The sequence below is a fragment of the Pseudomonas linyingensis genome (genome assembly GCF_900109175.1).
GTDB classification, from domain to species: domain Bacteria; phylum Pseudomonadota; class Gammaproteobacteria; order Pseudomonadales; family Pseudomonadaceae; genus Geopseudomonas; species Geopseudomonas linyingensis.
Window position 1 is genome coordinate 1 of record NZ_FNZE01000017.1, and the last position, 56,179, is coordinate 56,179.

Consider the following 56,179-nt stretch of genomic DNA (forward strand, 5'->3'; position numbering starts at 1 on the left):
CGCTTGGCGGTGGCGATCGCCTGCAGGCCGGCGACGCCGGCGCCGAGCACCAGCACGCGGGCGGCCTTCACCGTGCCGGCGGCGGTCATCAGCATCGGCATGAAGCGCGGGTAGTGGTGGGCGGCGAGCAGCACCGCCTTGTAGCCGGCGATGTTGGCCTGCGAGGACAACACGTCGAGGCTCTGCGCGCGCGAGGTGCGCGGCGCCGCCTCGAGGGCGAAGGCGGTGATGCCGTGTTCGGCCATGCGCGCGATGTTGGCGGCGTCGAACGGGTTGAGCATGCCGACCAGCACGGCGCCGGGCTGCATCATGGCCAGTTCGGCGGCGTCGGGGGCGGCGACCTTGAGCACCAGGGCGGCGCCCAGCGCGGCGGCGGCGTCGCCGAGGTGGGCGCCGACGGCGGCATAGGCATCGTCGGGGATGCTGGCGGCAACGCCGGCAACGCTCTGCACGATGACCTGGTGGCCCTGGGCGACGAGTTTCTTCACCGTTTCCGGCGTGGCGGCCACGCGGGTTTCCCCGGCGTGGGTTTCGAGCGGTATGCCGATATGCACGTCAAAGCTCCTGTTTGAGATTCGCAACTCCGCGTGAAGCAATGCGGATAGCTATCGGTGGTTGCAGTGTTGTGGCTGCTGGCGCGGTGTGGCGCCGCTGAGATTCTTGTTTAAAAACAAACACACATGTTTTAATTGGATCATGCCGGTGAAATGTTGCCCTTGGCAACACGCAAGATCGCATACGGCAGCTGCATTTCTGCACAGGAGTCAGGTATGGACTGGGACAATCTGCGTTATTTCCTCGAGCTGTCGAGGGCGGGCAAGTTGACGGCTGCGGCGCGGCATCTGGAGGTCGATCACACTACGGTTGCCCGCCGTGTCCAGGCGTTGGAGAAGAGTTTGGGGCGCCCGCTGTTCATCCGCAGCGGCAGCGGTTACCAGTTGGCTGAGTCGGGGCGGCGCCTGCTGGCTCAGGCAGAAGCGATGGAAAGTGCGTTCCTGGCCATTGAGAAGGACGAGGGTGAGAGCATTGCCGGCGGGGTGTCCGGCAGCGTACGGATCGGCGCCACCGAAGGATACGGCGTCGAGCTGCTGGCCGGTCAGCTGGCGAAGTTGTCCAGGCACCACCCTAGCCTGAGCATTGACCTGCTGGCGGTACCTCGCATGGTGCGTCTGGCACGCCATGAGGCCGACATCGTGATCACCCTGGAGCGCCCGGAGCGCGGTCCCTACATCATCACCAAGTTGACCGACTACACCCTGCGGCTGTACGCGGCGCCGGAGTACCTGGAACGCCAGCCGCCGATCCGCAGTCGCGAGGATCTGCGCGAACACACCTTCGTCAGCTATATCGAGGACCTGCTGTACAGCAAGGAGCTGCATTACCTCGACGAAATCGGCAAGCCGAAGCAGATAGCCTTGCGCAGCACCAGCATCCTGGCCCAGCAGAAAGCGGCGATTGCCGGAGCTGGCATCGCGATCCTGCCGAGCTTTGCCGCGCGCAGTGAGGAGCGCCTGGTGGAGATTCTCGCCGACGAGGTGGAGTTCGTGCGCACGTTCTGGATGCTGATGCCGGTGGAGGGCAAGGATCTTGCCCGCATGCGGGTGACCTGGGATTTCCTGCGCGAGATGGCGCAGGAAAATCAGGATGTGATGATGGGGCGTTAGCAACGCCCCGGTGGGGGAATGACGGTCAGGCGCGCAGACTCTCGCCCAGCGCCGGGACGGCCTCGAACAGGTCGGCGACCAGACCGTAGTCGGCGACCTGGAAGATCGGCGCCTCCTCGTCCTTGTTGATCGCGACGATCACCTTGGAGTCCTTCATGCCGGCCAGGTGCTGGATAGCGCCGGAGATGCCGACGGCGATATACAGCTGCGGCGCGACGATCTTGCCGGTCTGGCCGACCTGCATGTCGTTGGGCACGAAGCCGGCGTCCACCGCCGCGCGCGAGGCGCCGACGGCGGCGCCGAGCTTGTCGGCCATGCTGTAGAGCAGCTGGAAGTTGTCGCCGTTCTGCATGCCGCGACCGCCGGAGACGATGATCTTCGCTGCAGTAAGCTCGGGGCGCTCGGACTTGGCGATTTCCTCGCCGACGAAGCGGGAGATGCCGGCATCGCAGACGCTGGTGATGGTCTCGATGCTGGCCGAACCACCTTCGGTGGCAACGGCGTCGAAGCCGGTGCCGCGCACGCTGATCACCTTGATCGCCGCGCTGGACTGCACGGTGGCGATGGCGTTGCCGGCATAGATCGGCCGCTGGAAAGTGTCGGCGCTGATGACCTTGATGATCTCGGAGATCTGGTCGACGTCGAGCAGGGCGGCCACACGCGGCAGCACGTTCTTGCCGGTGGTGGTGGCGGCAGCCAGCACATGGCTGTAACCCTTGCCGTCTTGCTCCTGAACAAGTTGCGCAACCTGTGGGGCGAGGTTCTCCGGCAACTGGTGGGCATAGGCGGCGTGGTCGGCGACCAGCACCTTGCCCACCCCGGCGACCTGGGCAGCCGCTTCGGCCACGGCGCTGCAGCCGGAGCCGGCGACCAGCAGATGGATATCGCCGCCGATCTGTTGGGCGGCGGCCACGGTATTGAGGGTGGCGGCAGCCAGGGCACTGTTGTTGTGTTCAGCGATTACCAGGATTGCCATCTCAGATCACCTTCGCTTCGTTCTTCAGTTTCTCGACCAGTTCGGCCACCGACTTGACCTTGATCCCGGCGCTGCGCGCGGCTGGGGCTTCAACCTTGAGGGTCTTCACGGTCGAGGCGGTGGACACGCCCAGCGCATTGGGAGTCAGCACGTCGAGCGGCTTCTTCTTGGCCTTCATGATGTTGGGCAGGGAGGCGTAGCGCGGCTCGTTGAGGCGCAGGTCAGTGGTGACGATGGCTGGCAGCTTGAGCGCGACGGTCTGCAGGCCGCCGTCGATCTCGCGGGTAACGTTGGCGCTGTCGCCGGCGACTTCGACCTTGGAGGCGAAGGTGCCCTGGGCGAAGCCGGTCAGCGCGGCGAGCATCTGGCCGGTCTGGTTGTTGTCGCTGTCGATGGCCTGCTTGCCGAGGATCACCAGCTGCGGCTGCTCCTGGTCGACCACGGCCTTGAGCAGCTTGGCCACGGCCAGTGAACCCAGCTCCTCGCCGGTCTCGACCAAGATGGCGCGGTCGGCGCCGAGGGCGAGGGCGGTGCGCAGTTGTTCCTGGGCGGCACTGGCTCCGACAGACACCACCACCACTTCGCTGGCGATGCCCTTTTCCTTGAGGCGCACCGCTTCTTCCACGGCGATCTCGCAGAACGGGTTCATCGCCATTTTGACGTTGGCCAGGTCGACACCGCTGTTGTCGGCTTTGACCCGGACCTTGACGTTGTAATCGACCACGCGTTTGACAGGGACCAGAATCTTCATGGGATTCCTCTTCTTATTGAGCAAGGCAGGCCCTCTGCGGCCTGTATGGAAATGGGCTTAAAGCTGGTAGTTGGCCAGTTCACGGGCGATCAGCAGGCGTTGGATCTCGCTGGAGCCTTCGTAGATCTGGGTGATGCGGGCGTCGCGGTAGTAGCGCTCCACCGGGTAGTCCTCCAGATAGCCGTAGCCGCCGTGGATCTGGATCGCGCTGGAGCAGACCTGTTCGGCGATTTCCGAGGCGAACAGCTTGGCCTGGGAGGCCTCGGACAGGCAGGGTAGCTCGGCGCTGCGCAGGCGGGCGGCATGCAGCACCATCAGGCGCGCGGCATTCAGGCGGGTGTGCATGTCGGCCAGTTGGTTGGCGATGCTCTGATGCTCGATGATCGGCTTGCCGAACTGCACGCGGTCGCGGGCATAGGCCAGCGCAGCCTCGAAGGCGGCACGGGCGATGCCCAGCGCCTGGGCGGCGATGCCGATGCGGCCACCCTCGAGGTTGGAGAGGGCGATGGCCAGGCCCCGGCCACGCTCGCCGAGCAGGTTCTCGGCGGGGATGTGACAGTCGCGCAGGGTTACCGCGCAGGTATCCGAGGCGCGGATGCCCATCTTGTGTTCGCTGCGGTCGACCACGAAGCCGGGGTTGTCGGTGGGCACCAGGAAGGCCGACAGGCCCTTCTTGCCCAGCTCGGGGTCGGTCACCGCAAACACGATGGCCAGCTTGGCGCGTTTGGCATTGCTGACGAACTGCTTGGCGCCGTTGATCACCCAGTGACCATCGCGCAGTTCGGCGCGGGTGCGCAGGTTGTGGGCTTCTGAACCGGCTTGCGGTTCGGTGAGGCAGAAGCAGCCGATGGTCCGGCCGCTGGCCAGCTCGGGCAGCCAGCGGTCCTGCTGCGCCTGGCTACCGTACTTGAGGATCGGGCCGCAGCCTACCGAGTTGTGGATGCTCATCATGGCGCCAGTGGCACCGTCGCCAGCGGAGATTTCCTCGACCGCCAGGGCATAGGCCACGTAGTCGACGTAGCTGCCGCCCCATTCCTCCGGTACCACCATGCCGAGCAGGCCGAGTTCTCCCATCTTGGCGACCAGGGCGTCGTCGATCCAGCAGGCCTTTTCCCAGGTTTGGGCATGCGGCGCGATCTCGCTGCGGGCGAAGTCGCGCGCCATGTCGCGGATCATGCGTTGTTCTTCGGTCAGTTCGATATCGTGCATCAGCGTTCTCTCTTATTGTCTGCTGATCAGCCTGCTCTGGCCGTCTTCAACCCGCCAGGCGTACCTTGCTCAGCGGTTTGAAGCCGGCAAAGAAGCGGTTGAGGTGCTCAGGGCTGACGGCGTCGAGGGTGGGCGGGTTCCAGCGCGGCGATTTGTCCTTGTCGACAAGGAGAGCGCGTACGCCCTCCATGATATCGCCGTTGGCGAACCACTGACGGTCCAGGTGCAGCTCGAGGGCGAAACAGTCGGCAAGGGGCAGAGTCCGACCGCGGCGCAGCATTTCCAGAGTCACGCTCATGGCCAGCGGTGAGCGGCTGTCCAGCAGCTTGACGGTTTCCTCCGCCCAGTCGACGAATTCGGGACGGCTTTCCGCCAGCAGGGCGGCGCGAATGGCCGGCAGGTCCGGCAGCGCGAAGTACTCGTCGATGGCCAGACGCCAGGCCTTGAGTTCCGCCCCCGGCATGCGGCTGGTGCCCAGGGTGGCCAGCAGGGTGCGCAGCGTCTCGCGCGGATGGGTATTCCAGGTCAGGTTGTCCAGGCAGCGGTCCAGCTCGGGAATCTGCTCGCTGGACAGGCACCAGTCGGCCAGTTCGCTGTACAGGGCATCGGCAGCGCGGATCTGGGTGCCGGTGACGCCCAGGTAGATGCCCAGCTCGCCGGGCAGCCGAGGCAGGAAATAGCTGCCACCCACATCCGGGAAGTAGCCGATGCCAACTTCCGGCATGCCCATGCGCACGCGCTCGGTGACCACCCGCATGCTGGCGCCCTGCACCAGACCCATGCCGCCGCCGAGGACGAAGCCGTCCATCAGCGCGATCAGTGGCTTGCCGTAGCCGTGGATGTACTGATCGAGGGCATATTCTTCCTCGAAGAAGGTCTGGTGCTCGCCGTCGCCGGCCCTGTAGCTGTCGTACAGCGCGCGGATATCGCCGCCGGCGCAGAAGGCCTTTTCGCCGTTGGCGCGCAGGACCACGGCAAGCACCTGAGAGTCCTGCTCCCAGGCCTGCAGCTGCCGTGCAAGCAGGCGGATCATCGGCAGATTGAGGGCATTGAGGCCCGCCGGCCGGTTGAGGGTCAGATGGCCGATACGGTTGCGGACTTCCGCCAGTACGGGCAGTTCGACGTCGCTCATGCTCAGTCTCCCTTGCGGTACAAGTCGATGATCGCCGAGAAGTCCAGGCTGCCATGCCCCTGCAGGCTGAAGCTCTGGTACAGCTGCTGGGCGAGGGCGCCGAGGATCACCGGCTGGCGGATCTGCCTGGCGGCTTCGCTGGCCAGGCCGAGATCCTTGAGCATCAGGTCGCTGCCGAAGCCGCCGCTGTAGCCGCGCGCGGCGGGCACGTTGTCCATCACGCCGGGGAAGGGGTTGTAGGTATCCGAGCTCCAGCAGCGCCCACTGGAGGTGTTGATGATGCCGGCGAGCACCTTGGGATCGACGCCCAGCGCCACGCCCAGGCTCATTGCCTCGGCGACGCCGATCATCGAGATGCCCAGCAGCATGTTGTTGGCCACCTTGGCGGCCTGGCCATTGCCGCTACCGCCACAGTGAACGATGTTCTTGCCCATGGCGGCGAGGATCGGCTGGGCACGCGTGAAGTCGGTGGTCTCGCCGCCGACCATGAAGGTTAGGGTGCCGGCCGCGGCGCCGCCGGTGCCGCCGGAAACCGGGGCATCGAGCATCGGGTTGCCGTGCTGGCGCGCGGCGGCGGCGACTTCGCGGGCGCTCTGCGGGTCGATGGTCGAGGAGTCGATCAGCAGCACGCTTGGGTGAACGTGGGCGAGCAGGCCATCGTCGCCGAGGTAGACGGCCTTCACGTGTGCCGCCGCTGGCAGCATGGTGACGATGACCTCGACATCGCTCTGCGCCAGCGCTGCCGGGGAGCTGGCGGCGCTGGCGCCGGCTTCGACCAGATGGGCGACCGAGGCAGCGGAAAGGTCATAGACGTGCAGGCGGTGGCCGACCTTGACCAGGTTGAGGGCCATCGGGCCGCCCATGTTGCCGAGTCCGAGAAATCCGATATTCATGATGAGTCCTCACGCATCCGGGCGGTTAGCGGTTCTTGAAGTTCGGCTTGCGCTTTTCGCTGAACGCAGCCATGCCTTCCTTCTGATCTTCGGTGGCGAAGGTCGAGTGGAACAGCCGGCGCTCGAAGCGGATGCCCTCGCTGAGGGGGATCTCGAAGGCGCGGTTGACCGCCTCCTTGGCCATCATGGTGATCGGGGCGGACATCTGGCTGATCTTCTCGGCGGCCTTGAGCGCTTCGTCGATCAGCTGCTCGGGCGCCACCAGGCGACTGACCAGGCCGCAGCGCTCGGCCTCCTGTGCATCCATCATGCGACCGGTGAGAACCATGTCCATGGCCTTGGCCTTGCCGATGAAGCGGGCAAGCCGCTGAGTGCCGCCAGCGGCAGGGATGGTGCCGATGGTGATTTCCGGCTGGCCGAACTTGGCGGTATCGGCGGCGATGATGAAGTCGCACATCATCGCCAGCTCGCAGCCGCCGCCCAGCGCGTAGCCGGACACCGCGGCGATGCTCGGCTTGCGGAAGGTGCTCAGGCGCTCCCAGGTGGTGGTGATGAAGTCGGACTTGTACACCTCCATGTAGCTCAAGTCCTTCATGGCCTTGATGTCGGCACCAGCGGCGAAGGCTTTCTCGTTGCCGGTGAGCACCACTGCGGCAACCTCGTCGTCAGTCTCCAGTTCGTCGAGCAGTGCGCTGAGTTCGGCGGTCAGTTCGGGTGACAGTGCGTTGAGTACCTGAGGGCGGTTGAGGGTGATCAGCGCCACCTTGCCGTGCATTTCCAGAAGCAGGTTCTTGTAGTTCATGACGGTATCCCTTGGCAGGCCACGGTCGGTTGGCGACCGTGGCGCGATTTTTATTTGAGGGTGATGGTGGTGTTGACCGGGCCGCCGACCTCGTCCTCGTCGAACCAGCGCGCGGTGACCGTCTTGGTCTGGGTGTAGAACTGCACCACCTGCTTGCCGTAGGGGCCCAGGTCGCCGAGCTTGGAGCCGCGCGAGCCGGTGAAGGAGAACAGCGGCACCGGCACCGGGATCGGCACGTTGATGCCGACCTGGCCGACGTCGATCTCCTCCTGGAAGTGGCGGGCCGCGGCGCCGGAGCGGGTGAAGATGGCGGTGCCGTTGCCGTTGGGGTTGGCGTTGATGATGGCGATCGCCTCATCCATGGTCGCGGCCTGCAGCACACAGAGCACCGGGCCGAAGATCTCTTCCTTGTAGATGGTCATGTCGGTGCTGACGGCGGAGAAAATCGTCGGGCCGACGAAGTTGCCGTCCTGGTAGCCGGCGACCTGCGGATGGCGGCCATCGAGCAGCAGCTCTGCGCCTTCCTGCACACCGCGCTCGATCAGGCCGTTGATGCGCTCCAGCGCCGCGCAGGACACTACCGGGCCGACGTCGGTGCCGGGCTCGCAGCCGGCGTTGACCTTGAGGGTCCTGGCCTTCTCGACCAGCTCCGGCAGCCAGGCCTGGGCCTCGCCGACCAGGATCACCACCGGCAGCGCCATGCAGCGCTGGCCGGCGGCACCGAAGGCGGAGCCGACCAGGTTGTTGAGGGTCTGCTGCTTGTGCGCGTCGGGCAGAACGATGGCGTGGTTCTTCGCGCCCATCATGCACTGCGCACGCTTGCCGTTCTGCGAGGCGCGGTTGTAGACGTGGGTGCCGACCTTGGTCGAGCCGACGAAGGACACCGCCTTGATGTCCGGGTGATCGCAGATCAGGTTGACCGCCTCGGCGCCGCCGTGGATCACGTTGAGCACGCCCGCCGGGATGCCGGCCTGCAGCGCCAGTTCGGCCAGGCGCATGGTGACCATCGGGTCCTGCTCGGAGGGCTTGAGGACGAAGGTGTTGCCGGTGGCGATGGCCATCGGGAACATCCACAGCGGGATCATCGCCGGGAAGTTGAACGGGGTGATGCCGGCGCACACGCCCAGCGGTTGCAGCAGGGTATAGGTATCGACGCCGCCGGCGACGTTGTTGGCCAGCTCGCCGAGCTGCAGGTTGCCGATGCCGGCAGCATGCTCGACCACCTCCAGGCCGCGGAACACGTCGCCTTCGGCGTCCGGCAGGGTCTTGCCCTGTTCGGCGGTGAGGATCGCCGCCAGCTCCTTCATGTTCTCGCGGATCAGCTGCTGGAACTTGAGGAAGATGCGGGCGCGGGCGCCGACCGGGGTCTTGCGCCAGGTCTTGAAGGCTTCCCTGGCGCTGGCCACGGCGGCGTTCATTTCCTCGGCGGTAGCGAAGGGCACACGGGCCAGCACTTCCTGGGTGGCAGGGTTAACGACATCGCGCCACTCGGTGGTTTGCGATTCGACGAACTCGCCGTTGATCAGCAGCTTGACGGTGGGGATGGAGCGGGTTGCGGTCATGGTCACCTCGCCTTTGCAGGCTTGCCTTGTTGTTGTTCTTGCCGGTGGTTGGCCGGACTGTTGAAGCAGGCTAGCAGTGGGAATTTGCGCAGTTCAATGGGGCTTTTCGCAGATAAGATCTGCAAAAATCCTCGTTCTCTGCCATTCGGGATCCAAAGCCGTTCATTTCGAGTGGCGGCAGGGCGGGGACAAGATTTTTTCCCCGGGAGGCTTGCGCATGAGGCAGTGAGGGGATAGCTTTAATAAAAACCTTCCTGTCGGTTTTTAAGTTGACCGCAGGGCGTGCAAGGTTTCCATCAAGCTGATGACAAAAATAAGAAAAGCGAGGATGCGTCCATGACGATTTCTGTCGGCTCATCACTGTCCAGCCAACCTGGCGGACAGCATCCGATCACGGCCGCGCCGATCGCCGCCAATCTTCCTGCTCGGCACTCACCTGAGCTGCTCCCAGGCACTCCATCACGACACTTCCTTTTTCTCGCTGACATGGACCGTTCGGTCCATGTCATGGGGTGGTAGTCCAGCGTTGGCTCCACCGTTGCTGTCCTGCGGGTCGATTCACCTGGGCGTTTGAAATCAACCTCTGGTGATTTCAAGGCCGGAAAGTGAGAAAGGCGCTTATAAAAACAAACGATCATGATGGTTTTATTCAGCCGGTGCGCTATGGTGTGCTGGCCCCTTGAGACTCGGAGGTATATGTGAACAAGAATAAGAAAACTATCGCTCGCAAGCTCAAAACTGCTCACGCCATGGGTGTCGTAGGCGGTGCGGTCATGGCGATGGCGGCGCTGCCGGCTGCTGCGATCAGCATCGATACCGGTAATCCGGATATCGCCGTGCGCTGGGACAACACCCTCAAGTACAACATCGGCTGGCGCATGGAGGGGCGCGACAACACTCTGGGAGATACTGCGGGCTTCAGCACCTCTACCTACTCACGCGACAAGGGCGATGTGGTGACCAACCGCGTCGACATCCTCAGTGAGTTCGACTTCATCTACAAGGAAGATCACGGCTTCCGTGTGTCGGCTGCCGGCTGGAACGACTTCGACTATGAAGACGATGTGCGGGTCAATCCCGACCTGGCGCGGCTGGGGCTGACCTCTCCTTACCCGAACAACAAGTTCACCAACGAGGTGGAGCGTTACAACAAGCGCTCCGGCGAGATTCTCGACGCCTTCGTCTTTACCAAGCTCAACCTCGGCGCAGTCCCGGTGAACTTCCGGGTCGGTCGCCACAACGTCTACTGGGGCGAGTCGCTGTTCAGCTTCGGCGACAGCATCGCCTATGGCCAGGGTCCGCTGGACCTGCGCAAGGCCACCGCAACGCCGGGCATCGAGGTCAAGGAGCTGTTCCTTCCGCAGAATCAGCTGTCTGCAGCCGCGCAGTTGACCGACAAGATCAGCATGGCCGCCAACTACTATATGGAGTGGGATCCGCACCGCTTCCCGGATGGCGGCACCTACCTGGGTGGCAGCGACGTCACCCTGCTGGGTGGCCAGAATCTGGGCCTGCCCTATGTTGGCGATGTGGATGGCGGGCCGAACAAGACGCCGGACGACAAGGGCAGCTTCGGCGTCAACGCGCAGATTCAGTCCGATACCCTGGGAGGCAACCTCGGCCTCTACTACCGCAAGTTCGATGACCGCATGCCCAATGTGGTGTTCGATCCGGCCAGCGGTGTGCTCTACAACGACTATGCCGAGGACGTGAAGCTCTACGGCCTGAGCTTCAGCCGCCTGCTTGGCTCGGTCTCGGTCAGTGCGGAAGTATCACGCCGCGAGGATACCGCCCTGGCCGGCAACGCCCGCGGCGATACCTGGCACGCACTGGTCAACGCGATCGCCTATATCGGCAAGACCCCGCTGTTCGACTCGGCTCCGCTGACAGCAGAACTGACCTACGTGAACCTGGACGACGTCAGTGACGCGACCAAGGCCCAGTTCGACGCCATACATGAGGACCGTGGCTGCACTCTGGGTACCAAGGGTGGCTGCGTCAGCGATGACGCCTGGGGCATGAACGTGGCGTTCACCCCCACCTGGTTCCAGGTGTTCCCCGGCATCGATCTGACCATGCCGATCAACTACGGCATCGGTCTCAAGGGTAACTCCCCGGCAGCGCTGGGCGTGGCTGAGGACGCCGGAGCCTGGAGCGTTGGCCTGGGCCTCGACGTCTATTCGCAATACAAGATCAACCTGACCTACAGCGACTACTTCGGTGAGGGCGTCACCGGCCCCAATGCCTTTGCCGGCGCCCCGGGCATCGGTGACAGCCAGCTGGTGGCGTTCAGTGGCAGCGAAACCCTGAACGATCGTGGTTGGCTGTCCCTGACGCTGAAAACCACGTTCTGATCTTGATGAGGCGGTCGCTGCGGCGACTGCCTCCTGTCTACGAGTCAAGGAAGTTGAGTTTTCGGCATCTGGACACAAGGTCGCGGCCCCTGCGGCCGACGGTTTGAGGAAATTCCTATGCGTGTCTTTGATCTTTGCGGATGCAGGGCGTTGGTGCTCGGCGTAATGCTGGCAGCGGCTGGGCCGGTGCTGGCCTTCCAGGATCCGACTGCGGTACCGGCTGCGAAAAGCGAGCGAATGCTCATGAGCCCGATGAGTGCCGTCACTCATGTCGGTAACCGTACCATCGCCGTTGGCCCTCGCGGGCACATCGCGGTATCCGAGGATGGTGGCAATACCTGGCGCCAGTCCGCGGTGCCGGTGAGCAGCGATCTGGTGGCAGTGTCCTTCCCCAGCGAGCAGCATGGCTGGGCGGTGGGTCATGGCGGCGTCGTGCTGCACAGTAGCGACGGCGGCGCAAGCTGGGAAAAGCAGCTGGATGGCAAGCAAGCGTCTCACTTGGTTCTCGACTACTACAGCAACACTGGCCCCGGCGCAGAGTTGCCGGATGCCTCCATGTTTGTCGATCGGGAGCAGGTTCTGATCGGCTTCGGCGGCACCCAGCCGCTGATGGCGGTGCACTTCGTCAATGAGCAGGTCGGCTACGTCGCCGGGCTGTTCAACCGGCTGTTCCAGACCCAGGATGGCGGCAAGACCTGGCAGCCCTGGCAGCACCGCGTCGACAACCCCAACGAACTGCATTTCTACTCGATGACCGCCGATGCTCAGGCGGTCTACCTGACTGGCGAGCAGGGCAGCGTCTGGCGCATGCGCCATGGCGAGGAGCGCTTCGTCGAGAAGCCGACCGGCTACGACGGCACCCTGTTCGGCGCGGTCAGCAATGGCCAGACCTTGGTGGCGTTCGGCATGCGCGGCAGCGTGTTCCGCTCGCGGGATGGTGGCGACAGCTGGGCGCGGGCCAAGGCCTACACCCAAGCGGGGATCTCCAGTGGCACCTTCCTGGCCGATGGTACGCTGCTGCTCGGCAGCCTATCCGGCGATGTGGCGCGCAGCGTCGACAAGGGCGAAACGTTCGAACCGGTCAAGCTTGCCAAGAGCATGCCCTTCTTCGGGCTGACCGTAACGCCGAGTGGCAAGGTCACTCTGGTGGGGGCGGCGGGTATCCAGAGCGAAGCCGTCAAGCTTGAAAACAAGAAAGACGCCGCCAGCGCGCTCGTGAACTCGAGTGTGAGCATTGGCAAACAGCGGGAGACCGGTCATGGCTACGCCAATTAACCAACCGAAAATGGAGGTCATCCGTGACCTCAAGGACTTCGACTCCCAGTCGGGCAGCCTGCTCGAGCGGATGATCTTCAACAACCGGCTGCTGATCGTGCTGGGCTGTCTGCTGCTCACGCTGTTCTTCGGCTACCAGTTGCGCGACCTGCGGATCGCCGCCAGCTACGAGAAGATGCTCCCGCAGAGCCAGGAGTACATCCGCAACTTCCTGGACAACCGCGCCGAGCTGCGCGGCATGGGCGACTCCATCCGCATCTCGGTGGAGGCGAAGGACGGTGACATCTTCAACCCGGAGTACCTGGCCGAGCTGGCGAAGATCAACGACGAGATCTTCATCCTGCCTGGCGTCGACCGGCCGTGGATGAAGTCCATCTTCACTCCGGTGGTGCGCTGGACCGAGGTGACCGAGGAGGGCTTCACCGGTGGTCCGGTGCTGCCCAACGACTACGACGCCTCGCCACGCTCGATCAATGACCTGCGCATCAATATCGCTCGCGCCGACGTGGTCGGCAGCCTGGTCGCGCTCGACTACCGCTCCAGCATGATCATCGTGCCGCTGATGAGCGCCGACGCCGAAGGTAAGCCGGTCGACTACGAGGCGCTGTCGCGCTCGATCGAGGAGATCCGCCAGCGCTACGCCTCGGGTCCCGACGCCAAGGTCAACATCTATGTGATCGGCTTCGCCAAGCTGATGGGCGACCTGATCGACGGGCTGATTCAGGTGATGATGTTCTTCGGCCTGGCGGTGGTCAGTGCCTTCTTCATCATCCTGTTGTACACCCGCTGCATCCGCAGCACCCTGCTGGTACTGGGCTGCTCGGTGATCGCGGTGATCTGGCAGCTCGGCCTGGTGGTGCTGTTCGGCTATACGCTCGACCCGTTCTCCATGCTGGTACCGTTCCTGGTGTTCGCCATCGGCGTCAGCCATGGCGCGCAGAAGATGAACGGCATCATGCAGGACATCGGTCGTGGCACCCATCGCCTGGTGGCGGCCCGCTACACCTTCCGCCGTCTGTTCCTGGCCGGCATGACCGCACTGCTGGCCGACGTGGTGGGCTTCGCGGTGTTGATGATCATCGACATCCCGGTGATCCGCGAGCTGGCGCTGACCGCCAGTATCGGCGTGGGCGTGCTGATCTTCACCAACCTGATCCTGATTCCGGTGATGCTCTCCTACATCGGCGTTTCGCCGAAGGCGGCCGACCGCAGCCTCAAGGCCGAACAGGCCGAGCTCGCCCCCAACGGTGGCAATCCGATCTGGGCTGGTCTGGCCCGCTTCACCGAGCGGCGCCTGGCGGTGGTGGCCATCCTCGGCTCGCTGGCGCTGGGCGCCTGGGGCTTCATGGAGTCGCTGAAGCTGCAGGTGGGCGATTTGGACGCCGGTGCGCCGGAACTGCGCCCGGACTCGCGCTACAACCTGGACAACGCCTTCATCACCTCCAACTACGCGATCTCCAGCGACATCTTCGCGGTGATGGTGAAAACCCCCACCGGTGGCTGCAGCAGCTATGAAACCCTGACCGAAGTCGACCGTCTGGGCTGGACGCTGGCCCAGGTGTCTGGCGTGCAGCGCACCGTATCCCTGGCCGATACGATCCGCACCTACACCGCCGGGATGTTCGAGGGCAACCCGAAGTGGGCGACCATCAGCGACAACCAGGGGATCATCGACGCGCAGATCAACAACGCGGTGTCGTGGAACTCCGAGTTCCTCAATACCAACTGCAACCTGACGCCGGTGCTGGCCTACCTGGCCGACCACAAGGCGGCCACTCTGGAGCGCATCCTCAATACCGCCAAGCAGTTCGCCGAGGAGAACAACACCGAGGACCGCCAGTTCCTGCTGGCCGCCGGCAACGCCGGTGTCGACGCGGCGACCAACATCGTGGTCAAGGAAGCCAACCGCAAGATGCTGCTCTACGTGTATGCGGCGGTGGCCCTGCTGTGCCTGATCACCTTCCGCAGCTGGCGCGCGGTGATCGTTGCCGTGGTGCCGCTGATCCTCACCTCGATCCTCGCCGAGGCGCTGATGGTGCATCTGGGCATCGGCATGAAAGTGGCGACTCTGCCGGTGGTAGCTCTGGGCGTGGGCATCGGCGTGGACTACGGCATCTACCTGCTCAGCACCCAGCTGGCCTTCCAGCGCGCCGGCATGCCGGTAGCCGAGGCCTACCGCAAGGCGCTGTCGACCACCGGCAAGGTCGTGGCCCTGGTCGGGGTTACCCTGGCGGCGGGTGTCATCACCTGGGTCTGGTCGCCGATCAAGTTCCAGGCCGACATGGGCATCCTGCTGACCTTCATGTTTGTCTGGAACATGCTCGGTGCGCTGATCCTGATCCCGGCACTGTCCCACTTCCTGCTGCAGGGCGAGTCCCGTCGGGTCCAGAAAGCCGCGGCGGACTATGCCCCCAATAACGACAACAACGCCATCGCTGGAGGCACCATCTGATGAACCGACTTCAAGACAAGGTTGCGCTGATCATTGGCGCCGACAGCCGGGACAACATGGGCCAGGAAATCGCCCGCCGTTTCGCTGAGGAGGGTGCGCGCTTGGTGATTTCCGGGCGCAACGAGGAGGAGATGGCGCGCCTGGCCGACGAACTCGGCGGTACCTGCCTGCGCTGCGATATCACCCGCAAGGGTGACCTGCGGGCGCTAGTGGCTCATGCCAAGGAGTGGGGCGGGCGCCTGGACGTGGCGGTCAACGCGGTGGGCTGGGGGCTGACCCAGGGCTTCCTGGAAACCAGCGAGGAGGAGTTGGAGCGGATGATCGCCCTGCAGTTCAAGGGCCCGTTCCAGTTCCTGCAGACCATGGTCGAAGGCATGGAGCAGGGTGGCTCGATCATCCAGATCAGTTCGGCGACCACCCGTGCGGTGATCGAGAACTACGCCGCCTACATCGGCACCAAGGGCGGCATCGACCATGTAGTGCGCTGCGTGGCCAACGAGTTCGGCAGCCGCGGCATCCGCGCCAACTGCATTTCCCCCGGCCTGACCGAAACGCCGATGACCGCCGAAGCCATGGCCACCCCGGGCGTGAACGAGTGCTTCACCAGCCGTTACCCGCTGGGACGCCTGGGTACCAAGGCCGACATCGCCGCCGCAGCGGTGTGGCTGGCCAGCGACGAGTGCTTCATGACCGGCGAGAACCTGCAGGTCAACGGCGGCCTGCTGCTGCGCGGCAATCCCACCGGCGCCGAGGTGGGTGCGGCCGTGCAGCGCGCTCTGGCGGCCAAGACTGGCGCCTGAGGAGATAACGCGATGAGTCAGACAGACATGGAAAACAAACAAACCGGAAGGATTGATTGTGTTCTGGTGGCGGCCGGCAAGTACCACGACATCGACTTTGCCCGGCTGGAACTGCTCAAGCTGCTGGGTGAAAACGAGCGCGTGCGCGTGCGGGTGTTCGAGGACTACGCGAATCTCGAGGCGATCCGCGAGGCAGCCTTCCTGGTCAGCTACACCTGCGAAGTGATCCCCAGTGACGAGCAGCAGGCAGCGTTGCGCGAGTGGCTGGAGCAGGGCGGCCGCTGGTATGCCCTGCACGGCACCAACTCGGTGTTGCGTTTCCTCGACAACGGGCTGGTCGACACTCCGGATTCGGCGCCGCAGTTCATGGAGATGCTCGGCTCGCAGTTCGCCTCGCATCCGCCGATCGGGCAGTTCCGGGTGGATGTCGCGCAGCCCGAGCACCCGCTGGTGGCCGGCATCGAGCCCTTCGAGGTGACCGACGAGTGCTACCTGATGGACATGAAAGCCGAGGTGGACGTGCTGCTGGACACCGGGTTCGAGGGCGAGACCCCGGGCTTCGTGCGCGACCGCTGGCAGTATGCGCGCCATCCAGTGCTCTACCTGCGCCGTCTGGGCAAGGGGGGCGTGCTGTACCTGACCCTCGGCCACTGCCGCGGCCACTACGACCTGCGTCCGCTGATGGACTTCTGGCCGCAGGTCGACCGTTGCGCCTGGGAGTCGCCGGTGTACTACGAACTGTTGCGTCGTGGCCTGAACTGGGCGGCGCAGCTGGAAAAAACCGAACAACAAGCCTGACCGCACAAGCATCTGCAGCGATCGAGAACAACAAGAGGAAGCGAACATGGAACTTGGACTGCGTGGCAAGAAAGTCATCATCAACGGCGGCAGCCGTGGTATCGGTCGTGCGGCACTGGAACTCTACGCCGACGAGGGCTGCGACATCGCCTTCTTCTCCCGTGATGCCAATCGCGTCGCCGAAACCGTGAAGGTGCTGGAAGCCAAGGGCGTGCGCGGTTTCGGCGATGCCTTCGACATGAACGACAGCGCCGCCTACGAGGCCTGGCTGAACAGTGCCGCAGAGCGCCTGGGCGGTTGCGATATCTTCATCCACAACGCCAGCTCCTCTGGCGCCCAGGGCACCATGGACTGGGAGATGAGCTTCCGTCTCGACATGATGGGCGCGGTCATCGGCTGCCAGACCCTGGAAGAGGCGCTGAGCGGCGGTGACGGCGGCTCGGTGATCCTGATGTCGAGCACCGCGGCGGTGGAAACCTTCATCTACCCGCAGGCGTTCAACGCTATCAAGGCGGCGATCATCACCTACGGCAAGCAGCTCTCCCAGCTGTGGGCGGAGAAGAATATCCGCGTCAACATGATCTCCCCCGGTCCGGTCGAATACCCGGGCGGCAACTGGTCGATGATCAAGGACGCCATGCCTGAGCTGTACGAAAAGACTCTCTCGGAAATGCCCTTGGGGCGCTTCGGCAAGGTGGAGGACGTGGCGCGCTCGATGCTCTTCCTCTCCAGCCCCATGGCCTCGTATATCACCGGCGCCAACCTGGTGATCGACGGCGGCTACACCAAGCGCGTGCAGTTCTGACCGGCTGGAGGCGCCTATGAAACTCTACAGTTCGATCGGTCCGAATCCGCGGCTGGTGCGGCTGTTCCTCGCCGAGAAAGGCGTAAAGCTGCCGGTTGAGGAAGTGGACATCATCGCCGGAGCGAACCGCCAGCCGGCCTTCCTGGCGCTCAATCCGGGCGGGTCCACGCCAGTGCTCGAACTGGGCGAGGGGCAGTGCATTGCCGAAACCACGGCCATCTGCGAGTACCTCGAGGAGCGCTTCCGGCAGCCAGCGCTGATCGGCGCCAACGCCGAGCAGCGGGCGCTGACCCGCATGTGGTGGCGACGGGTCGACCTGCAGGTAGTCCAGCCGATGACTGCGGGTTTTCGCGCCGCCGAAGGTCTCGCCCTGTTCAAGGACCGGGTGCCTTGCTATCCGGCGGTGGCGGACGAGTTCAAGGCGGCGGCCCGGGAGGGCCTGGCCTGGCTCGACCGCCAGCTCGGCGAGCAGCCGTTCATCTGCGGAGAGCGACTCACCGTGGTCGACCTGCTGCTGTTCAGCTTCCTCGAGTTCGCTGCCCAGGTCGGTCAGGGCCTCGACGGCGAGCGTTGCCCGAACCTGGCGCGCTGGCTGGACGGCATGTGCATGCGGGAAAGCGCCCGCAATACCCGCTAGGTGATACGCGGCGGGGACGCTCTTTCCCTGTCCGCACCTCAATCGATGGGAGTCTGTATGCGATTTCAGGACAAGGTAGTGCTGGTCACCGGCGCCGGTTCCGGCATTGGTGCGGGAGTCGCCCAGGCGTTTGCCCGTGCCGGTGCGCGGGTCATGCTGGCCGACATCAATGCCGAACAGGGGCAGCAATGCCTCGCGGCGATCGAGGCGGAAGGTGGGCAGGCGGCGTTCTTCCAGGTCGACGTCACCTCGGCGGCGCAGATGCGCGAGCTGGTCAGCGCCACCGTCAGCCGCTTCGGCCGTCTGGACATCGTCCACAACAACGCCGGAATCAGCGGCAGCAACGATTTCACCGCCGATATTGAGGAGGCCGAGTTCGACCGCGTGGTCGCGGTCAACCTCAAGGCGGTCTGGATGTGCATGAAGTACGCCATGGAGCAGATGCTCAAGCAGGGCGGCGGAGTGATCGTCAATACCGCCTCGGCCCTGGCGCTGACCGTGCTGCCGGGTTCGGCAACCTACAACGCGACCAAGCACGCCGTGGCCGGCCTGACCAAGACCGCTGCCGTCGAGTACGCCAGCCGCAACATCCGCATCAATGCCATCTGCCCCGGCGTGATCCGTACCGCGATGCTCAACAACCATCCGAATCTGGCCGAACTGGAGCCCAAGCTGGTGGCCCTGCATCCGATCGGCAGGCTGGGCGAGGTGGAGGAGGTGGTCAAGGCGGTGCTGTGGCTGGCCTCGGAGGAGGCTTCCTTCATGCACGGCAGCCTGGTCACCGTGGATGGCGGCTGGACGGCCCACTGAAGCGCTACACCGATTTCGTCCCATAGCAAAAATAAAAGCAGGACAAGCCAATGACACAGCACTCCCAGCAACGCGGCCATCAGGACGCATACGATTACATCATTGTCGGCGCCGGGTCGTCGGGCTGCGTGCTGGCCAACCGGCTATCCGCCGACAGCAGCAAGCGGGTGCTGCTGCTGGAAGCTGGCGGATGGGACAAGAGCCCGCTGGTGCACATGCCCAAGGGCATCGCCAAGCTGGTCAGCGACCCAAAGCATGCCTGGCACTTCCCGGTGCAGCAGCCACGCCTGCCGGACACCGAGTCGGCGGAAATGTGGGTGCGCGGCAAGGTGATCGGCGGCTCCAGTTCGATCAACGGGATGATCTATGTCCGTGGCCAGCCCGAGGATTACCACATCTGGGAGCGCGAGGCCGGTTCCGAGTGGGGCTGGGAGGCCATGAAGCAGGCGTTCCGCGCCATCGAGGACCATGAGCTGGGTGCCGACGAGCTGCGTGGCGCGGGCGGCCCGCTGCACGTCAGCGTCGGCAAGTTCCGCTACCCGGTCAGCGAAGCCATGGTCCAGGCCGGCGAGCAGATGGGGCTGCCCAAGGTCGAGGATTTCAATCGGGAGCATCAGGAGGGCGTCGGCTACTACGCGCATACCATCAAGAACGGCCGCCGTGTCAGTTCGGCCGCGGCCTTCCTGCATCCGGTGCTGGAGCGCCGCAATCTCGAGGTGAAAACCGGAGCGCTTGTTGATCGCGTGTTGTTCGAGGGGCGCCGTGCAGTCGGCGTGGCCTGCCGCATCGACGGTCAGGCGGTCGAGATCCGCTGCCGTGGCGAGGTCATTCTCTGCGCCGGCGCCATCCTCACTCCGAAGATCCTGCAGCTGTCGGGTATCGGCGCCGCCGAGCACCTGCGCCCGCTGGGTATTCCGCTGGTGGCGGAAAATCCGGACGTCGGGCGGCGCCTGCGCGATCACCTGGGCTTCCTGCTGCCGTTCCGCCTGCGCAACGACAAGGGCCTGAATGCCCGCTTCCAGGGCCTGGGTTTGGTGGGCAGCGTGCTGCAGTACTACCTCACCCGCAGCGGCCCGATGGCTACCGGGCCGTTCGAAGTAGGCGCCTTCTTCCGCACCCAGCCGCATCTGCCTCGTCCGGATGCGCAGCTGTACCTCAGCGCCTTCACCTATCCGCGCAGCGATGACAACTTCCCGGTGCCGGATGGCGTAGAGGACCAGCCGGGCCTGACCATCTACGGCCAGCTGCTGCAGCTGACCAGCGAAGGCACTGTCCTGCTGCAGTCGGCCAACCCGGACGACCCGCTGGCGATATCGCCGAACTGGCTGACCACTGCGGAGGACCGCCAGGCGGCCGTGGCCATGGTCAAGTACATGCGCCGCTATATGGCCCAGCCAGCTCTGGCGCACTACGTCGGCGAAGAGCTGGTACCGGGCCTCGGTTGCCAGAGCGACGAGCAGATCCTCGATCACTTCGTGCGCACCTCGCTGTGCGGTACCCACGCCATCGGCACCTGCCGAATGGGAACGGATGGCGGCTCGGTGGTGGACGAGCATCTGCGGGTCAGGGGCGTCGAGGGGCTGCGCGCCGCCGACTGCTCGGTAATGCCGGCCCTGGTGTCGGCCAATACCAACGGTCCGGCCATGGCCCTGGGCTGGCGGGCGGCCGATCTCATCCTCGGCGAGCGTGCCGTTGCTGCGCGCGACGCGGCGGAGCTTGCGCCCAAACAGGCCGTTTCAGCGCTGTAGCTTGCAGGTATAAAAACAGGCTATTGTGTTTTTTAGATTTTGGCTCAGGAAAGCCGATCTCATCCGGGAGAAAAGAATGGAACAAGTAAAAAAAATCCATAACCGGGTCGCAGCGCGCCTGCTCGATCATGTCCGTAACCGCACCACTGACCAGGCCGAGGGCCTGATGCGCGTGTCGTCGGCCAGCTACACCGACCCTGAGCTCTGGCAGCGCGAGATGGAGGTCATCTTCAAGCGCCTGCCGATTCTCGCCGCGCTGTCCGCGGAGATTTCCCAGCCCGGCCACTACAAGACCCTGGACCTGCTGGATACGCCGATCCTGCTGACCCGGCTGCGCGACGGCAGCGTGCGGGCCATGCTCAACGTCTGCGGCCACCGCGGCATGAAGCTGGCGGAAGGCAAGGGCAAGTGCGACAAGTTCGCCTGTCCCTACCATGCCTGGCTGTACGGCAACGACGGCAACCTGCTGCGCATCGCCGGCGAAGACAGCTACGGTGAAGTGGAGAAGGCCAGCTTCAAGCTCAAGCAGCTGCCGGTCTACGAGCGTGGTGGGATGATCTTCGTCGTCCTCACCGCGGGGCTGGAGGTGGACTTCGAGGGCTTCCTCGGCGGGATGATCGAGGACATCGAGGCGCTGGGCTTCGCCGACTGGCACTACTGCGGCAACCGCGAGATTCATGGCGCCAACTGGAAGGTCGCCTATGACGGCTATCTCGAGGGCTACCACTTCGCCGCGGCGCATCCCGAGACCATCCACGCGCGCACCTTTTCCAACCTGGCGGCCTACGACAACTACGGGCCGCACCAGCTCATCGGCTTCGCCCAGAAGGCCATGGAGGAGAAGCTCGGCCAGGTGCCGCCGGATGAGCTCCATCTGCATGAAAACAACGGCTACGACTTCATCCGCACCCTGTTCCCCAACGTGTCGATCTTCGTCGCACCGGAAATCACCCAGATCGCCCAACTGATCCCCGGGCCGGGCGTCGGCGAGAACCGCACGGTGCTGCATTTCATCCAGCGCCAGGCGCCGCAGAGCGAAGAGGAGCGCCAGGCCAACGAGCAGATGATGGACTGGCTGCGTGGCGTGGTGGACAGCGAGGACTACCAGCTGGGGCTCAAGGTGCAGGAGGGCCTCGAGTCGGGCGCCTTCGAATACATCACCTTCGGTCGCAACGAGCCGGGCAACCAGCTGTTCCACCGCACCCTCGATCACTACCTGAGCGAAGACGCTGCCCAGCGTCTGGTTGCCGAGCTTGGCAGCAAGGATGCTGCCAAGGCTGGCGCCCATAGCGAAGGTGATCGGCTGGTAGTCGCCAAGGGCTGAGTGACCGCCTGCTCCCGCACCTAGCGGGAGCAGGCTTTGCTTGTCGACTGCGCTTGTCCGGGAATGCCGGACGTAGGCCGCATATAACCTCGCTGGTCGATAGAGCCGGCACCTTTTGCGTCATTGGCCGGATGCCTGGCGGAACGGGTCCGGCTCATCTCCTCCTCTTTCCTGGAACAGGTGACCTGCCATGGACGAGCCTGCCGTCGATCTGATCGCCTGCTACTGGACGCTGGCCGGTCCCTATGTGTTCGGCGAGCAGGACCAGAGCCCGTGGAGTTTCCGCGAGCGCGTGGAGGCTGCCGCACGGGCCGGCTACACCGGCTTCGGCATCAAGCAGGCCGACCTGCGCGAGACCTTGAGTCGCTACAGTTTCGCGCAGATGCGCAAGATCTTTGCCGACAACGGCATCCGCTACCTCGAGCTGGAGGCCCTGTTCGGCTGGTACTCCACCGGCGGCGAGCGGGCTCGCTCGGATGCGGATCGCAACCTGTTGCTGCAGGCCGCGTCCGAGTTGGGGGCGCACCATGTGAAGGCGGCCGGTGACTTTGACGGACGCCCGGCGGTGGTCGAGCACATGCGCGACGAGTTCCAGCTGCTGGCGCGCCAGGCGCTGGATGCCGGCACCCAGGTCACCCTGGAACCCATCGTCATTTCCAGCGTTCCCGATCTCGACACGGCCCTGCAGGTGCTTGGCGAAAGTGCCGGTGCCGGCGGAGGCCTGATGCTGGATAGCTGGCATGTGACCCGCGGCGGGATGAGCCTCGCGCAGATTGCCGCGTTACCCGCCGGCTGTATCGGCGGAGTCGAGCTGGATGACGGGACGTTGCAGCCGGTCGGCAGCGAGCTGGAGGACACCCTTAATCGCCGTCGTCTGTGCGGGGAAGGGGAGTTCGATCTGCACGGATTTATCGGCGCGGCGCGGGCGGCAGGTTACCAGGGCCCCTGGGGTGTCGAGATCATCTCCGCGGAGCAGCGCGCGCGCTCCCTGCAGGATGCCGCGCAACTGTCCTGTCAGGCGGCCGCGGCGCTGTTCGGCTCATCGGGCTGTTGACGCGCGGATTGCTGCCCTGGCAAGCGGCTCATTCCGGCCGCCTGCCAGGAGACGGCATCAGTACTTGTACGACTGACCACCGTCGATCGGGATCACCGCCGCGTTGATGAAGGTGGCCTCGCTGGACAGCAGAAAGGACACCAGATTGGCGACCTCCTCGGGCTTGCCGAAACGCTTCATCGGGTTGACGCTGACAAACTCGGCGCCAACCGCCTCCCAGTTGTCGCCGCCGATCTGCTTGAGCGAACCCTCGACCATGGGCGTCATGATCGCGCCGGGGGCAATGGCATTGATGGTGATGCCGTATTGCCCGTATTCGACCCCGGAGTTGCGGGTCAGGCCGACCACGCCGTGCTTGCTGGCGGCATAGCCGGACTGATTGCCGATGCCCCGGATGCCGCCAACCGAGGCGGTATTGACGATGGCGCCGAAGCCCTGCTTCTTCATGACCTGCAGGACGTGCTTCATGCCGTAGAACACGCCGTTCAGGTTGATATCGATGACCTTGTGGAACATCTGGCAGTCATAGTCTTCCGTGACGGCCTGCTTGCCTTCGATGCCGGCATTGTTGAAGAAGCCGTCAATCCGGCCGAAACGCTCGACCGTGCGCGCCACATAGTTCTTCGCCGAGTTCTCGTCGGCCACGTCGGCGACGATCAGCAGCAGCTCAGCTGCGGGTGCGGCTTCCAGGATCTGCGCGCGCGAGTCCTCCAGGGCGCTGGCGTCGAGATCGACCAGCGCCAGTGCGGCGCCTTCCCTGGCCAGTTGCAGAGCCGAAGCCCTGCCCAGCCCAGAACCTGCGCCGGTGACGATGATGGTATTGTTCGCGAACTTTTTCATGGCTGTCCTTTTTATTGTTGGCTGGCGTGGTTGTGGTGGGGGCTAGACCGCGATGCCCGCCATCCGCCCCTCGCGGATGGCGGACTGGAGAAAACGTGGCGAGTTGGCGTCGCCGACCACCTGCAGCGGGATGCCGTGAGGCTCCAGCTCCGCGGCCAGCCCACGGTTCGCGCGGTTGTGCGAGACCAGCACCACGAGTCCGGCCTCGACCCGACTCGGGGCATGGTCGGCGCTGGCCAGATAGGTGGGCAGGACGGTCACGGCATCCCGCTCGATCGCCACCGCCCGGCTGCGCAGCAGCGGCACGAACGGTCCGCGGCTGAGGCGTTGCAGGGCCGGCTCGGTCATCAGGGCCGGCTCGACCAGCGGCGCGAAGGCGGCGTGGCGTGACAGGTAGGTCACCTTCACCCCCTTGCCGAGCAGATGTTCGGCTGCTGCGATGCCTTCGTAGTGGCCCACATCGTCGATCACCACCGCGCTGTCCGGCAGCGGGCGGGCGGAGTCGAGGAGCAGATCCCAGCTGGAGATGACATGCGGCTGCTCGATCCCGGCGATCGGCTCGCCGGGGTTGGACAGCTGCACGCCGTCCATGCGCGGCGTGGAGCCGGTGGCTAGGATCACCGCATCCGGTGCCTCGGCGAGGATGTCCTCGAGGCCGAGGTAGCTGCTCAGGCGCACCTCGACGCCCAGCCGATAGATTTCCTGCTCCAGCCAGGTGGTGATGTCACCCATGCCGTGCCGGGTCAGTGCCATGGCGGCGAGGCGGATGCAGCCGCCGAGGTCCGCCTGGGCCTCGGCGAGCACCACGCGATGGCCACGCAGGGCGGCGACGCGGGCCGCTTCCATGCCGGCCGGCCCGCCGCCGATGACCAGAACCCGACGGGGACTGGCTGCCGGTGGCAATGCCGCATCTTCTAGCGTGCTTTCGGCGCCGACGGCCGGGTTGACCGCACAACCCATGCGCCCGGCCGGGCCGAGTAGGCCGCCGACGCAGCCCTGGTTGCAGGCGATGCACGGGCGCACCTGCTCGGGATGGCCGGCGAGCGTCTTGCGCACCAGGTCCGGATCGGCGATTTGTGCCCGGGTGAGGGCCACCATGTCGGCATCCCCGGCACGGATGACCTGGTCGGCTTCCTCCAAGGTCCGGAAGCGGCCGGTGACTATGGTGGTGGTCTGGCAGGTGCGGGCGATCCGGGCACTGGTGGGCATCTCGTAGCCCATCGGTTCGTGCATGCCGCCGATCAGCTTGGGGAAGCTGTGATAGTCGCCGAGGGAGATGTCGACGAAATCGATCAGCTGGCGCGACTCGAGCACTTCGACGACCTGCGCGATCTCCGCCGGGCCGATGCCCTGCACGCCAAGATCGGGAGCCAGACGGACGCCGACGGCAAAATTCCGGGAAACCGCCTCGCGCACCGCAGTCACCAGTTGCAGCAGGAAGCGCACGCGGTTCTCGAACGAGCCGCCGTAGTCGTCCTCCCGCCGATTGGCATTGGTGGAAAGGAATTGGGCCGGCAGGTAGCCGTGGGCGCAGTGGATCTCCACGCCGTCCAGCCCCCAGCGCTCGCACTGGCGGGCAGTTTGCGCATAGGCCGCGATGACCTCGTCGATCATCGCCTGGGTCATCGGAATGGGCGTGACGCCGATGGTCGGGCTGGGCACATCCGAGGCAGACCAGGGCGGGCTGCCGTCGAGCGGCAGGGCGTTGTGTCCGCCGTGCCAGAGTTGCTGGAACAGGCGCATCCCGTGCGGGCGGATGGCTTCGACCAGCCGGCGGTAGCCGTCCTCGATGCCGGGGCTGAACACGTTGAGCGTGGCCGGGCTGGTGGGGTGGACCGAGAGAATCTCGACGATCGACAGACCGGTTCCCCCCTTGGCCCTGGCCAGGTGATAGTCGATCAGGGCATCGCTCATGCTGCCGCCGCCCAGGTTGGTGGCGTGGGCTGTGCGTACCACACGGTTGGGAATCTGGATGCCGCCGATCTGGATCGGGGTGTGGATGTGAGTCAGGGACACCTTGGGCTCCTTCGTTCTTATTGTTCTGGCCATGAGCGCGGCTGCGGTTTGGCGCTGGTCGGCAAGCTGCGGGGCGATGGCAGCTGCACGCCGTCGTTAGGTGCGTCTGAGTGTAGTGACAGCCTGCGCTGAATTACAATAAAAGCATTCTTGTTTGTTTTGTATTGTGGCCGCTGTGGCTTCATGTTTTTATGGCCTTCGCGGCAAGTGCTCCAGTTGCCATGCGCTAGCCCCTTGGGTCTGCAGCCCAGGTTGGACCGCCTGCGAACAGGTCGCTGGTGCTCAACCGGCTATCGCCCTAATAACAAGAATGACGAGGACTGAATGATGGATCGGGATTACGACGTGATCGTGGTGGGTGGCGGCGGGGCGGGACTGGCCGCGGCGCTGATGGCCAGTGCGCAGGGGGCGTCCTGCATCATTGTCGAGGCTGACGGCAAGCTGGGCGGGGCCACGGCCCAGTCCGGCGGCGTGTTCTACGCCGCAGGGACCCAGGTGCAGCGCGCTGCGGGGATCATGGACGACACGCCCCAGGCGCTGTACGACTACCTGATGACCCTGAACCGCTGGAAGATGCGTCCCGATCTGGTCAGGTACTACGCCGAGCATGCAGCCGAGGCCCTGGAGTGGCTGATGGAGCTGGGCACCGAGTTTCCCGAACAATGGCTGGTACGCTCGGGCGTGGATAGCGTGGCGCGTGGCCACTCCAGCCAGGGCGCGGGTTCCGGAATCGCCGACGCCCTGATCAATGCCGCCGGCGCCAAGGGCATCGAGACGGCCTATGGCAGTCGCGTCGAGGAGCTGCTGTTCGAAGATGGCCGCGTCGTGGGCATTCGCGCCGCCGGCGCCGAGTTGCGTGCGCCGACCGTGATCATCACCACCGGCGGATTCGGCAACAATCCGCAGATGCTGCAGCGCCTGTATCCCTCAGCGGCGTGCCACGGCGACTGGACCTGGGCCGTGCACAAGGATGTGCCATTCGTGCTGGGCGATGGCATCAACCTGGCAGAGAGCATCGGTGCTGCCGTGGTCGGCCATGACTGCGGGCTGCTGCTGCCCACCTCGGGCTTCAGCAAGTCCCTGGAGGCTTTCCTGCCGCCGTGGATCATCGCCGTCAACAAGGAAGGCTCGCGCTTCATGTCCGAGCTGTCGCCCTACAGCGTCTGCGGCTACCTGCTCAACGAGCAGACCGAGCGCCGCGCCTGGGCGATCTTCGACGAGCAGGCGCTGGTCCAGGCCAGCACCAATACCAAGTACCTCGACCCCTACAACGCCGGCATCAGCATCCCGACCTGGGAGGAGCCGACCCTGCGCGAGCAGGTGCGCAAGGGCAGGGTGAAGGTGGCCAACACCCTGCGCGAGCTGGCCGAGCAGGTCGGCATCGACGGCATCGCTCTGGAGCAGACGGCGGCGGTCTACAACCGGGACTGCGCCAATGGCTGCGATTCGCAGTTCTTCAAGCAGGCCCCGGCGTACTTCCCGGTGCAGCAGGCGCCGTTCTACGCCGTGGAAATCCGCTCCGCCATCATCGGCCTCACGGCTGCGGGTCTCGATATCGATAGCCAGGCGCGGGTGCTCGATGGGCACAAGCGGCCGATTCCCGGACTGTACGCAGCAGGCGAGGTGCTGGGTTGCTTCCAGGGCGAGCGTTACGGCGGTGGCGGTCTGAGCATCGGCAATGCGGTGGTGTTCGGGCGCCTGGCCGGCATAGAGGCGGCTCGTGACGCGCTGGCCAACCCGGAGGGCGCGTAATCATGAAGCGCTTGCAGGGCAAGGTCGTGCTGATCACCGGCGCGGCCCGCGGCATGGGGGAGACCACGGCTCGGCTGTTCAGCGCCGAGGGGGCCTTGGTGGTCATCGCGGACGTGCTGGATGCCGAGGGGCAGCGGCTGGCTGGCGAGTTGGGCGAGCAGGCGATGTTCTGCCACCTGGATGTCACACAGGAAGAGGACTGGTCGGCTGCCGTCAAGGCAACCCTGGCGCGCTGGGGGCGGATCGATGGCCTGGTCAACAATGCCGGCATTGCCCACTCCCAGGCGCTGGTTGCGACCAGCAAGGCCGACTTCGAGCGGGTGCTGGGCGTCAACCTGACTGGACCGTTCTTGGGCATCAAGGCCGTGGCGCCGGTGATGGTGGAGCAGGGGCGGGGTTCGATCGTCAACATCTCCTCCATCGGCGGCATGACGGCGTGGAATTCGATGGGCGCCTACTGCTCCAGCAAATGGGGCGTCCGCGGGCTGTCCCGGGTCGCGGCGATGGAGTTGGGCCACCAGGGCGTGCGCGTCAACTCGATCCATCCGGGGGGCGTCAACACCAGCATGGGCGGCATGTTCGACGAGGACACCGACGCCCTCGATCATGCCTATCGGCAGCAGCCGATCCAGCGCATCGGTCGACCGAACGAAATCGCCCAGGCTTCGTTGTTCCTGATCAGCGACGAGGCTTCCTACGTGTGCGGCACGGAGATGGTCGTCGATGGCGGCTCGCTGGCGGGTCGCTATTTCGAGGAGCTTCCCGGTGCGCCTGAGCCGGGCTAGGGGTCAGGCAGGGGGGCAGGAATGCCAATGAAGTAAGGCATGCGCTGCGGAGCAATGAATATGGCAGTCAGGTGACAAATAAAAAACAATTTGACTTGTTTTGTGTGCGGGTTTAGCTTTCAGAACAAGCTGGCTCAGGCGCTAGAAAACCAGCCAGGTTCGTGAGCCGTGCAACGAACCTGCCAGAAAGACCTGATAAATCCAATAAAAAGGTTAGAGGCACAATGAACGCAATTACCGAAATGACCGATCTGGGCCTCCTCGAGCAAGTCGAGGCAAAGCAGGCCCTGCAACAGCTCAACGCCAAGTTCTCCCGTGCCATGGACCGCATGGACCGCTGCCTGATGGTGTCCCTCTGGACCGACGATGGCCAGATCGATTGGGGCGTGCACAAGGGATCCGCCAAGCCCTTCGTGATCGCGGCCACCACAGCCGACCCGAGCCTCGAGCGCAGCTTCCATTCGGTATCCACCGAGTATTTCGAGGTCGACGGCGACACCGCGATTGGTGAGGTTTCGGTGATCATCGTCAGCATCGTGCTGGAAAACGGCAGCAAGATCGATCGTCTGGTCGGTGGTCGCTACCTGGATCGTTATCGCAAGGAGGACGGCCAGTGGACGATCGCCCAGCGCACCTTCGTCCATGACTGGAACATGAACCTGCCGTCGAGCGCCAACCTCGAGGAGGGCATGTTCGCCAAGTTCCTCAAGGGTCGCCGCGACAAGCAGGATCCGTCCTACCAGCTGTTCGGGGAGTGACCGATGGACATTTCCCAGCGCATCCGCCGTGCGGCGGACTATCAGGCGATACTCGAGCAGATGGCGCGCTACATCCAGGCTGTCGACCGCTGTGATCTCGAACTGCTGAAGTACACCTTCCATCACGACGGCGTGGTGAGTTTCGGCATCTTCGACGGCAACGCCCACGAGTTCTGCGATTTCGATATTCCGTTCATCAAGGAAAACCTGAGCATGGGGGCGCACCGTTTCAGCACCGCCACCATCGAATTCGAGAGCGATACGCGCGCCGTGGCCGAGTCGTACATGCTGGGCAACGCAGCAGCGCCGACGCCGGACGGCACCCTGCTCAACTTCCCGGACAACATCCGCTACCTGGACGTCTGGGAGAAGCGTGACGGCATCTGGCGCATGTATTCGCGCGGGCTGGTGGTGGACTGGAATGCCTTCTGGCCGTACAGCCAGCGCGAGGACGGTGCATTTGCCGAGTACCGCCGCGGTAGCCGCAGCACCCAGGACCCGGCTTACGCTCTTCGAGCCGCCCGCTGATAGGTCGATTGCTAAAACAACAAGAAAAACCGCGCTGCAGCAGCGCGGTTTGCAAGGAGATCTCCATCATGACTCAGTTGTCGCTTGTCGAGCGCACCAAGCAAGCTCTGGTTGACGAAAACTTCCTGCGTGGCGACCCCATCACCGGCGATCGCTACTACTCCAAGGAGTTCATGGAGAAGGAGTGGGAGCACCTGTGGACCCGCACCTGGCATGTGGGTGGCACGGTCGCCCAGTTGCCGGAGCCGGGCTGCGTGATCACTGCCGAGATCCGCAGCGAGTCCATCATCATGGTGCGCGGCGACGACATGAGCATTCGCGCCTTCTACAACGTCTGCCAGCATCGCGGCAACCGCATGGTCCAGTGCGAAGAGACCAAGGTGAAGCGCCTGGTCTGCAACTACCACAGCTGGTGCTATGGCCTGAGCGGCGACCTGCTGATCGCCAAGGATTCGGAGGACTTCCCCCAGGGCAGCCCGGTGGGCAAGGTCAACCTCAAGGAGCTGCGCTGCGAAACCTTCGGTGGCCTGGTGTGGTTCAACATGGACCCGAACGCCAAGAGCCTGCGCGACTCGCTAGGCATCGTCGCTGACCAGCTCGAAGCCTACGAGATGGACAAGATGGTGCGGGTCATGTACCTGACCGGCGAAGTGGAGTGCAACTGGAAGGTCATCCAGGACAACTTCAACGAGGCCTACCATGTGCAGAGCCTGCACAAGGAGCTGGGTACCTTCATCGACGATCACTATCAGAACACCGCCTTCGAGATCTTCCGCAACGGCCACAGCCGGATGCTGATGAAGGGTGCCCTGCCGGCCGGCAACGGCAAGTCGAAGAAGGTGCAGGCGCCGCTGGATGCCATGATGCGCGCCTGGGAACTGAATCCCGACGACTTCGAAGGTCGTGCCGGTGAGGTGCGCGTCGCGCTGCAGCAGCAGAAGCGCAAGCTGGGCGAGGCGCGCGGCTACAGCCAGTACGCCAACCTCAACGACGACCAGCTGACCGACTACTACCACTACACCCTGTTCCCCAACATGTCGTTCACCATGGCCGCCGACTCTTACCAGATCCTGCGTCCGATGCCGCACCCGACCGATCCGGAGAAGTGCCTGTTCGACCACTGGTACTTCGTGCGTCCGGCCCATGGCGAAACCAAGGCCGCCACGCCGCTGGGCGAGTGGCCGATGGAAGCGGCCAAGCACGACGTCTTCAAGCACGGCGAAAAGTCCCTGGGCTGGGTCGCCGATCAGGACCTCAGTGTCGCGGTCGCCCAGCAGAAGGGTTTACATTCGCGCGGCTACAGCGACTCCTACCTAGCCAACCAGGAGTCCCGCGTGCGTCGTTACCATGAAGTGATCAACGACTACATCGCCGGCCGGATCTGATCCGGCCACGGGTGGCATCCAGCGTGCGGGTGCCACCTGTTCCCTTCAAATAACGATAAGAATGAAGGATTGCGCATGGACACCATTGCGATCAGTGCCCGCATGGAAGTCACCCCGCAGCGGGTCGATGACTACCTCGCTGCGGCGCAGGAGGTGATGACCCACACCCGCCGGGAGCCTGGCTGCCGCCACTATGCCTTTGCCCAGGACATCCTGGCGCCCAACGTCATCTGGATCAGCGAGGAGTGGGACTCGGACGAGGCCCTGCAGCAACACTTCGCCACCCCGCACATCAATACCTTTCTCAAGCGCGTCGCTGATATCGAGCTGCTCGACATGACGGTGCGCAAGTATTCGATATCCGCCATCGACAGCATTACCCCGCCGCCAATCCGCGGCTGATCGCGACGACACTTCGTTCATTTCATCAAGCGCTCGGCGCAGGTGTCGCCGTGCCTGGAGGCAAGTCATGGGACGTGTAGCAGGGAAGGTTGTGCTGATTACCGGCGCGGCATCGGGGCTGGGCGCCGCCGATGCCAGGCTGCTGGCGCAGGAGGGCGCCCGTGTGGTGCTCACCGACGTCAACGAGGAGCTGGGGCGCGAGGTCGCTTCGAGCATCCCCGGAGCGCTGTTCCTCACGCACGACGTGCGCGACGAGCTGCGCTGGAAGGAAGTGATCGCCGAGACCCTGGCGCATTTCGGTCGTCTCGATGTGCTGGTGAACAACGCCGGGGTGGTGATCTTCGGCGATGTTGAGAATATCAGCCTGGAACAGTACCGCTTCGTCAACGCGGTGATGTCCGAGGGCACCTTCCTCGGTTGCAAGCATGCCATCCCGGCGATGCACGCCAGTGGCGGCGGCTCGATCATCAACATCTCCTCGATTGGCGCGATCAAGGGCATCGGCGAGGTTTTCTCCTATGCCGCCGCCAAGGGCGCCATCCTGTCGATGACGCGCAGCGTGGCCATCCACTGCCAAGACAAGGGCTACAAGATCCGCTGCAACGCCATTCTCCCCGGCGGCCATGAGACGCCGATGACCGCTGCCGCGCTGCGCGATATCGACCCGGACAGCCATGCCCTGTCGCAGGTGAAGAAGGAGATGGGGCAGCCGGTCGATGTGGCCAACCTGGTGCTGTTCCTGGCCTCCGACGAGTCGCGCTACATCAACGGTACGCAGATGGTCATCGACAACGCTGAAACCATCAAATAAGCAGAGCTCTGGAAGCCCGGCAGCTGGGCTTCCAGCACTCGCATTGCCAAGGGAGACACATCCATGAGCCAAGCTTTTCACCACGTCGCCATCTCCACGCCCAACATGGAGCGAGCCGTGGCCTTCTACCGAGATCTGCTCGGTCTGGAGGAGATCAGCCGCACCAGCTGGCCGGCCGGCAGCCTGCAGATCAACCAGGTGCTCGGCCTGGAGGACTCCGCGGCGACCCAGGTCATGCTGCAGGGGCGCAACCTGTGCATCGAGCTGTTCCAGTTCAGCCTGCCCGAGACTCTGCCGGAGGAGGGCGAGCGCCCGGTGAATCGTCACGGCATCACCCATTTCTGCCTGGACGTGAAGGGTATCGATGAGCTGTACGAGCGCCTGCTGCAGGCGGGGGTTCGCTTCCATGCGCCGCCGCAGCACATGGGGACGGTGAAGGCGACCTATGCGCGCGACCCGGACGGCAATGTGTTCGAGTTGCAGGAAATTCTCTAGCAACTGGATTGGTTGATGCAGTCGCATCTGAAAATTGCATACCCAAAACCTGTCAGCCAGGGACTGCAACTATGTCCGAACACGCCAGAACGACCCTGATCCGCACGGCCAGGGACATGCTCCACCGCTTGGACAGCCAGCAGATCGATCTGGCCCCAGACATTCTCAGCGTCGATGCCGATATCTATGTAAGCCCTGAACGCTTCGAGGCAGAGAAAAGACTGCTGTTTCGGCGCCTGCCATTGATGCTTGCCGCAAGTTGCGAGCTGGCCGAACCGAATAGTTACAAGGCCATGGAAATAGCCGGAGTGCCGGTCTTGCTGGTGCGCGGCGCGGATCGGCAGGTGCAGGCCTTTCTCAACAGCTGTACTCACCGCGGCAGCCAGTTGGCGGAAGGTTGCGGCAAGCGGGCACGGTTCACCTGTCCCTACCACGGCTGGACCTTTACCGCAGAAGGAAAGCTGCTCGCGGTGGCTTCAGCCAGATCCTACGGTGACGTGGACAAGGGCAGCCTGGGGCTGAAGAGGCTGCCTACCTGGGAAAGTGCCGGGCTGATCTGGGTGACCCTCGACCCGGGCTCCACTCTGGATAAGCCCAGCTTCCTTGGCGGGGTGGACCAGCTATTGGAGGGGTTCCAGCTGGATCGCTGGCAGCTCTATGACCAGCGCGTCTTGCCCGGAGCGAACTGGAAGTTGGCCTTCGATGCCCACATGGACTTCTACCACCTGCCTATCCTGCACAAGAACACCTTTGGCCCCGATATCAGCAATCTGGCCCAATATTACTTCCATGGCCCGCACCAGCGCCTGGGGCTGATGTCCAGCAATCCGGTTGAACAGGACGGCCTGCACAGCCTGAAAAACCTGCAGGAGCAGGAGTGGTCAACCGGGGCATTGCTGTTTGGCGAGTGGATTCTCTTCCCCAATGTCTCCCTGAACTGCTTCATTGCCGGCGAGCGGATCATGGTCATCTCCCAGGTGGTTCCCGGCGAAACGCCTGACTCCTCGCAGACCATCCAGACCTTCCTGACCGAGAGCGCGCCCACCGAGGCCAGCGAAGCGAAAGTGCGGGAGTTGGTCAGCTTCATCGGGCGCGTGGTTGGCGAGGAAGATCTGCCCATGTCGCGCCAGCAACAACGGGCGCTGTCTTCCGGGCTGATGCCCAAGGTGCAATTCGGCCGCAACGAGCTTGGTCTGCAGCAGTATTACCATTGGCTGGAGCAGGTGTTGGCCGCGTCCAGCGATGACGATCTCAACCGCCTTTTCTCCCAACCGGCACCGGTAACACCCTGAACAAAGCAAGATCGCTGCTGGAGCAGTCGTGCGCCTGGTGCAAGTGGCCTGGCAGGCTCCATGGCTTGTCAGCTGTTATCGAGCGCGAGTGTCTTGGTTACGTCCTGGGGGCAGTCCGAGGGGGAGGCAAGGGCGCACGTCGACTCTCGAGAGGCTTGGAAATCGGCTCGAAATCGTGGCGCTGTGCGGGCTGAGCGATGACTTCGCGGGACTGCACAACTAGGGCTTGATCCAGATCAAGGCAGAGGCTATCTTCAATAAAAACCATCGGGTCGGTTTTTTCTGGTCCGAGAGAAGCTTCACACAGAACAACAAGAACGAGGCAAGTCGATGAGCAACGACAATCAAGACAACAATCTTTCCCGGCGCAAGCTGCTGATCGGTGCAGGCCTGGTTGCCGGTGCTGCCTCCACTCTTGGCCTGGCCAGCTCGGTGCTTGCTGCCGGCGAGAAGTCTGCCAAGGGTGATCAGGCTTGGGACATGGAAACCGACATCGTCTGTGTCGGCTCTGGTGCAGCGGCATGCTCGGCCGCGGTCACCGCCACCTCGCTGGGCGCCAAGGTGATCGTTGTCGAGAAGATGCCGATGCCTGGCGGCACCACCGGCAAGTCCGGCGGGGTGACCTGGATTCCCAACAACAAGTTCATCGCCGCCAATGGCGCTCAGGACAAGCGCGAAGACTGCCTGCGCTACATGGCTCGCTACGCCTACCCGGAAATGTACGCGGCCAACAGCGAGACCCTGGGCCTGCCGCAAGACGTTTTCCAGATGCTCGAAGCCTTCTACGACAACGGCTCGAAGATGGTCGAGTGGATGGAGAAGATCGATGCGATGCACTTCCGTCAGTTCAAGATGTGGGACGTGGATACCGCGCCGCCGGACTACGGTGACCACCTGGCGGAAAACAAGCTGAACAACATGCGCGCCATGGAGCCGGCGTCCGGCGCCAGCTCCGCCGGCGGCGGCAACAGCCTGGCCTATCAGCTGGAGCAGTGGCTGACCAAGCGTGACGTGCCCTTCCTGCTCGAGCACCGGGCCGTCGGCCTGATCAAGGACGGCGAGCGGGTGATCGGCCTCGAAGTGGAGAACGCCGGCAAGATCCTGCGCATCCATGCCCGCAAGGGCGTGATCTTCGGCACCGGCGGCTACTCCCACAACGTCGAGCTGGTGCGCCTGCATCAGCCGGGGCTTTACGGCGCCTGTGCCGCGGGCGGTTCGACCGGCGACTTCATCGGAATCGCCCAGCAGGCTGGGGCGAAGATGGGCCCGCTGGGCACTGCATGGCGTACTCCCGTGGTACTGGAGCAGGCGCTGGAGAACCGCGCGCTTCCCCATGGCGTGTTCTTCGCGCCGGGTGACTCGATGATCCACGTCAACAAGTACGGCAAGCGTGTGATGAACGAGAAGCGCAACTACAACGACCGTACTCGCGCGCACTTCACCTTCGATCCGGTCAATGCCGAATACCCGAACCGCTTCATGTTCATGGTCTTCGACGACCGCACCCTGGACCGCTACGCCGGTGCCTTGCCGCTGCCGCTCGACAAGCGCGAGTCCAAGTGGCTGATCGAAGGCAGCAATCCCCAGGAGCTGACCGCCAACATCAAGAAGCGCCTGCAGAGCCTGACCGGCAAGATCGGCAATCTGTCCTTGTCCGATGACTTTGCGCAGAACCTGGATGCCAGCATCGAGCGTTACAACAAGTTCGCCGAAGCCGGCCGGGACGAAGACTTCGACCGCGGATTGCATGAGTACGACCGGATCTGGAACAAGCTGTTCTCGCCGGTCAGCAAGAACGCCACGTTCCCGGCCAACGACAAGCCCAACCCGACCATGTACCCCATCGATCGCAAGAGCACCCTATATGCGGTGATCCTGGCGCCCGGAGCGCTGGACACCAATGCCGGGCCGGCGATCAACCCGTATGCCCAGGTGCTCTCGGCCAAGGGTGAGCCGATCACTGGCCTGTACGGCGCCGGCAACTGCATCGCCAGTCCGTCGGGGCCGGCTTACCTGGGGGCTGGCGGCACCATTGGCCTGGCCATGACCTTCGGATATCTGGCGGCCCGGCATGCCGTGGGACAAGCCTGATGAACGCCCTTTCCAGAAAACTGCTGGCCCTGCTGGTGCTGGCCTTGCCACAGGCCGGGCTGCAGGCGGCTGAGGAGGTCAGCTTCTCCAAGGCGGTAGCGCCGATTTTCCGGGGGCAGTGTGCAACTTGCCACATGACCGGCAGCGAGCCGGGGGGCATGAAGCTGTATCCCTCGGCGGCCTACCAGAGCCTGGTCGGCGTGGCGTCGGCGAGTAGCCCGTTGCAGCGGGTCGCCCCCGGCGAGCCGGAGCAGAGCTACCTGCTGCACAAGCTGCAGGGAACTCATCTGAATGTCGGCGGTGCGGGGGTGCAGATGCCCTTCGCCGAGCCGCCGCTGCCGGAGGACAGTCTGCAACTGATTCGTCTGTGGATCGAGCAGGGAGCGAAGAACAACTGAAGTTGTAAAAAGAGGTCGCCCTCTTTCCCGGCGAAACCTCGGCGGACGCCGAGCAGCCTTGCTTCCGGGCGAGTGGGGGCATTGGTAAAAACGAGTAACCACCATACAAGAACAATGAAGGGGTAGCTTATGAAGACGTTTGCCAAGCATGCTTTGCTGCTGTGTGCGGTAAGTGCTGCCAACGCCAGTTGGGCGGCGCTGAGTCCCGAGGAAATCGCCAAGCTGGGTGCCGAGCTGACGCCCTGGGGCGCCATCAAGGCTGGCAATGCCGACGGCAGCATTCCCGCCTATACCGGTGGCATCGAGCCGCCGGCCAGCTACGACCCGTCCAAGCCGGGCATCCGCCCAGACCCCTTCGCCGACGAGAAGCCGCTGTTCAGCGTGACTGCCGCCAACCTGGCCGAGCACGGCGACAAGGTGACCGAAGGCTTCAAGGAAATGCTCAAGAAGTACCCGTCCTTCCGCATGGATGTCTACCCGACCCATCGCACGGCCAAGTACCCGGATTACGTCACCCAGAACACCCTGAAGAACGCCGCGACCTGCGCACTGGCCGAGAACCTCCTGCAACTGGCCGGTACCTGCTACGGCGGCGTGCCGTTCCCGATTCCGAAGAACGGCGCCGAGGTCATGTGGAACCGTACCCTGAAGTACGACCAGTACGCCTATTACTCGCCGGCGCAGCTGTCCACGCTGGTGGACTCCACTGGCCGCAAGATCCAGACCGGGGGCTTCGCCTACTGGCAGACCTTCCCGCACTACGACCCGGCGCGCACCACGCCGATCGGCCCCGAAGATATGCTCGAATACGGTCGCGTCGACTGGACGGCACCGGCGCGCAAGGCGGGCGAGAAGCTGGTCCTCCATGATTCGGTGGACATGCTGGAAGTGGGTCGCCGGGCCTGGTCCTACCTGCCGGGCCAGCGCCGAGTGAAGCTGTCCCCGGACGTGGCCTACGATACGCCGAGCCCGGCCGGTGGTGGCGTGGGCACCGTAGACGACACCCAGGTGTTCTATGGCGCCCAGGATCGCTACGACTACAAGTTGGTGGGCAAGAAGGAAATGTACATTCCGTACAACACCTTCAAATTGCACGATCCGCAGAAGTGCTCGGACGAGCAGGTGTTCACCCCCAACCACCTGAACCCGGACTGCGTGCGTTGGGAGAAGCACCGCGTCTGGGTAGTCGAGGCCACGCTCAAGCCGGGCAAGCGCCACGTCTATCCCAAGCGTACCTTCTACTGGGACGAGGATATCCCTGCCGTCGGCATGGCTGACAACTACGACGATGCCGGCAAGATCTACCGGGTGACCCAGGCCAACTACTACCCCTTCTACGAAACCACCGGGCACAACCCGCATGAGTTCGTGGTGCATGACATGACCAGCGGTGCCTATGTGCGCCAGGCCTACACCCAGGCAGGCAAGGGCATGATGGTGGTGACCAAGCCGGAAGAGGCCAAACCCTCGGGCTTCTACCAGGCCAACAGCCTGACCAACAGCGGTGTCCGCTGAGTCTTGACCTCGGCAATCTGAAGGGCAGGGTGGACCGGGAAGGCTCGTGTGCCTTCCCGGTCTCGCCACAGGAGGACGCTTCATGAACGAGAGTGGATTGCAGCAACTCGACAGCCTGCGCGCCGAGTTGGCAGACCTGACCGCGCGCCGCGATATCCAGCAGGCGCTCAACGACTACATGCGGGGTCAGGACCGCCTGCTGCCCGACCTGCAGCGCCAGGCCTTCCACGAGGACGGTTGGGTCGACTGCGGGCTGTTCGCCGGGCGGGCGTGGGAGTTCGTCGACTTCGCCCAGGGCTTCCTGGCGCAGTGCGATGCCAGCCAGCACCTCATCGGCCAGGTTGACATCAAGCTGGACGGCAAGCGTGCGCAAGGCGAGGTGTACTTCATCGCCCACCACCGTACGATCGAGAAGGGCGAGAAGTTCGACCTGTTCATCGCCGGCCGCTATCACGACGAGTACGAGGACCGAGGCACCGGCTGGAAGATTTCCCGGCGCAAGGAGATCGTCGACTGGGCGCGGACCGATCCGGCTGCCGACAGTTTCCTCAGGGAGCAGACCTCGCTGCACCTGGCGCGGCGCGGCGCGGCCGGATAGCGGTTGCAGTTTTCTTCGGATCGCATTAAAACAAATTTGTTTGTCTTCAATTGGGGCCGCAAGGTCTTCATAAAGCTGCACCTCTATAACAATAATCACGGAGGTCGAACATGAATAAAGCGCTGCATCTGGCGCCGGGTGAGGCTCGCTGTCCTGGAGCCAGTACCGCCGACATCATCGCTTCGGACGGCGACCACGCACCGGCCCATCTCACCGATCCGTCCTATCGCTTTCTGGGCGATCAGGACATCCCCTACGAGCACTACACCTCCCGCGATTTCTTCGCCCTCGAGCAGAAGAAACTGTGGAGCCGCGTCTGGCAGTGGGCCTGCCGCGAAGAGGACATTCCCGAGCCGGGCGACTACTACGTCTACGAGATAGTCGAGAAGTCGGTGCTGGTGGTGCGCACGCAGGACGGCAGCATCAAGGCCTATCCCAATGCCTGCCTGCACCGCGGCACCCAGCTGAAGCCCGCCGGCTCCTGCGGTCGTTCGAAGGAGCTGCGCTGCCCGTTCCACGGCTTCACCTGGTCGCTGGAAGGCGAGCTGACCGACGTGCCCTGCCGCTGGGACTTCCCGCACATGGAGGATGAGCGCTTCCGTCTGCCGGAGCTCAAGGTCGAGACCTGGGGCGGCTTCGTCTTCATCAACTTCGACCCCAATGCCACGCCGCTGGCCGAGCACCTGGGCATCCTTCCCGAGCATTTCGCCCAGTGGGATCTCTCCGAGAAGTTCGTCGCCCTGCATGTGCGCAAGCTGTTGCCGGCCAACTGGAAGGCCTGTCTGGAGGCCTTCCTGGAATCCTTCCATGTGTTGGAAACCCATCCCCAGGGCGTGCTGACCGTCGGCGATGCCAATACCCAGTACGACATCTACGGCGACACGGTATCGCGCTTCGTCCACTTGGTCGGCTTCCCCAGCCCGCACCTCAAGGAAACCTTCACCCAGCAGCAGCTGCTCGATGCGTTGCTGGCCGAGGGCGTGGTAGAGGGCGTGGGCGGCGAGGGCTCCAAGTTGCTGGTGCCGGAAGGCAGCACGGCGCGCAAGGTGTTCGCCGAGCATATCCAGGCGACCCTGGGCAAGGCCTATGGCAAGGATCTGTCGCACCTGAGCATCTCGGAAACCATCGACGCCATCGAGTACTGCCTGTTCCCCAACACCTGCTTCTTCCCGTCGCTGCTGTTCCCGATGGTCTACCGCTTCCGCCCCAACGGCAACGATGTGGACTCCTGCATCTTCGATCTGCTGTACCTGCAGCCGGTACCCGACTCGGGCGAGCGCCCGGATCCGGCCGAGCCGGTGGAGCTGGATTTCGAGCAGTCCTTCCATGAGGTGCCGGGGCTTGATCCGGGCCTGGCGACCATCTACGACCAGGACACCGGCAACCTGATCGCCCAGCAGCGCGGCTTCAAGTCCAGCACCAAGCCGGGCGAGACCTTGGGCAACTACCAGGAAATCCGCATCCGCCAGCTGCACCAGACGTTGGTCAAGTACCTGGCTGCCGAGTGAGGCAGTCGTCCGTTCTCCAATTTCGAACCGAGGTGGACATGCAACGTATCAAGGACAAGGTGGCGCTGGTGACCGGCGCCGCATCAGGTATTGGTGCCGGGATTGCCCGACTGTTCGTCGAGGAAGGCGCCAAGGTGCTGCTGGCCGACATCAACTGTGTCGCCGGCGAGGCTCTGGCCGATCAGCTCGGCGCCAATGCGGCCTTCGCCAAGCTGGATGTCAGTATCGACTCCGACTGGAGCGCAGCACTGGCGGAGCTGGAGCAGCGCTGGGGTGCGCTGGACATCCTGGTGCAGAGCGCCGGCATTTCCTATCCGGCGCACATCGAGGCCGCCACCCTGGACGACTGGGACCGGCACATGGCAGTGCATGCGCGCGGCGCCTTCCTCGGCTGCAAGCACGCCATCGCCAGCATGAAGAAGAAGCGCTCCGGCTCGATCGTCAACATCTCCACAGTGGAAAGCATCCGTCCGGGGCCGTTGTTCGTCTGTTATGGCGCCGCCAAGGCGGCGCAGGATGCGGTGACCAAGACCGTGGCGCTGCACTGCGGAGAGCAGGGCTACAACATCCGCTGCAACTCGGTGCACCCGGCGGCGACTCGCACGCCCAACCTGCAGCAGTACCTGGACGCGTCCGACGATCCACAGAGCCTGGAAGCCATCTATGCCGGCATGCAGCCGTTGAACCGCATCGCCGAAGTCAGCGAGATCGCCGCCGCCGTGCTGTTCCTCGCCAGCGACGAAGCCAGCTTCGTCACCGGGCACCAGATGTACGTCGACGGCGGCGTGCTGGCCAAACCCTATCCGGCGGGCGAAGGCGCCTGATTGCTGCGGGTGGGAAGCGTGTGAGCGCTTCCCACCCGTGAGCGCTACGCCACGGGTCTTTGTGAAGGACATGCGATGAATCTCGAACAGATGCAAATCCAGCTGGAAACCCTGCAGGCCAAGCAGGCTCTGCACGAGCTGCTTGCCAACTACTGCGCCGGCGTCGATCGCCGCGACCGGGCGCTGCTGGAGTCGCTGTGGTGGCCGGAGGCGACCATGGACTTCGGACTGTTCGCCGGCCCGGCGGCGCAGTTCTGCGAACTCATCACCGCCGACAACCCGGCGGTGCAGATCACCTGGCATTTCACCAGCAACGAGACGTTCGAGATCGACGGCGACCGCGCCAGCGGCCGCGCCTACGTGATCGGCATGAGTGCGCTGGCGGGTGACGACAAACCCACCCAGCACATCGCCGCCGGCCGCTACCTCGATCAGTACGAGCGCCGCGGCGGTGTCTGGAAGTTCAGCAAGCGTCTGTTCGTGCTCGATCTCAATTTCAACGAGACCAGCAGCGCGATCTGGGACAGCGGCATCGGCGCCGCCGTGACCCGCGGCAAGGCCGGGCTGGACGACGTTTCCTATTCCTTCGCCTGAGTGCGCTCAGTACCAAGGGGAGTAACCCATGAGCCAATTCCATCACGTACTGGACTGCGCAGATCTTCCGGCCGGCAAGAGCCTGGCCGTGGACCTCGACGGCCTCAGCGTCCTGGTGTGCAACGTCAACAACGAATACTTCGCCGTGGAGAACCGCTGCACCCACCAGGGTGCGGAGCTGCAGGGCGGTCGGATCCGCAACGGCATGATCGCCTGCCCGCTGCACGGGGTGCTGTTCGACGTGCGCAACGGTTGCGGCAAGGGGCCGTTGGGACGGGTGCCGCTGCGCACCTTCGCCGTGCAGGTGGTCGACGGTCGTATCGAGGTCAGCCAGGAAGCCGCGGCCGTACCGGCCTGAGCGTCAGCTCTGCACTCCATAACAAGAACAACAGGTGACCCCCATGAACAGCAAGCTCAAGATGCCCCTGATTCCTGGCGATTATGCCGGCCTGCAACCCGGCGAGGCGCGCTGCCCCGGCCCCACCGTGCAGGACATCATCGCCAGCGACGCGCTGCCCGCTCCCGAGGTGCTACGCACCAGCAATTACGAGTTCATCGGCGACAGCGACATTCCCTACCGACGCTACACCTCGCCGGCCTTCTTCCAGCAGGAGCTGGACGATATGTGGCCGAAGGTCTGGCAATGGGCCTGCCGCCTCGAGCACATTCCCCAGGTGGGCGACTACTACGTATACGAACTCGGTCCGTATTCGTTCCTGATCGTCAATACGGAGAAGGGCATCAAGGGCTACTACAACTCCTGCCTGCACCGTGGCACCAAGCTGCGCCCGGAGGAGGGCATGGGCTGCGCCCAGGAGCTGCGCTGCCCCTATCACGGCTGGACCTGGACCCTGGAAGGCGAGATTGCCCGCGTGCCCTGCGCCTGGGACTTCCCCCATGCCAAGCCGGAGGACTACCGCCTGCCGGAAGTGCGGGTCGAAACCTGGGGCGGCTTCGTGTTCATCAACATGGACGAGAATGCCAAGCCCCTGCACGAGTACATGGAGGTCATGCCCGAGCATTTCCGCAACTGGGATCTCGAGCAGCGCTTCACCGAACTGCACATGGCCAAGGTGCTGCCGTGCAACTGGAAGACCGGACTGGAGGCCTTTCTCGAGTCCTACCACGTGGTTGAGACCCATCCGCAGCTGCTGCAGGGCACCGGCGATGCCAACGTCCAGTACGACCTGTATGGCGATCACGTCACCCGCTTCTACGCGGTCGGCGGGGTGAGCAGCCCGCACCTCGAGCAGCCGCTCAGCGAGCAGGAGCTGGTCAACTCGATGCTGGTGGGCGATCGCACGGTGATTAGTGACGAACTCACCGTGCAGCCCGGGGAAACCGCGCGCATCGTCATGGCGCGCTATCTGCGCAAGATCCTCGGCGACAAATACCGGGTCGACCTGAGCCAGATGTCCGACGCCGAGATGATCGATACCATCGAATACCACCTGTTCCCCAACATGGTGCTGTTCCCGGGCGTTTCGCTGCCCATGGTCTATCGCTTCCGCCCGTTGGGCACCGATGTCGATCGTTGCCTGTTCGAGATCCTGTTCCTGCGTCCGCTGGCCGAAGGCCAGGAGCGCCCCGATGCGCCGGAAGTGGCGATGGTGGCCGAGGAGGAGTCCTACGACGTGGTGCCCGGCATGGACCCGTACCTGGCCCATGTCTATGACCAGGACACCGCCAACCTGCGCGCCCAGCAGCAGGGCTTCAAGGCCTCGAAGAAGAAGGGCGAGACCCTGGGCAACTATCAGGAGGCGCGCATTCGCCACTTCCACCGCACCCTGGACCGTTACCTGGCCCGCGCCAGCCGCGGGGAAGGCTGAATGGATGCGCTCAAGGTAGTCAGCTTCCTCAACCGGCGGGCCGATTACAGCCTGCCGGCCTTCAGCGAATACTGGCGCACCATCCATCGCGGGCATGCAATGAAGCTGGTCGAGGCCGGCTTCATGCAGGGCTACGTGCAGAATCATGGGGTCGCGGCCGGGCTCGAGGGCTTGCCGGTGATGGCCGACGGTTCGCCCGAGCTGTGGATCGACGGGCTCGATACCCTCGAGCGGCTGATCGCCAGTCGCGAGTACCAGGAAGGCGCCGGGCCGGACGAGGCGAATTTCGTCACGCCACCGGTGCTTGCCTGTGTCGCTCATGAGCGAATCATCCAGGAAGCGGCGGAGCCAGCGGCGCTGCAGGGAGCGCTCAAGCTGATACTGGTGGTCAGTCGCGCCCCGCAAGCGAACGCTGCGGATTTTCGCGAGCGTTGGCTGAGTGGTGATGGTGGGCCGCTGCTGGCTGGTCAGCCACTGCGGCTGACGCGCCAAGCTGTGGTGGAGGGCGATGCGCCAGCCGTCTTCGACGGCGTCGAATGCAGCTGGTGGCCGGATCTGGAAACGCTGCGCCGGGCCTGGCGGCAGCGTGATCCTGCTGCGGGGCGCGGGCTGATCGCCGCCGATTCGCTGCGTGGCCTGCTGGCCCGCGCGGAGGTGGTGGTACAGCCTCCGCAGTCAGCCGGAGGCTAGCCATGTCGCCCCAGCCGCTCGCCCTGCATCACTTCACCCTGTGCGATGTCTCGCCGCTAGAGCTGGTGTCGATCGCGGCAGAGGTGGGCTGCGATGGCGTTTGCCTGTTCGTCGAGTCGCCGCCGGGCTTCGGCTTTCCGCTCGTGACTCCGGCGCTGCGCAGCGATCTGCTCGCCCGGCTGCGCGAGCATGAAGTACGGGTGACCAACCTGGAGTTCTTCTCCCTGACCGAGGCGGTGGACCTCGACGGCTTCCGCCCGGCGCTGGCGCTCGGCGCCCAGCTTGGGGCGCGCTTGGCGGTGACCCACATCCATGACCCCGACCCCCTGCGTGGCACCGACTGTCTCGGCCGCTTAGCCGAGCTGGCCGGCGAATACGGTCTGCAGCTCGGCCTGGAGTTCATGGCCCTGACGCCCGGCTGCACCTCGCTGGCCGCGGCCGCCGGCTTCGTCGAGCGGGTCGGCCGCAGCAACCTGGGCATCGGCGTCGATGCGTTGCACCTCGCGCGCACTGGCGGTACGCCGGCCGAGGTCGCCGCGCTGGCTCCCGGGATGGTTGCCTACGCCCAGCTCTGCGACGGGCCGCTGCTGGCTGCGGGTGTCGATGCGCTGGATCCGGCGCGCTATGCCGAAGAAGCCTTCAACCGCCTGCCGCCAGGGCAGGGGGTATTTCCCCTGGCGGAGCTGATCCGGGCGCTGCCGCCTACCGCTGCGCTGGATGTCGAGGTGCCCATGCCACGACTGGCCGCGCAGGGTGTTTCCGCCTTACAGCGAGCACGCCTGGCCGTGGCGGGCGCTCGCAGCCTGCTCGACGCGCAGGCGAGTCAAACGATCAACCAACCGCAATAACAACAAAAAACAAAAAAGGTGCAACGAGATGACAGCACGCGTGCTTGAAGGAAAGGTAGCCATCGTCACCGGCGCGGCCATGGGCATGGGCGCAGCCACGGCGCAGTTGTTCGCCGAAGCCGGCGCCAAGGTGGTGGTGGCGGACATGAATGAGGACATGGGCCTCACCCTGGTCGCCGAGATCGAGCGGGCCGGTGGCCAGGCGCTGTTCCAGCGCTGCAACGTAGCGGTCGCGGCGGATGTGGAGGCGCTGGTGCAGGCGACCGTGGCGCATTTCGGTCGGCTGGACGTGGCGGTCAACAACGCGGCGGTGTCGCCCGATACCAAGCCGCTCGCGGAGATGGACGAGGACGAGTTCGACAAGGTGATCGCGGTGGACCTGAAGGGCGTCGCCCTGTGCCTGAAGTACCAACTGTCGCAGATGATCCGCCAGGGCGGCGGTGGGGCGATCGTCAATATCGGCTCGGTCAGCTCGTTCCGCCCGCAGCCGAACAACGGCGTCTACGTCGCGGCCAAGCACGGCGTGGTGGGCCTGAGCAAGGTGGCGGCCCTCGAGAACGGCGTGCACGGCATCCGCGTCAATACCGTCGCGCCGGGCGCCATCGACACCCTGATGCTGCGCGGGGCGCTGGAGCGCATGGGCGCGAGCGAGGCCGATTATGCGCCGCAGCTCAGCCTGCTGGGCCGCTTTGGCCAGCCGCGCGAAGTGGCTCAGGCAAGCCTCTGGCTGGCCTCCGAGCAGTCGTCCTACGTCACCGGCACCACCATCCACGTGGATGCCGGCTACACCAATCGTTAAGCAAGGCACAGGAGTGCGCGCCCGCTCTGCGCGGCGCCGCTCCATTGGTTCGCTCTGCCGGTAGCCGGGAGCTGCCGGCAGACGGCCCCCAGGTGGTCAGAGGCCTCTGGCCACTAAAAACCACAATGGAGAGACTCAATGTCCAGCCTTGAACAACGCGTGCGCCTCATCGAAGACCGTCAGGCTCTGCAGGACCTGTTTCATGGCTACCTGTTTGCCGTGGATTCGCTGACCGACCTCGACGGCATGCTCAGCCTGTTTACCGAAGACGTCAGCTTCGATCTGCGCGAAATCGGCTTGCCCTGCCTGCAGGGTCATCAGGGGCTGCGTCAGTTCTTTGCCGACGTGTTCGGCTACATGTCCCACCACGCCCACTATGGCACCAACTTCACCGTACGCCAGCTCGATGGCGATACCGCTTCGGCGTGTGCTTACGTCATCGGCTCGGGGGTGCGTGACGGCGTGCAGGTGACCCTGCACGTCAAGTATTTCCTCGACTACGTGCGCACTCCGGCCGGCTGGAAGATCTGCCGCTTCTCCGAAGCGCCGATCCTGCCGATGCCGGATTCGCTCACCCAGGTCCATCGCAGTCACTGATCGTTGCGCCGCGCCCTGTGCGTCGCTGGAGGGCTCGCTGGCCAAGCTGCCCGGCCATTGGGGTTTCCCCTGCGTCGACAAGGAGTAATTCAGCCTGCCGGAGGCCCGGGTAGGATGGAGGACTTGGCCCGATGGACCAGAGGCTACGGCTCATGGTCCATCTGGCCCGCAAGTCGCAAGCCCGGAGCAACGCAGGCGCCACTGCCGCCACGGCGGAATCACGCGGATAGGGCGGCGCAGCGGCTGGACGTCTCGAGCCGCCCGTCACGGTATTTTGTGCATCCCGGAAATCGTCAATGAAGCCCTTGAAAGAACCGGATGTACTGGTTATTTTAAATAAAAACGTACATGTTGGTTTTTAAATGCAGCAAGAATGACGAGCCGAATTCATGACCCTGCCGTCCGTGGCTTCAACACGCTCTTCCATGCTCCAGCCAGAGACGCCGCCATCGCGGTCGGATCGCCGGTCCCCGTCGACTGACTCCGGTGCCCAGTGCCGGCAGGCGTGCGCTGTCCAATCCAGCGGCGGCTAACTGCCCATAGCGAATGACAACAACAAGAAGGAGCGCGAGAGCATGCCCGAATTACCCAATCGCCGCTGGATCCTGCAGAAGCGTCCCGCCGGTCTGGTGACCCTGGCCGATATCGAACTTCGCGAGGAGCCGTTGCGCCCGCTGCAGTCCGGTGAGGTACTGATCCGCAACCACTATCTGTCCATCGACCCGGCCATTCGTGACTGGATGTCCGAGCGGCCGAGTTACTTGCCCTCGATTCCCCTGGGCGCGGTGGTACGCAGCACCAGCCTCGGCGCGGTGGTCGAGAGCCGCCACCCGGCATTCAAGGCCGGCGACCTGGCCGTCGGCGTCAACGGCTGGGAAGACTTCTCCATCGCCAGCGGCGACCAGCTGATGTCGGTGCAGCCCATGTCGGGCGAGGCGGAGCAGTACTTTCTCAGCATCTACGGCGCGGTGGGCCTGACGGCCTACTTCGGCTTGCTGGAGAAGGGGCGGCCGCAGCCTGGCGAGACGGTGCTGGTCAGCGCCGCCGCTGGCGCGGTCGGTTCCCTGGTGGGGCAGATCGCCAGGCTCAAGGGCTGTCGCGCAGTCGGCATCGCCGGCTCCGAGGCAAAGTGTCGCTGGCTCGTCGACGAGCTGGGCTTCGATGCGGCGATCAACTACCGCACCAGCACTAACCTGCAGGAGGCCATTCGCGAGGCCTGCCCGAACGGGGTGGACGTCTACTTCGACAACGTCGGCGGCGAGGTACTGGACGCCGCGCTGATGACCCTCAACAAGAACGCCCGCATCGTGTTCTGCGGCGCCATCTCCGGCTACAACAGCCAGCAGTCGGTGCCGGGACCCTACAACTTCTGGCAGATCCTTGCCCGCACGGTGACGCTGGAAGGCTTTCTCGTCTCCGACTACTTCGACCGTTTCCCCGAGGCGATTGCCCAGGTCCGCCAGTGGCTGGCGGAGGGGAAGATCACCTTCCGCGAGCAGGTGGTCGACGGGTTGGAGCACTGCCTGGACACCTTCAATCTGCTGTTCGAGGGCGCCAACAACGGCAAGCTGATCGTCAGGCTCGATCCGGCACGACAGGCCAACGGGGAGGCTGGGCTGAGCCGCAGCCCCCTGAATCAAGCAACCGAGGCGGCCGTACTGGCCGCCACACAGGAGGTGACACGATGAGCACGGTAAAAAATGCACTGTCCGGGCTGGGCACGATCATGCAGCTGGCCTGGGTGCCGAAGGATTTCGACGCGGCGCTCCGCTACTGGACCGAGACCATGGGAGTCGGTCCGTTCTTCCACCTCAAGCATATCCAGACCGAGGCCACGCATTACCGTGGCCAGCCGGTCGACCTGGATTTCTCGGTGGCGATCGCCTACTGGGGCGACATGCAGATCGAGCTGATTCGCCAGCACAACGACGCACCATCGATCTACAAGACCTGGCTCGACGCCGGCCGCGAGGGCATGCACCACGTCTGTCTGATGGTCGACAGCATGGAGCAGGCGCGCGCCACCTGTCGCGCAGCCGGGGCGGAGGTGATGCAGGAGGTCTGGTTGCCGGGCGGGGGCGAGGCGATCTACGTGGACGCCGGCGGCGAGCTGATCGAGCTGATCGATTTCCCCAAAGAGCACTACGCCTTCTTCGACCTGATGAAGAACGCGGCGGCGCAATGGGATGGCTGCAATCCGCTGCGAGTCGTCGATTGACCGACAGCGGCGAGGGAGCGGCGTGGCTCCCGTGGGCGTAACCGGTGATCTGGCGATCGCTTCGGTAGGCCCCGCAAACAAGGTTTCACCGTGGCAAGTGTCGGGCAGGCGCCGGAGCAGGGGGCGTTGCTCGACACGCATAAATAACAAAAACAGGAGAGGCACCACATGAAGCAATTGATGCGTAATGTCGTGGCAATCGCCGTGGCCGGAGGCTGTGCCGCCTTGGCTCATGCCGCAGCAACCCCGGAGCAGATCGGCCAGATCGGCAAGACTTACCTGCCCTGGGGGGCGGAGCAGGCGGGCAATGCCGACGGCAGCATTCCGGCCTATACCGGCCCGATCAAGCAGCCAGCCAGCTACGACACGAAGAATCCGGGTATCCGTCCTGATCCGTTCGCCAACGAGAAGCCGCTGTTCTCCATCTCCAGCCAGAACATGACCCAGTATGCCGACCAGATCTCCGAAGGCATGCAGGCGATGCTGCGCAAGTACCCGACCTTCCGCATGGATGTCTATCCGTCCCACCGCACGGCGGCCTATCCGGAGTACTTTCAGAAAAATGCCGTGAAGAACGCCAGCGAATGTCGGACGAAGAATGATGAACTGGGTCTTGAAGGCTGCTACGGCGGCACCCCGTTCCCGTTCCCGAAGACCGGCAACGAGGTCATGTGGAACCGCTTGCTGAAGTTCGACCAGTTTGCCTTTGAAACCCGTGCCTTCACCACCAGCCTGGTCGATACGCGCGGCACTCGCACGGTGACTGGCGTGTCGAGCATGCAGATCCAGTATCCGATCTTCGATCCCCAGCGTACCGGGCCGATCGGCGACAAGGAAATCTACGAGATGCTGCGCGTCGACTTCCTCGACCCGGCACGCAAGAACGGCGAGAAGATCGTCGTGCACGACTCCATCGACATGGTGGATCAGGGCCGGCGTGCCTGGCAGTACCTGCCCGGACAGCGCCGCGTCAAGTTGGCCCCCGACATTGCCTATGACACGCCCAGCCCGACCAGTGGTGGTGTGACGACGACTGATGAACTGGCGATCTTCTACGGTGCGCTGGATCGCTATAACTTCAAGCTGCACGGCAAGAAGGAAATGTACATCCCCTACAACACCTACAAGATCCGGGATCCCAACGTGTGCCCGGATACCATGGCCGAAACCAAGAATCACCTGAATCCTGACTGCATGCGCTGGGAGAAGCACCGGGTCTGGGTCGTCGAGGCAACCCTCAAGGAAGGTCAGCGCCATATCTATCCGCGCCGGATGATCTATCTGGATGAGGATCTCTACAGCGTGGGCATCAGTGACAACTTCGACCGTGCCGGGCAGATCTACCGGGTCAACCATAGCCTGCCGATCACCTTCTACGAGGGCACCGGGCACATGACCGACGAAGCGGTCACCTATGACCTGGCCAATGGTGCCTACCACCGCCAGCAGAACGCCACCATGGGCGGCGGCTGGGTCGTGACTTCGCCCCGTCCGGACAATCACTTCAGTCCTGCCGCCATGACTGGCGGCGGCATTCGCTAACCGGGACGAACTGTTTGGCAGGTGTAGTCAGGGCACCGCACGGTATCTCCGTGCGGTGCCAACCACATAGAACAATGACAAGAGGCTGTTATGCACACTTCCAACAAGCTGAACGGCAAAGTTGCGGTGGTGCTCGGCGCGGCTGGGCGCGACAACATGGGGCAGGTCATCGCCCGTCGTTTCAGGGATGAAGGCGCCACGGTGATCGTCGCTGGCCGCCACGGCGACGAGCTGGCGCGCCTGGCTGACGAGATCGGCGGCTATGCCAAGACTTGCGATATCACCGATCGCCAACAAGTGCTCGACCTGTTCACTTTTGCCAAGGACAAGGGCGGGCGCGTGGATATCGCGGTCAACGCCACCGGCTGGGGCCTGCTGCGTCCCTTCCTGGAAACCAGCGTGGATGAGCTCAAGCGCATGAGCGACCTGCAGTTCGTCGGCCCCTTCCTGTTCTGCCAGGCCGCCGTGGAGGCCATGGAGCAGGGCGGCTCGATCATCCAGATCAGCTCGGCAACCGCCACCATCATGTTCCACGATCACGCCGCCTATATGGGCACCAAGGCGGGTACCGACCACGTGATCCGTTGCGTGGCCAACGAGTTTGGCGAGCGCGGCATCCGCGCCAACTCCATCTCGCCGGGGGTCACCGACACGCCGATGACCGCCGCCGCCAAGGAAGTGCCGGGGCTGTTCGAGGCCTTTGCCTCAGGGTATCCGTTGCAGCGCATCGGCACTTCCGAAGACATCGCTGCCGCCGCCGTCTGGCTGGCCAGCGACGAATGTTTCATGACTGGGCAGAACCTGCAGGTCAACGGCGGGCTTACCCTGCGCCGCAATCCGATGAAGCACGAGATAGAGGCGTCCGTGCAGGCCGCCGCCCAAGCACTTGGACAGGAGCAGACGGCATGAGCCAGACCAAAACTCTGCAGATCACCACCAGCCATGAGTTCGACGCGCCCGCTGACGTGGTCTGGACGCTGCTCGAGGACTTTGCCCAGATCGAGCGCTGGTGGCCGAAGGACGAGCCTGCGGTAAGTATCCAGCGCGTCGAGCTGGAGGGGGAGGGCATCGGCCTGATTCGCCATATCTACAACCACGGCTTTCCTGCCCCGGTCAGTGAGCGCCTGGACTTTCAGGACCCGGCAAACCTGGTCTATCGGCTGTCCATCGTCGGCGAGCGGCCTGCCGGCCTACTCGGCTATCAGGCCACCGGGCGCATCGAGCGCCTGCCTGGCGAGCGTTCGCGGCTGAACTACTGTGGCGAATTCAGCACCGAGCCGGGGCGCGAGGCGGAGGCCGAGGCATTCCTGAGAGGGGCCTATGCCCTGATGTTCAAGGGCCTGGCGCAGGCTGCAGCCCGGGAGGCATCCGTCAGCTGAGCAGGCGGCGCCTGAGTCGTGTCGGGCCGTTCTGTGGATTGGCAGAAAAAAACAGCGCAGGGCTTGCTCAATGGCTGAGCCCTCTATATCTTTAAAAACAATCCTGTCGGTTTTAAGCTGATTCCGTCAGCCACAGCCGCGGCCCAAGACACAACAAAGACAACAACTAGCTCACCTGGGCGAGGTAACCATGAAAGACCCCAAGACCCCCGATGCGGCGGTATTGCTGGATATCTACCGCAAGGCCCATCTGATCAAGACTGCCGATGACCGCTTCATCGAGCTGATCAAGGCCGGCCAGATCGCCTCTCCGTACTACTCGACCCGTGGCCAGGAGCTGATTCCGGCGGCGGTGTCGGTCAACCTGCGCGCCGACGACTACGTCATCACCACCTACCGCGGCATTCACGACCAGCTCGCCAAGGGCATCCCGCTGCGGCCCTTCGTGGCCGAGTTCATGGGCCGTGCGACCGGTACCTGCAAGGGCAAGGGCGGGCCGATGCACATCACCCATCTGGCGTCCGGTCTGCCGGTGACCACCGGGGTGGTCGGCTCCGGCCTGCCGATCGCCAACGGTCTGGCCTGGGCGGCGCAGTTGAAGAAGACCGGCCAGGTCACCGTGTGCAACTTCGGCGATGGCGCCAGCAACATCGGGGCCTTCCACGAGGCGCTCAACCTGGCGTCGGTGTGGAAGCTGCCGGTGGTGTTCGTCTGCCAGAACAACGGCTACGCCGAGCACACCAAGTACGAATACGGCACCGGTGCCCATGCCATTGTCGATCGCGCCATCGGCTACGGCATGCACGGCATCCAGTGCAACGGCAACGACGCGGTGGAGATGTGGGGGGCGGCGCACGAGGCGATCGAGCGCGCGCGCAGCGGCCAGGGTCCGACCCTGATCGAGGCCAAGACCTTCCGCTTCCGTGGCCACCTGCTCGGTGACGACAGCCACTACATCGCCAAGGATGAAATGGCCGCGGCCATCGCCGCCGACCCGATGCCGGCGCTGCGCGCCTGGCTGATCGAGCAGGGCCATGCCAGCGACCTGGCGCTGGCGGAGATCGACAACACCAACCGCGAACAATTCGAGGATGCCGTCCAGTTCGGTCTGGCCAGTCCCTATCCCGACGTTTCCGAGCTGCAGCTGGACGTCTATGCCGAGGAGGTCCGCGCATGAGCGAAGTCAAGGCACGCCGAATGAACATGTCGCAGGCCATCGCCATGGCCATGTACGACGCCATGGAGCTGGATTCCAGCGTGATTGCCCTCGGCGAGGACATCGCCGATCCGCAGGGCGGCGGGGTGTTCAAGTGCACCGCCGGCCTGTCCGACCGCTTCGGCACCGAGCGGGTACGCTCCACGCCGATCGCCGAGCAGGCCATCATGGGCGCCGCGGTGGGCGCTGCGCTGGCCGGCATGCGCCCGGTCGCCGAGATCATGCTGATGAACTTCATCACCGTGGCCATGGACCAGGTGGTCAACCACGCCGCCAAGCTGCGCTTCATGACCGGCGGGCAGACCCACGTGCCGCTGACCATCCGCACCGCCACCGGGGCCGGCTTCGGCACGGGCGGCCAGCATGCCGACTACCTCGAGGCCTGGTTTGCCCATACCGCCGGCATCAAGGTGGTGGCGCCGTCGACCCCGGCGGATGCCTACGGCCTGCTGCTGTCGTGCATCTTCGACGACGATCCCTGCCTGTTCGTCGAGAGCCTGCCGCTGTACTTCGCCATGGGCGAGGCGCCGGTGGCCGGCGAGCGCATTCCTCTGGGCAAGGCCAAGGTGGTCCGCGAGGGCAGCGACATCACCGTGGTCAGCTACAGCCGCACCATGGTCGAGGTGCAGGCCGTGGCCAAGGAGCTGGAGAAACAGAACATCTCGGTAGAGGTCATCGACCTCCGCAGCATCGTGCCGCTCGACATGGACACCGTGCTGGCCTCGGTAGCCAAGACCGGCCGCCTGGTGGTAGCCCACGAAGCCCAGGTGGACTTTGGCGTGGGGGCGGAGATCGCCACCCGCGTGCATCGCGAGCTGTTCGGGCAGCTGCGCGCGCCGGTCGGCCGCGTCGGTGCTGCGCGCTCGCCGGTGCCGTTCTCCAAGGCACTGGAAGACGCCTTCATTCCAACCAAGCAACGCATCACCGCTGCGATTCTCGAAACCCTTCGTTAACGAACAGGATGGGATAGCCATGACTACGCAAATTCTTCTTCCCAAGCTGGGTTTCTCGATGAACGAGGCGGTGCTCGTCGAGTGGATGGCCGAGGACGGTGCCCAGGTGAGCAAGGGCCAGCCGCTGTACGCCATCGAAAGCGAGAAGTCGCTGCAGGAAATCGAGGCGCCGGCCGATGGCACGCTGCGGATCATCGAGCAGGCAGGCGAGACCTATGAAATCGGCACCGTCATCGGGGAGATTGCCTGATGACTGCGGCTGAGAAAGCACCGGTCGCCTGGCCTGACAATCTGCCGCCGATGCCGGCCGTGGACTTCAGCCAGTTCGGCCCGATCGAAACGGTCGATCTGTCCCGCTATCAGCTGCTTACCGGTGCATTTCTCGGCCGCAACTGGGTGCAGATACCCCATGTCACCCACCATGACGAGGCCGAGATCGATGCGCTGGACGAGCATCGCCGCCAGTTGGGTAACGACCTGGGCATCAAGCTGACGCCGTTGCCGTTCCTGATCAAGGCGCTGGTCAATGCGCTCAAGGCGTTTCCCAAGTTCAACGCCTCCCTGTCGCCGGATGGCAAGCGATTGGTACTCAAGCAGTATTTCCATGTCGGCGTTGCTGTCGATACTGATAACGGGCTGCTGGTGCCGGTGATCCAGCACTGCGACCGCAAGTCGATAGCCGAAATTGCCAGCGAGCTGGCCGAGAAGTCGGCGCGGGCGCGCAGCAAGGGCTTGCCGATCACGGAAATGTCGGGTGGCTGCATGACCATCAGCTCCTTGGGCTCGATTGGCGGCACCGCCTTCACACCGATCATCAATGCGCCTGAAGTGGCGATCCTCGGCGTGACCCGGGTGACGGAGCGTCTGGCCATGGTGGAGGGCAAGGTGGTGGTGAAGCATCTGTTGCCGCTGTCGCTGAGCTACGACCATCGGGTCATCAATGGGGCCGATGCGGCGCGCTTCTGCCGTTTCGTCGCCGAGCAACTGGCAGATCCCACGCTGCTGGTCTGAAGGGTAATGGAGTGCAAGCAATGAACAATAACAATAGAGCAAGCGTGCAGGACCAGTTCTCTCTGGAGGGCCGCGTCGCCTTGGTCACCGGGGCCGGCACCGGGCTGGGTGCCCACTTTGCCCGGGTGCTGGCCCAGGCAGGGGCCAAGGTGGCCTGCGTGGCTCGGCGCCTGGACCGGGTCGAGGCGGTGGCTGCGGATATCCGCGCCCAGGGTGGCGAGGCCTTCGCCTGCGTCTTGGATGTCACGGATGGCGCCTCCATCAAGCAGGCCTTCGACAGTGTCGAGCGCCACCTTGGCCTGATCGATGTGCTGGTCAACAATGCCGGGCTGTCCGATCCGGCGCCCTTCGAGGAAATGAGCCGCACGCAGTGGACGTCCCTGCTGGATGCCAACCTCTCCGGCCCGTTCTTCGTCGCCCAGGAAATGGCCAAGCGTTTGATCGTTGCCGGCAAACCCGGCTCGATCATCAATATCGCCTCCATCCTCGGTCATCTGGCCAAAGACAAGTTCGTGAACTACGGCACGACCAAGGCAGGCCTGATTCACATGACTCAGTATATGGCGCTGGATCTGATACCCTATTCAATCAGAGTCAACGCTCTGGCCCCGGGGTATTTTCCCAGCGAAATGACCAACCCTTTCTATGAGTCGGAAGTCGGCAAGCGCGAAATCGCCAGCCTGCCGCCCAAGCGCCTTGGGCGCCATGAAGAGCTGGATGGGCCGTTGTTGCTGCTGGCCAGCAACGCTTCTTCCTATATGAGTGGCAGCGTCGTGACCGTGGATGCGGGGCATTCGATTCGTCTGTCCTGATGTGTAATCGCGGGCGAGCAGGGGACGTGTCCGCAATCTTCCGATGGATCATGTCCCCGGCTTTTCAATGTTGAAGGTACAATCAAATGAACGGGTATATTTCTGTAGGTACAGGGGAAGGCGATATGCAACAACCTGTTCGGCGCAAGCGATCTGAGCACGGCAGTTGGCAAGCCGAGAAAAGCCATTTGATGCGCACGCAGATTCTCGATGCCACCATGCAGTGTCTGATCGGTATCGGTTATACCCAGACCACCACGGAGAAGATCGCCAAGCAGGCGGGTGTATCCCGTGGGGCCATGACCCATCACTTCAAGTCGCGCGCCGAGGTGTTTGCCGCGGCAGCCGAGCACATCACCGATATCCGGGTCAGGGAGTACGACGCCGCGATCCGCGAGGTCAGTCGGCGTGCAGGTGGTCAGCCAACCCAGGAAAGCATGCTCGAGACGCTCAAGGTGCTTCAGGACTACTTCATGAAGCCCTCCTTCCTGGCGTTTCACGAACTGGTTCGCGGTGCGCGAACCGATGCCGAGCTCCATGCGGTGATGGCTCCCCTGGAGCAGTCGCTGGACGAGCGCATCTCCAAGAGCATCGAGGTCCATTTCCCGATCTGGGCCGAGGCTGGCATGCGCGAGACCGGTGAAGGC

At 64.2% G+C, this 56,179-nt stretch carries 55 protein-coding genes (1 of these 55 cut by a window edge); 45 read left to right on the forward strand and 10 right to left on the reverse strand.

The features are described from left to right. Positions 1-554: Rossmann-fold NAD(P)-binding domain-containing protein (locus BMZ19_RS17845; protein ID WP_483153916.1), on the reverse strand; the 554-nt coding region annotated here is incomplete at its 3' end. A gap of 216 nt (positions 555-770) precedes the next feature. Here BMZ19_RS17845 and BMZ19_RS17850 point away from each other — a divergent pair. Next, complete coding sequence (locus BMZ19_RS17850) at positions 771-1,664, forward strand: LysR family transcriptional regulator (protein WP_090312939.1); 894 nt, start codon at positions 771-773, stop codon at positions 1,662-1,664. A 25-nt stretch (positions 1,665-1,689) separates the two neighbouring features. On the opposite strand, the gene BMZ19_RS17855 is transcribed toward BMZ19_RS17850, so the two are convergent. The 7 genes from BMZ19_RS17855 to BMZ19_RS17885 are packed head-to-tail and all read right to left on the reverse strand — an operon-like array spanning position 1,690 to position 8,989. After that, positions 1,690-2,640 (reverse strand): electron transfer flavoprotein subunit alpha/FixB family protein, encoded by a 951-nt coding sequence (locus BMZ19_RS17855; RefSeq protein ID WP_090312940.1) that lies wholly within the window; start codon positions 2,638-2,640, stop codon positions 1,690-1,692. A 1-nt stretch (position 2,641) separates the two neighbouring features. After that, the gene (locus tag BMZ19_RS17860; protein ID WP_090312941.1) at positions 2,642-3,391 is read right to left on the reverse strand and encodes an electron transfer flavoprotein subunit beta/FixA family protein; all 750 of its coding nucleotides are present in this window, start codon (positions 3,389-3,391) and stop codon (positions 2,642-2,644) included. Positions 3,392-3,448: 57 nt separating this feature from the next. Further along, positions 3,449-4,600: an acyl-CoA dehydrogenase family protein gene (locus tag BMZ19_RS17865; protein ID WP_090312942.1), complete on the reverse strand. Its 1,152-nt coding sequence runs from the start codon at positions 4,598-4,600 to the stop codon at positions 3,449-3,451. A gap of 46 nt (positions 4,601-4,646) precedes the next feature. Then, a complete protein-coding gene (locus BMZ19_RS17870) occupies positions 4,647-5,732 on the reverse strand; it encodes an enoyl-CoA hydratase/isomerase family protein (RefSeq protein WP_090312943.1) in 1,086 nt (361 codons plus the stop codon). 2 nt (positions 5,733-5,734) lie between these two features. Continuing rightward, positions 5,735-6,625, reverse strand: a complete 891-nt coding sequence (gene mmsB / locus BMZ19_RS17875) for a 3-hydroxyisobutyrate dehydrogenase (RefSeq protein WP_090312944.1) — start codon at positions 6,623-6,625, stop codon at positions 5,735-5,737. 25 nt (positions 6,626-6,650) lie between these two features. Next, a complete protein-coding gene (locus BMZ19_RS17880) occupies positions 6,651-7,427 on the reverse strand; it encodes an enoyl-CoA hydratase (RefSeq protein ID WP_090312945.1) in 777 nt (258 codons plus the stop codon). Positions 7,428-7,477: 50 nt separating this feature from the next. After that, positions 7,478-8,989, reverse strand: coding sequence for a CoA-acylating methylmalonate-semialdehyde dehydrogenase (locus BMZ19_RS17885; RefSeq protein ID WP_090312946.1), 1,512 nt, complete (start codon positions 8,987-8,989; stop codon positions 7,478-7,480). Between the two features lie 749 nt (positions 8,990-9,738). On the opposite strand from BMZ19_RS17885, the gene BMZ19_RS17890 reads away from it, so the two are divergent. The 11 genes from BMZ19_RS17890 to BMZ19_RS17940 all read left to right on the forward strand — a co-directional run bounded on the left by BMZ19_RS17890 (position 9,739) and on the right by BMZ19_RS17940 (position 23,046). Beyond that, entirely contained in the window at positions 9,739-11,343 is a 1,605-nt protein-coding gene (locus BMZ19_RS17890; RefSeq protein ID WP_212633248.1) for a DUF1302 domain-containing protein, read from the forward strand. Between the two features lie 117 nt (positions 11,344-11,460). Beyond that, the gene (locus tag BMZ19_RS17895) at positions 11,461-12,618 is read left to right on the forward strand and encodes a WD40/YVTN/BNR-like repeat-containing protein (protein ID WP_090312947.1); all 1,158 of its coding nucleotides are present in this window, start codon (positions 11,461-11,463) and stop codon (positions 12,616-12,618) included. Continuing rightward, complete coding sequence (locus BMZ19_RS17900) at positions 12,602-15,070, forward strand: efflux RND transporter permease subunit (RefSeq protein ID WP_090312948.1); 2,469 nt, start codon at positions 12,602-12,604, stop codon at positions 15,068-15,070. The genes BMZ19_RS17895 and BMZ19_RS17900 overlap by 17 nt, the downstream gene beginning before the upstream one ends. Beyond that, positions 15,070-15,870, forward strand: a complete 801-nt coding sequence (locus tag BMZ19_RS17905; RefSeq protein WP_090312949.1) for an SDR family NAD(P)-dependent oxidoreductase — start codon at positions 15,070-15,072, stop codon at positions 15,868-15,870. Before BMZ19_RS17900 ends, BMZ19_RS17905 begins: the two co-directional genes overlap by 1 nt. 12 nt (positions 15,871-15,882) lie before the next feature. Further along, complete coding sequence (locus BMZ19_RS17910) at positions 15,883-16,668, forward strand: ThuA domain-containing protein (protein WP_212633249.1); 786 nt, start codon at positions 15,883-15,885, stop codon at positions 16,666-16,668. Between the two features lie 46 nt (positions 16,669-16,714). Beyond that, positions 16,715-17,473, forward strand: a complete 759-nt coding sequence (locus tag BMZ19_RS17915) for an SDR family NAD(P)-dependent oxidoreductase (RefSeq protein ID WP_090312951.1) — start codon at positions 16,715-16,717, stop codon at positions 17,471-17,473. Positions 17,474-17,489: 16 nt separating this feature from the next. After that, the gene (locus BMZ19_RS17920) at positions 17,490-18,110 is read left to right on the forward strand and encodes a glutathione S-transferase family protein (protein WP_090312952.1); all 621 of its coding nucleotides are present in this window, start codon (positions 17,490-17,492) and stop codon (positions 18,108-18,110) included. A gap of 57 nt (positions 18,111-18,167) precedes the next feature. Continuing rightward, complete coding sequence (locus BMZ19_RS17925; protein WP_244517273.1) at positions 18,168-18,920, forward strand: SDR family NAD(P)-dependent oxidoreductase; 753 nt, start codon at positions 18,168-18,170, stop codon at positions 18,918-18,920. A gap of 50 nt (positions 18,921-18,970) precedes the next feature. Next, positions 18,971-20,668, forward strand: coding sequence for a GMC family oxidoreductase (locus BMZ19_RS17930; protein ID WP_090312954.1), 1,698 nt, complete (start codon positions 18,971-18,973; stop codon positions 20,666-20,668). Positions 20,669-20,744: 76 nt separating this feature from the next. Continuing rightward, a complete protein-coding gene (locus tag BMZ19_RS17935; protein WP_090312955.1) occupies positions 20,745-21,992 on the forward strand; it encodes an aromatic ring-hydroxylating oxygenase subunit alpha in 1,248 nt (415 codons plus the stop codon). 190 nt (positions 21,993-22,182) lie between these two features. Next, on the forward strand, positions 22,183-23,046 hold the full coding sequence (locus BMZ19_RS17940) for a sugar phosphate isomerase/epimerase family protein (protein ID WP_090312956.1): 864 nt from the start codon (positions 22,183-22,185) through the stop codon (positions 23,044-23,046). A gap of 57 nt (positions 23,047-23,103) precedes the next feature. Here the strand turns inward: BMZ19_RS17940 and BMZ19_RS17945 are convergent, their stop codons facing one another. Both BMZ19_RS17945 and BMZ19_RS17950 read right to left on the reverse strand, forming a co-directional pair. Further along, positions 23,104-23,886 carry an SDR family oxidoreductase gene (locus tag BMZ19_RS17945; RefSeq protein ID WP_090312957.1) on the reverse strand — a complete coding sequence of 261 codons (783 nt, stop codon included), beginning with the start codon at positions 23,884-23,886 and terminating at the stop codon, positions 23,104-23,106. 42 nt (positions 23,887-23,928) lie between these two features. Further along, positions 23,929-25,902, reverse strand: a complete 1,974-nt coding sequence (locus BMZ19_RS17950) for an oxidoreductase (RefSeq protein ID WP_090312958.1) — start codon at positions 25,900-25,902, stop codon at positions 23,929-23,931. A gap of 324 nt (positions 25,903-26,226) precedes the next feature. On the opposite strand from BMZ19_RS17950, the gene BMZ19_RS17955 reads away from it, so the two are divergent. The 33 genes from BMZ19_RS17955 to BMZ19_RS18115 form a co-directional block, all read left to right on the forward strand. After that, positions 26,227-27,654, forward strand: coding sequence for an FAD-dependent oxidoreductase (locus BMZ19_RS17955; protein ID WP_212633250.1), 1,428 nt, complete (start codon positions 26,227-26,229; stop codon positions 27,652-27,654). A 2-nt stretch (positions 27,655-27,656) separates the two neighbouring features. Then, positions 27,657-28,439, forward strand: coding sequence for a glucose 1-dehydrogenase (locus BMZ19_RS17960; RefSeq protein WP_090312959.1), 783 nt, complete (start codon positions 27,657-27,659; stop codon positions 28,437-28,439). Positions 28,440-28,663: 224 nt separating this feature from the next. Beyond that, the gene (locus BMZ19_RS17965; RefSeq protein WP_090312960.1) at positions 28,664-29,197 is read left to right on the forward strand and encodes a nuclear transport factor 2 family protein; all 534 of its coding nucleotides are present in this window, start codon (positions 28,664-28,666) and stop codon (positions 29,195-29,197) included. 3 nt (positions 29,198-29,200) lie between these two features. After that, positions 29,201-29,725 (forward strand): nuclear transport factor 2 family protein, encoded by a 525-nt coding sequence (locus BMZ19_RS17970; protein ID WP_090312961.1) that lies wholly within the window; start codon positions 29,201-29,203, stop codon positions 29,723-29,725. 68 nt (positions 29,726-29,793) lie between these two features. Further along, on the forward strand, positions 29,794-31,110 hold the full coding sequence (locus BMZ19_RS17975) for an aromatic ring-hydroxylating oxygenase subunit alpha (protein WP_090312962.1): 1,317 nt from the start codon (positions 29,794-29,796) through the stop codon (positions 31,108-31,110). Positions 31,111-31,185: 75 nt separating this feature from the next. After that, a complete protein-coding gene (locus BMZ19_RS17980) occupies positions 31,186-31,512 on the forward strand; it encodes a putative quinol monooxygenase (protein ID WP_090312963.1) in 327 nt (108 codons plus the stop codon). A 67-nt stretch (positions 31,513-31,579) separates the two neighbouring features. After that, positions 31,580-32,323, forward strand: a complete 744-nt coding sequence (locus BMZ19_RS17985; RefSeq protein ID WP_090312964.1) for an SDR family oxidoreductase — start codon at positions 31,580-31,582, stop codon at positions 32,321-32,323. 63 nt (positions 32,324-32,386) lie between these two features. Next, on the forward strand, positions 32,387-32,818 hold the full coding sequence (locus BMZ19_RS17990; protein ID WP_090312965.1) for a VOC family protein: 432 nt from the start codon (positions 32,387-32,389) through the stop codon (positions 32,816-32,818). Between the two features lie 71 nt (positions 32,819-32,889). Beyond that, the gene (locus BMZ19_RS17995) at positions 32,890-34,110 is read left to right on the forward strand and encodes an aromatic ring-hydroxylating oxygenase subunit alpha (RefSeq protein ID WP_090312966.1); all 1,221 of its coding nucleotides are present in this window, start codon (positions 32,890-32,892) and stop codon (positions 34,108-34,110) included. 330 nt (positions 34,111-34,440) lie between these two features. After that, entirely contained in the window at positions 34,441-36,201 is a 1,761-nt protein-coding gene (locus tag BMZ19_RS18000) for an FAD-dependent oxidoreductase (RefSeq protein ID WP_090312967.1), read from the forward strand. Next, on the forward strand, positions 36,201-36,599 hold the full coding sequence (locus BMZ19_RS18005) for a hypothetical protein (protein WP_212633251.1): 399 nt from the start codon (positions 36,201-36,203) through the stop codon (positions 36,597-36,599). Before BMZ19_RS18000 ends, BMZ19_RS18005 begins: the two co-directional genes overlap by 1 nt. A gap of 129 nt (positions 36,600-36,728) precedes the next feature. Next, positions 36,729-38,114, forward strand: coding sequence for a DUF1329 domain-containing protein (locus BMZ19_RS18010; protein WP_090312968.1), 1,386 nt, complete (start codon positions 36,729-36,731; stop codon positions 38,112-38,114). An 82-nt stretch (positions 38,115-38,196) separates the two neighbouring features. Further along, positions 38,197-38,712 carry a nuclear transport factor 2 family protein gene (locus tag BMZ19_RS18015; RefSeq protein ID WP_090312969.1) on the forward strand — a complete coding sequence of 172 codons (516 nt, stop codon included), beginning with the start codon at positions 38,197-38,199 and terminating at the stop codon, positions 38,710-38,712. A 110-nt stretch (positions 38,713-38,822) separates the two neighbouring features. Further along, positions 38,823-40,220 (forward strand): aromatic ring-hydroxylating oxygenase subunit alpha, encoded by a 1,398-nt coding sequence (locus tag BMZ19_RS18020; protein ID WP_090312970.1) that lies wholly within the window; start codon positions 38,823-38,825, stop codon positions 40,218-40,220. A 38-nt stretch (positions 40,221-40,258) separates the two neighbouring features. Beyond that, positions 40,259-41,044: an SDR family oxidoreductase gene (locus BMZ19_RS18025; RefSeq protein WP_090312971.1), complete on the forward strand. Its 786-nt coding sequence runs from the start codon at positions 40,259-40,261 to the stop codon at positions 41,042-41,044. Between the two features lie 75 nt (positions 41,045-41,119). After that, the gene (locus BMZ19_RS18030; RefSeq protein ID WP_090312972.1) at positions 41,120-41,638 is read left to right on the forward strand and encodes a nuclear transport factor 2 family protein; all 519 of its coding nucleotides are present in this window, start codon (positions 41,120-41,122) and stop codon (positions 41,636-41,638) included. 28 nt (positions 41,639-41,666) lie between these two features. After that, positions 41,667-41,996, forward strand: a complete 330-nt coding sequence (locus BMZ19_RS18035; RefSeq protein WP_090312973.1) for a Rieske (2Fe-2S) protein — start codon at positions 41,667-41,669, stop codon at positions 41,994-41,996. A gap of 43 nt (positions 41,997-42,039) precedes the next feature. Beyond that, positions 42,040-43,467: an aromatic ring-hydroxylating oxygenase subunit alpha gene (locus BMZ19_RS18040; protein ID WP_090312974.1), complete on the forward strand. Its 1,428-nt coding sequence runs from the start codon at positions 42,040-42,042 to the stop codon at positions 43,465-43,467. After that, positions 43,468-44,157 carry an EthD domain-containing protein gene (locus BMZ19_RS18045; RefSeq protein ID WP_090312975.1) on the forward strand — a complete coding sequence of 230 codons (690 nt, stop codon included), beginning with the start codon at positions 43,468-43,470 and terminating at the stop codon, positions 44,155-44,157. Between the two features lie 2 nt (positions 44,158-44,159). After that, positions 44,160-45,005 carry a sugar phosphate isomerase/epimerase family protein gene (locus BMZ19_RS18050; protein ID WP_090312976.1) on the forward strand — a complete coding sequence of 282 codons (846 nt, stop codon included), beginning with the start codon at positions 44,160-44,162 and terminating at the stop codon, positions 45,003-45,005. A 28-nt stretch (positions 45,006-45,033) separates the two neighbouring features. Next, positions 45,034-45,804, forward strand: a complete 771-nt coding sequence (locus BMZ19_RS18055; protein WP_090312977.1) for an SDR family NAD(P)-dependent oxidoreductase — start codon at positions 45,034-45,036, stop codon at positions 45,802-45,804. Positions 45,805-45,942: 138 nt separating this feature from the next. Then, entirely contained in the window at positions 45,943-46,401 is a 459-nt protein-coding gene (locus BMZ19_RS18060; RefSeq protein ID WP_090312978.1) for a nuclear transport factor 2 family protein, read from the forward strand. A gap of 575 nt (positions 46,402-46,976) precedes the next feature. Continuing rightward, positions 46,977-48,089 carry an NADP-dependent oxidoreductase gene (locus tag BMZ19_RS18065; protein ID WP_090312979.1) on the forward strand — a complete coding sequence of 371 codons (1,113 nt, stop codon included), beginning with the start codon at positions 46,977-46,979 and terminating at the stop codon, positions 48,087-48,089. After that, positions 48,086-48,619 carry a VOC family protein gene (locus BMZ19_RS18070; protein WP_090312980.1) on the forward strand — a complete coding sequence of 178 codons (534 nt, stop codon included), beginning with the start codon at positions 48,086-48,088 and terminating at the stop codon, positions 48,617-48,619. The genes BMZ19_RS18065 and BMZ19_RS18070 overlap by 4 nt, the downstream gene beginning before the upstream one ends. A 168-nt stretch (positions 48,620-48,787) precedes the next feature. After that, the gene (locus tag BMZ19_RS18075) at positions 48,788-50,161 is read left to right on the forward strand and encodes a DUF1329 domain-containing protein (protein WP_090312981.1); all 1,374 of its coding nucleotides are present in this window, start codon (positions 48,788-48,790) and stop codon (positions 50,159-50,161) included. A gap of 90 nt (positions 50,162-50,251) precedes the next feature. Beyond that, a complete protein-coding gene (locus BMZ19_RS18080) occupies positions 50,252-51,070 on the forward strand; it encodes an SDR family oxidoreductase (protein ID WP_090312982.1) in 819 nt (272 codons plus the stop codon). Beyond that, positions 51,067-51,540 carry an SRPBCC family protein gene (locus tag BMZ19_RS18085; protein WP_090312983.1) on the forward strand — a complete coding sequence of 158 codons (474 nt, stop codon included), beginning with the start codon at positions 51,067-51,069 and terminating at the stop codon, positions 51,538-51,540. The genes BMZ19_RS18080 and BMZ19_RS18085 overlap by 4 nt, the downstream gene beginning before the upstream one ends. A 190-nt stretch (positions 51,541-51,730) precedes the next feature. After that, entirely contained in the window at positions 51,731-52,717 is a 987-nt protein-coding gene (locus BMZ19_RS18090) for a thiamine pyrophosphate-dependent dehydrogenase E1 component subunit alpha (RefSeq protein ID WP_090312984.1), read from the forward strand. After that, on the forward strand, positions 52,714-53,709 hold the full coding sequence (locus BMZ19_RS18095) for an alpha-ketoacid dehydrogenase subunit beta (protein WP_090312985.1): 996 nt from the start codon (positions 52,714-52,716) through the stop codon (positions 53,707-53,709). Before BMZ19_RS18090 ends, BMZ19_RS18095 begins: the two co-directional genes overlap by 4 nt. 19 nt (positions 53,710-53,728) lie before the next feature. Beyond that, entirely contained in the window at positions 53,729-53,959 is a 231-nt protein-coding gene (locus BMZ19_RS18100; protein ID WP_090312986.1) for a biotin/lipoyl-containing protein, read from the forward strand. Next, positions 53,959-54,720 (forward strand): 2-oxo acid dehydrogenase subunit E2, encoded by a 762-nt coding sequence (locus BMZ19_RS18105; RefSeq protein ID WP_090312987.1) that lies wholly within the window; start codon positions 53,959-53,961, stop codon positions 54,718-54,720. Before BMZ19_RS18100 ends, BMZ19_RS18105 begins: the two co-directional genes overlap by 1 nt. Positions 54,721-54,740: 20 nt before the next feature. Beyond that, positions 54,741-55,532, forward strand: coding sequence for an SDR family NAD(P)-dependent oxidoreductase (locus BMZ19_RS18110; protein ID WP_090312988.1), 792 nt, complete (start codon positions 54,741-54,743; stop codon positions 55,530-55,532). An 86-nt stretch (positions 55,533-55,618) separates the two neighbouring features. Continuing rightward, positions 55,619-56,179, forward strand: partial view of a TetR/AcrR family transcriptional regulator gene (locus tag BMZ19_RS18115; protein WP_090312989.1) — the 5' portion only. Its footprint extends 168 nt past the window's final position; only the first 561 of its 729 coding nucleotides appear in the window; its start codon is at positions 55,619-55,621; the stop codon falls past the right edge of the window.

Excerpts from the sequence above, each read along its gene's own strand:
- BMZ19_RS17850 (WP_090312939.1), top strand. The coding sequence starts at position 771 with ATGGACTGGGACAATCTGCGTTATTTCCTCGAGCTGTCGAGGGCGGGC.
- BMZ19_RS17855 (WP_090312940.1), bottom strand. The coding sequence starts at position 2,640 with ATGGCAATCCTGGTAATCGCTGAACACAACAACAGTGCCCTGGCTGCC.
- BMZ19_RS17860 (WP_090312941.1), bottom strand. The coding sequence starts at position 3,391 with ATGAAGATTCTGGTCCCTGTCAAACGCGTGGTCGATTACAACGTCAAG.
- BMZ19_RS17865 (WP_090312942.1), bottom strand. The coding sequence starts at position 4,600 with ATGCACGATATCGAACTGACCGAAGAACAACGCATGATCCGCGACATG.
- BMZ19_RS17870 (WP_090312943.1), bottom strand. The coding sequence starts at position 5,732 with ATGAGCGACGTCGAACTGCCCGTACTGGCGGAAGTCCGCAACCGTATC.
- mmsB (WP_090312944.1), bottom strand. The coding sequence starts at position 6,625 with ATGAATATCGGATTTCTCGGACTCGGCAACATGGGCGGCCCGATGGCC.
- BMZ19_RS17880 (WP_090312945.1), bottom strand. The coding sequence starts at position 7,427 with ATGAACTACAAGAACCTGCTTCTGGAAATGCACGGCAAGGTGGCGCTG.
- BMZ19_RS17885 (WP_090312946.1), bottom strand. The coding sequence starts at position 8,989 with ATGACCGCAACCCGCTCCATCCCCACCGTCAAGCTGCTGATCAACGGC.
- BMZ19_RS17890 (WP_212633248.1), top strand. The coding sequence starts at position 9,739 with ATGGGTGTCGTAGGCGGTGCGGTCATGGCGATGGCGGCGCTGCCGGCT.
- BMZ19_RS17895 (WP_090312947.1), top strand. The coding sequence starts at position 11,461 with ATGCGTGTCTTTGATCTTTGCGGATGCAGGGCGTTGGTGCTCGGCGTA.
- BMZ19_RS17900 (WP_090312948.1), top strand. The coding sequence starts at position 12,602 with ATGGCTACGCCAATTAACCAACCGAAAATGGAGGTCATCCGTGACCTC.
- BMZ19_RS17905 (WP_090312949.1), top strand. The coding sequence starts at position 15,070 with ATGAACCGACTTCAAGACAAGGTTGCGCTGATCATTGGCGCCGACAGC.
- BMZ19_RS17910 (WP_212633249.1), top strand. The coding sequence starts at position 15,883 with ATGAGTCAGACAGACATGGAAAACAAACAAACCGGAAGGATTGATTGT.
- BMZ19_RS17915 (WP_090312951.1), top strand. The coding sequence starts at position 16,715 with ATGGAACTTGGACTGCGTGGCAAGAAAGTCATCATCAACGGCGGCAGC.
- BMZ19_RS17920 (WP_090312952.1), top strand. The coding sequence starts at position 17,490 with ATGAAACTCTACAGTTCGATCGGTCCGAATCCGCGGCTGGTGCGGCTG.
- BMZ19_RS17925 (WP_244517273.1), top strand. The coding sequence starts at position 18,168 with ATGCGATTTCAGGACAAGGTAGTGCTGGTCACCGGCGCCGGTTCCGGC.
- BMZ19_RS17930 (WP_090312954.1), top strand. The coding sequence starts at position 18,971 with ATGACACAGCACTCCCAGCAACGCGGCCATCAGGACGCATACGATTAC.
- BMZ19_RS17935 (WP_090312955.1), top strand. The coding sequence starts at position 20,745 with ATGGAACAAGTAAAAAAAATCCATAACCGGGTCGCAGCGCGCCTGCTC.
- BMZ19_RS17940 (WP_090312956.1), top strand. The coding sequence starts at position 22,183 with ATGGACGAGCCTGCCGTCGATCTGATCGCCTGCTACTGGACGCTGGCC.
- BMZ19_RS17945 (WP_090312957.1), bottom strand. The coding sequence starts at position 23,886 with ATGAAAAAGTTCGCGAACAATACCATCATCGTCACCGGCGCAGGTTCT.
- BMZ19_RS17955 (WP_212633250.1), top strand. The coding sequence starts at position 26,227 with ATGATGGATCGGGATTACGACGTGATCGTGGTGGGTGGCGGCGGGGCG.
- BMZ19_RS17960 (WP_090312959.1), top strand. The coding sequence starts at position 27,657 with ATGAAGCGCTTGCAGGGCAAGGTCGTGCTGATCACCGGCGCGGCCCGC.
- BMZ19_RS17965 (WP_090312960.1), top strand. The coding sequence starts at position 28,664 with ATGAACGCAATTACCGAAATGACCGATCTGGGCCTCCTCGAGCAAGTC.
- BMZ19_RS17970 (WP_090312961.1), top strand. The coding sequence starts at position 29,201 with ATGGACATTTCCCAGCGCATCCGCCGTGCGGCGGACTATCAGGCGATA.
- BMZ19_RS17975 (WP_090312962.1), top strand. The coding sequence starts at position 29,794 with ATGACTCAGTTGTCGCTTGTCGAGCGCACCAAGCAAGCTCTGGTTGAC.
- BMZ19_RS17980 (WP_090312963.1), top strand. The coding sequence starts at position 31,186 with ATGGACACCATTGCGATCAGTGCCCGCATGGAAGTCACCCCGCAGCGG.
- BMZ19_RS17985 (WP_090312964.1), top strand. The coding sequence starts at position 31,580 with ATGGGACGTGTAGCAGGGAAGGTTGTGCTGATTACCGGCGCGGCATCG.
- BMZ19_RS17990 (WP_090312965.1), top strand. The coding sequence starts at position 32,387 with ATGAGCCAAGCTTTTCACCACGTCGCCATCTCCACGCCCAACATGGAG.
- BMZ19_RS17995 (WP_090312966.1), top strand. The coding sequence starts at position 32,890 with ATGTCCGAACACGCCAGAACGACCCTGATCCGCACGGCCAGGGACATG.
- BMZ19_RS18000 (WP_090312967.1), top strand. The coding sequence starts at position 34,441 with ATGAGCAACGACAATCAAGACAACAATCTTTCCCGGCGCAAGCTGCTG.
- BMZ19_RS18005 (WP_212633251.1), top strand. The coding sequence starts at position 36,201 with ATGAACGCCCTTTCCAGAAAACTGCTGGCCCTGCTGGTGCTGGCCTTG.
- BMZ19_RS18010 (WP_090312968.1), top strand. The coding sequence starts at position 36,729 with ATGAAGACGTTTGCCAAGCATGCTTTGCTGCTGTGTGCGGTAAGTGCT.
- BMZ19_RS18015 (WP_090312969.1), top strand. The coding sequence starts at position 38,197 with ATGAACGAGAGTGGATTGCAGCAACTCGACAGCCTGCGCGCCGAGTTG.
- BMZ19_RS18020 (WP_090312970.1), top strand. The coding sequence starts at position 38,823 with ATGAATAAAGCGCTGCATCTGGCGCCGGGTGAGGCTCGCTGTCCTGGA.
- BMZ19_RS18025 (WP_090312971.1), top strand. The coding sequence starts at position 40,259 with ATGCAACGTATCAAGGACAAGGTGGCGCTGGTGACCGGCGCCGCATCA.
- BMZ19_RS18030 (WP_090312972.1), top strand. The coding sequence starts at position 41,120 with ATGAATCTCGAACAGATGCAAATCCAGCTGGAAACCCTGCAGGCCAAG.
- BMZ19_RS18035 (WP_090312973.1), top strand. The coding sequence starts at position 41,667 with ATGAGCCAATTCCATCACGTACTGGACTGCGCAGATCTTCCGGCCGGC.
- BMZ19_RS18040 (WP_090312974.1), top strand. The coding sequence starts at position 42,040 with ATGAACAGCAAGCTCAAGATGCCCCTGATTCCTGGCGATTATGCCGGC.
- BMZ19_RS18045 (WP_090312975.1), top strand. The coding sequence starts at position 43,468 with ATGGATGCGCTCAAGGTAGTCAGCTTCCTCAACCGGCGGGCCGATTAC.
- BMZ19_RS18050 (WP_090312976.1), top strand. The coding sequence starts at position 44,160 with ATGTCGCCCCAGCCGCTCGCCCTGCATCACTTCACCCTGTGCGATGTC.
- BMZ19_RS18055 (WP_090312977.1), top strand. The coding sequence starts at position 45,034 with ATGACAGCACGCGTGCTTGAAGGAAAGGTAGCCATCGTCACCGGCGCG.
- BMZ19_RS18060 (WP_090312978.1), top strand. The coding sequence starts at position 45,943 with ATGTCCAGCCTTGAACAACGCGTGCGCCTCATCGAAGACCGTCAGGCT.
- BMZ19_RS18065 (WP_090312979.1), top strand. The coding sequence starts at position 46,977 with ATGCCCGAATTACCCAATCGCCGCTGGATCCTGCAGAAGCGTCCCGCC.
- BMZ19_RS18070 (WP_090312980.1), top strand. The coding sequence starts at position 48,086 with ATGAGCACGGTAAAAAATGCACTGTCCGGGCTGGGCACGATCATGCAG.
- BMZ19_RS18075 (WP_090312981.1), top strand. The coding sequence starts at position 48,788 with ATGAAGCAATTGATGCGTAATGTCGTGGCAATCGCCGTGGCCGGAGGC.
- BMZ19_RS18080 (WP_090312982.1), top strand. The coding sequence starts at position 50,252 with ATGCACACTTCCAACAAGCTGAACGGCAAAGTTGCGGTGGTGCTCGGC.
- BMZ19_RS18085 (WP_090312983.1), top strand. The coding sequence starts at position 51,067 with ATGAGCCAGACCAAAACTCTGCAGATCACCACCAGCCATGAGTTCGAC.
- BMZ19_RS18090 (WP_090312984.1), top strand. The coding sequence starts at position 51,731 with ATGAAAGACCCCAAGACCCCCGATGCGGCGGTATTGCTGGATATCTAC.
- BMZ19_RS18095 (WP_090312985.1), top strand. The coding sequence starts at position 52,714 with ATGAGCGAAGTCAAGGCACGCCGAATGAACATGTCGCAGGCCATCGCC.
- BMZ19_RS18100 (WP_090312986.1), top strand. The coding sequence starts at position 53,729 with ATGACTACGCAAATTCTTCTTCCCAAGCTGGGTTTCTCGATGAACGAG.
- BMZ19_RS18105 (WP_090312987.1), top strand. The coding sequence starts at position 53,959 with ATGACTGCGGCTGAGAAAGCACCGGTCGCCTGGCCTGACAATCTGCCG.
- BMZ19_RS18110 (WP_090312988.1), top strand. The coding sequence starts at position 54,741 with ATGAACAATAACAATAGAGCAAGCGTGCAGGACCAGTTCTCTCTGGAG.